The sequence below is a fragment of the Legionella sainthelensi genome (assembly GCF_900637685.1).
Taxonomy (GTDB): domain Bacteria; phylum Pseudomonadota; class Gammaproteobacteria; order Legionellales; family Legionellaceae; genus Legionella; species Legionella sainthelensi.
The window spans coordinates 1,992,571-2,050,241 of record NZ_LR134388.1 but is presented as its reverse complement, the minus strand read 5'-3'; the positions used below and the strand labels follow the sequence as shown (position 1 = coordinate 2,050,241).

The window sequence follows — 57,671 nt, the reverse complement described above, 5'->3', positions numbered from 1 at the left end:
ATAATTCATGCATATTTTAACAACATTGGCTTGAAAAGGTTGGGTACCTACCGGGATGACCTTTATTGAGTATGATGCAAATATGGGCTTACATTGCTCAATTACATCCTCTGGTCCTGCAACAAGTGTAGTGAGTTCACCTCGTGCAGCTGCTTTGGGAACACCCAGAACATTAGCTGCAATATAAGTACTGCCGTTTTTTTGGTGAAAATTAAATAACTGTTTTGAAGTTTCTGGCAATATAGTTGATGTTCCAATATGTATGGTATGGGGCGATTGATAACAAATAAAGCTTCGAGTGGCCTCTAAAACAGCCTGATCATCAAGAAGACATGTGATAATTATTCTAGCTTCTTTAACAGCATCTTCTAAAGTTTCAGCTCCTCTTGCACCAGCTTGAATTAAGGGCCGCATTTTTTCTTTTGTACGATTAAATACAGTTAAATCAAAATTGGCTGCTAATAAACGTTCAGCTAAAACTGAACCCATTTTTCCAAGTCCTATTAAAGTAATTTTCATAAACCGCTCCTTATTGATTCATTTACCAAAAGAAATAATTCCATTGATTTATTCTCTTTTAAGAATACTATAAAGGATAATACTCATTATCAATTGCAAAGGTAAAATTAATGCTGGAATCTTGGAAACGTACAATACATGATATTATCATTCCACCATTTTTATATGGTACTGCCTGGAAAGAGGAGAGGACCCAAGAGCTCACATATCAAGCATTACAAAATGGATTTACCGGAATTGATACTGCAAATCAACGCAAGCATTATTTTGAGGAAGGTGTTGGACTTGGAATCCAACAATTTTTAGAAGTTAGTGAGAAAAAGCGTACGGATCTCTTTTTACAAACAAAATTTACCCCTGCATCCAGTCAAGATCACCGTAAGCCATATGATGAAAAGGACACATATAAAACTCAAGTAAATCAATCGATTACAAGCTCACTAAAACACTTGAAGACTGATTATATTGATTCTTACATTCTCCATGGCCCATCTTATTATTCAGAACTAGTTCAAGATGATCTAGAAATTTGGAGTGCTATGGAAGATGTCTTCTATGAAGGTAAAGTAAGGTTATTGGGTATTTCGAATGTTAATTTGACTCAACTTGAAACTCTTTATGAGTATGCTGCCGTTAAACCATCATTTGTGCAAAACAGGTGCTTTGCCAATACGCAATGGGATTTAGCTATTCGCTTGTTTTGTAAAAAGCATGGGATCATTTATCAGGCATTTTCCTTGCTTACTGCAAATCAATCCTATTTGTCCACTAATAAATTGCAAAAACTTACTCAACAGCACCATAAAAAAATAGCACAAATTATTTTTCGTTTTGCTCTACAGCTAGGAATGTTGCCACTCACTGGTACAAGCTCCCAGTATCACATGCAAGAGGATTTGGATTTAAATTCATTTGAGCTTTCTCCTGATTCGATGCACGTCATCGAAGAAATTAGTAAAGAATAAGTAATGAATTACAGGTTGCTCTCAAAATGAACCAACCTGTATTAAAACATCCCTTGTTGCATATCAATATCTATGGATATATTTATGCAATTGAACGAATAACACCGCCATCAACGCGGACAGAAGCGCCATTAGTTGCAGAAGATAAAGGACTACATAAGAAAGCAACCATATTAGCGATTTCTTCGGGGGCTGTAAATCGCTTGAGTAATGAAGAGGGTCTAACTGTTTTGAAAAACTCGTCCTCAACTTCTTTAGGGGATTTGTTTTGCTCTTTTCCCAAACTAGTTACAAATTGGCTAACACCTTCACTACTCGTCGGACCAGGAAGTACAGAATTTACAGTAACATTGGTGCCTGCTGTTATTTCCGCCATTCCACGTGCAATAGCAATCTGTGCGGTTTTGCTCATGCCATAATGCACCATTTCCGCAGGAATTTGCAGGCCAGATTCACTTGAAATAAAAATAATTCTTCCCCAATTTTGTTGAAGCATGGGGACAAGATAATGGCGGCTTAAACGTACCCCACTCATTACATTAATATCAAATATTTGCAACCATTCTTCATCAGTAATATCAACAAAAGGTTTTGCATTATAAATACCAACGTTATTAATCAGTACATCTACTGTAGGTATTTGCTGAATTAATACCTCCACTTCATTTTTCTGACTCAGATCAGCAGGTGATGCAATTAATTTTGCATCAGGAAAAGTTGTACGAATTTTCTGAATCGCTTGAGTTACCCTCTCTTTTGAACGTCCATTAATAACCACAGTAGCACCTTCATGGGCTAATGTTTGAGCAATAGCCAAACCGATTCCAGCAGTAGATCCAGTTACCAATACAGTTTTATCTTTAAGTTTTAAGTCCATGTTTACCGTCCTTAGAATCGAGTTCGAATTAAGATTTGTCTGTGAAAAGTTACAGTTACAGTTACAGTTACAGTAGATTAGCAAATATCTCATGATTTTTGTAATTACTTCAATTCGGTCATATTTATAGGTTGATATTTCTGCTTAGTATGATGATTATCTTTTAAAAAAGTTATCCAGATGCTTAGATGGTCCTGATAGTCAGAAGCATTAATATTATCCCAGGTTCTAAAAATACACTCAGCCAATCACTCTAAAATTGTTTGCCCAGATATTTGGTAGCAATATAAATCGAATAGCCCAAACATATTTTGCAGGGTCTTATTAACATCCACATAACCGCCATATGGTTAAATTTAATACATGAAGTCTTTTAATTTAGGAGTTTTCATGTATACGAGTGAACAATATATCGATCCTAAAAGCATTATTAGTCAAATTAGACAACAAGTAGAGGAAAAAGGTATTGATTCCTATCTTAAGGATAACCCGATTGAAATCCATGCAAGGCTTATTTTAGGCGTATTACCGACAAGCAATGAAGCCGAAATTGAGGCTCATTTTCATGCCTTGATGAATGATCTTTCCTCTCCAGACTCTGACTTTTTAGTGCTAGATGAGATGATCAAACAAATACTGGAGCAGGCGTACGGTTACCTCTTATCTCATCCCCAGCCGGTTGTTGAAGAGCTTAGTGAAGATAAACCCTCTATGGCTTGGGCGCGATCTGTGTGGAAGCAACTCGATCTAAAATACCAGAACCAACTAAACAGTATAAATCCATCAAAACAGCCTCCATTAGACGCTCCAGCACCCCAGCTTCAACCGAAGCAATACTCTTCGGAGGATGAAAAGCAAGTCAGGCTTATCCAAAAATATTATCGTCAAAAGCAGACTCTATTAATTAACCCAAATGGCAGTCACAATCCTTATGTCAAATACTTTTTGCATGGAGAGCGCAATCTATCTAAATCTTTAGAAAGTCTAAAAATAAAACAATTGGAGCTCGCTCTTACAGATGGGGATTGGTCAAATCCAATTTTCAAATCGAATGAATTAGAGAAGGTCTTATTAGCTTGTATGGTAAAGGGCAGTATCACATTTCAACAATTTACAACTGTACTTGAAAGACAACAATATCAACAGGATTTCGGTGAGTTTGAAACATTTCAATTACTTGATCATAACAACCAGTTTACCGAATATACTCAAAAAGTATTTCTTCCTTCTTTGGAGGCCGCTGAAGGGCGCCCATTAAATGCTGAAGAACTGGAAAAATTTCGATTATTAATCGCCACATTACCAAAATCGGAACAAATTTGTTTTCCAATCCATGTTGCGGATCATCCTGAGACACAGGGAAATAGCTTGTTTTTGCAAATTACTAGTTTGGGAAGTATCTGGGCGAATAAAGCCGAGAGAGGCTCTATTATCGCTACCTCAGTAGGGGTAGAAGAAGCATTGTCCTTGTCAAAATATGGCTTAGACCAATATGTTCGTCCTATCCATCGCTTGAATAGATTAACACCGCGAGAAATAGAAGAAGGAGTAAGACATGACATTCGGCCTACGGCTATTACGTTAAAAGAGCAAGCTCCTTTTAAAAACATTCATGACTTTGAGCTACCATCCCGAGTAGCAACAACACAACATGATAAATATCACAGCACCACCATGTCCAAGTTACCCGTTCAATATAGGAAATCCTTTATATATATGATAGATATTATAAGAGAGCAGCTCAAAGAGATGCACCAGCATGAAAATGCAAGTCGCAAACAGAAACTACCCACCATGATGACTTCAGAAATTTGGCAATTAGTAGATGCAGAAGTCAAATCAAAACCTCAAAGTGTTGAGTGTTTCAATTCAGGAATAAATAGGAGCACCCAAGAGTTTTGTCGTTTAATTACCAAACCGCAGGAAGCGGGATTACTCAATCACGGTTTTATTGACAAGGAAAACAAAGTGACACCGGTTGGTATGATAATCTTTGTTGACATGATACGAAATAGAGAAGTTTGGAATGATTCATTCAATTTCGATATGAGATACTTGAGTGGCTATGATACGTTAAAATCAGGTTTCATGCTGGTTCATAACTTGAGCTTAATTGATAAACGATTCATGTCCTCTTCCTTATTGGAGCAAACTCTGAAAGTACAATTACTCCAACAGTATGATCCTGAGGTTTTGAAACAAAATTATATTTCAATATGTAAAGATATTAACCAATATATTGGCACGAACCATTTGAATGAGATTTGTCACTTTGAACGTGAGAAATCAAATAATCAAGTTGTATTGAAAATTAACCCTGAACATTTGGAGCAAATCAATGAGTTACTCACTAGGTACGATGTGATCAATAAAGAGGAAGAGGACGAGCAGAGAGGTTGTTCAATTATGTAGTAAAGACAAATTCATATACTCCTGTGAGTGAATAAATAAACGTCGATTGGTTACAGGCATATATGGTTAAAATCTTCTGTGATATAAATGGTTTTTGCAATCAAATGCAAAGAAGATTCTCAATCAGGGTAAGAAAATAAGAAAGCATGCAATGGGAATGAGTGAAAGCGATATAATCGCCTGTAAATACTCACTCCCAGTTTGGGTTGGATATGGGGCCAAAATTTAACTTGGCGCTATCAGTAACAATAAGTTTTTTCAACATGTAAGCAGCATCAAATGAAAATTTTAAATCTAAAGATCGTCGAATAGGTACTTTATTTCAATTGAACTGCAAGTAGTTCTTATTATTAGTTAAAAGGATAAAAAAAGTAACTTCATGCTTATTATAAAACATATTAGTAATATAGGAGTTAGGTATCAATTGAAACTGTCGAATGATGGAGAGATTTATTTTTCCTTGTAATTTTATAGTAAAAATCATTTGTTTGGCCTTTTCTGACTCTATCCATTTCATAATGAGTGCATAAGCACGATCAGGATAACAGGCCACGTCTGACAAGACCCAATCATATTTTCGATCTAATTGCATTGGATCTAGGGCAAAAGCACTTTGTTGTAAATAGTTGATATTTGGTAATTGTGCGATCTTAGGATCGAGAGGGGCTTTATCAACAGCAGTCACATGGGTCCCTAATGACTGCATGACATATGTCCATCCCCCTGGTGATGCACCTAAATCTAAAGCTGTATCTCCTGGTCTTGGATATTGTCCCAACAAAGTGAGCGCTTCCCATAATTTTAAGTAAGCACGATTAGGTGGGTTAATTTTATCCTCAATAAAATAGCATTTTCCTTGAGGCCATTTTTTAAATCTTTTTGTAGTGTATATCAATGTATTTTTATCTAATAAGCTAAAAGCGCCTATAGATGGAATTTTTTCTTGAACTGGAAAATGGCGAACAAGAGCGGGGGGTTGACGTAATTGTTCTTCAATTAGTCGTGATCGTCGTACATGAGAAATAGGATGCAAGTACCAAAATTTTCCCTTTTGGCGAAGGATTTTTGCTGCCTCTGAAATAGACTCAAATGTTGCGAGTTCGGGGTCTAACCAAATATCTTGAGCAAAGCAAACATCAGTTTTTTTCTGCGCTGAAAAAACCAAATCGTCACAACGAAATAAAACATTATTTAATTCTTCGCAAAGTAGAGAAAGAAACTCAGGTTTAGTTACATAAACTGCATCAAAATTTTTATCCATGAAAAAACCTAATTGGATTAAAAAATTAAGCTATCATAACATTGTGACATTTTATTAAAAGAAGATATTAATATGTTGTAATGAGCTCATTAAAAATAAATAAGCTTATAGAGTTAGAACGTCACTGATTTCGAACTATTTAGTGATGAAAAAGATGTGAAGTCCTTTTCATCACTATATAAATTACTTAATATAAACGGTGCTTGCAGCAGGACCATCATTGCTTCTTGCTTCAATAAATGATACTCGAAAACCTACTTCTAACTTATCGAAATCATAATCGATTACACTTTTGCTTGTAAAACGAAGTCTTCTGCCATCAACGGTTTCAATAAATCCATAGTCCGCTATAGGAGCAATTTCGCGAATGCGACCTTCGGGTGGTGATTCATGATGTTTTACTTCTCCTCGTTGTTTATGAACATATTTCTTTAGTTGGCGGGTCAGAGCAAGAAATGCATCTCTTACAGCAACATAGACATCTTCATGGGCATGGTTTTCAGGTAGATCGCGGTTGGCTACTAACTCTGCACCTGGCACAATCAGATCGACACGAACATGAAATATTTTTCCTTTGTTATGATGATGATGGGTTTCAATACTTACTTTGCAACTCAAAATACGGTCAAAGTATTTTCCTAATTTTTGGGCATGTTTATACGCACTACTCTCAATAGCCAAGGAGTGCTTCAAATTATTAAATACTATTTGTATAGGAAAATGTACTGAATTATTCATTTATATAACTCCTTATCTCACATACAATTATATTGTATGAAGTTGTTAACACTAGGTTCTTTGTTTGGCTTCCTTTTGTTGTTGAGGTTTAATGACATCAATTACTTTAGCCATGTTTTCTGCCAGAATTTCAATAAAATCATCTAGAGTAATAATTCCAACAAGTGTTTTATCGTTATTAATAACCGGGAGACGACGTATTTTTTTTGAATGCATTAATTCTAAAGCATCCAATAAGTTATCATTTTCAAAGACACTGCTAAAAGGCTCTGTGATAATATCTTTAATAAGTAGAGATTCGGGGGCTATTCCTGCTGCCATGACTTCAATGACTAAATCACAATCAGTGACGATACCTATAGGGGCTTTTTTATTTTTTTGCTCTTCAAGCAAAACTAAATCACCAATGTGATACTGGCGCATGAGTTCTGCAGCATTCTTTACTGATTCATTGCAATTGATGACTACTACATCCCTGTTACAGTATTCTCCAACTATCATAAGATCTCCCCAAAATAATCATTGTTTTAGTTTTGATTAATACACGCATTATTGAGCTGCGAGTGTTTCTAATTTTAAACCGCAATTCATTGCGGGGGATGGTAAAGAAATAGCTTCATTACTGTACTAAGTATAGTATATAAAACCAAGGTGGACAGAATAATCCCCTCAAGTCTCATTGTTTGCATGATTAATTAATAGAAATTTCCTAAAAATCAACTATATTAATAATAAATAATACTTGTTTAAATAAAGTAGAAAACGTTCTTAAACTTTAAATAAAAAGGAATGACAAAAATGTTAACAGGAGTTTTTATATTTTTATTGATTGCTATTGTTTCGGGATATCTAGGATATAAAGGAACTGATCCAACAGTGATACGCAATGCAAAAATGGTTTTTTATATTTCTTCAATTATTTTTTTCATATTACTTATTACCTACTTCTTTTATCCAGCAGCACCACCACCTCCAGCTGTAACTAAAAATCCCCTTGTGTAAACTTGAGACATAGATGATTTAGTTGCACGTCTTAGACAAAGTACTATGTTGTCTATAAAAATCGGAGGGTTGCTTGTCAATATAACCTAAGTAGATATTGAATTAACATTAGGTTCTTTTTTGCAAAATTTAAAATGAATTAATAGTTGATTACTCAAGAAAAATAATGTGCCTAATCCCAATGAAAAAAACAGATTTTTTTTGATTAAATTTAAAATAAAAAAGATGAGTACTGCTCGTGAAAACTCTATAGTAATGATTTTTTTACCATTCGCCACCGCCCCAAGTCCATAAAGGGTAGATAAGATTAGTATCCCCATTAACCATGAGATTATTACATGGGGATTAAAAATGAAAGATAAATATCCATATAAAATAATCGCAAATGAAATATTCATAAGCATGTATAATCGAGGCGATTGATTGCTTTTGTGGCAAGCAATTTGCCTTGCAACGGAGGAATGTTGTTGTTTTAAACGATCAAGAATCCACTCTGGCGGCATAAAAAAGGCGCGAGCAACATCCAGTTTGCTTTGTAAGCCTTTGCCATAATATAAAACATCCTTGATGACTTTGATATTTGCATAAAAAGGATTCCATGAATCTAATGGTTCTGTAACCCCATATTCAGAAGGAATATTTTCTGGTTCGAAGGTTCCAAACAACTTATCCCAGATAATCAAGCTACCAGCATAATTTTTATCTATGTACTGTGGGTTTTTGCCATGGTGTACTCGGTGATGAGAGGGGGTATTAAATATTTTTTCAAACCATCCCATCTTTTTTATAGATTGTGTATGAATCCAAAATTGATAAATTGTATTTAAGGACGACACAGTAACAAACATAAAAGTAGGAAAACCAATTAAGGCCAAAGGGAGATAAAAACCCAAGATGTTAAAGTCTGAAAATAGCCCTGACGTAACGCAACAGTTAAATTGTAATATTCGCTTTGGTGATGGACGGAATGACCTATCCAAAAAAAATTACATCGGTGGCTTGCGCGATGAAACCAGTAATAACAGAAATCAACGCTGAGCCAAAGCATAAACCAGGCGACAAAAGAATGGGGACTAATATGAAAATATGCATGGTGTTCGTATAAATAATAGTAACTGAAAATAATTAATCCTCTAACAGGTAATGATGCAATTTCTTCCAAAATACCGCTGCTTAAATTATTTATAGAATCATTGAATTGAAATGCATTGCTCTTTTTGTAATAAGCGACGAGTATTTCAATGCCTATTAAAATTAAGAAAATAGGTGCAGCAAAAACGGTTAAGTTAATATCCATCTTAATCCTTTAATTGTTTGCTCATTAAGCCTCATGGATTGTCGTCATCGATTTATACGCCTCTAAAAAAGCCTATATTCGGCTTTATAACCCATACAAATGGGTAAATGCGCAACAGAGTTAATATTGTATTTAATAGGGGGTTCCGAAGGTAAAATATCTAATGAATGATTATTGATAAAACAGAAATCAATCCCAAAGTTCTTTGCTCCATGACCATCACTTACTATTGAATCGCCAACCATTAACATGGAGTGTTTTTCAATACAATGTTGTCGTTTGCTAACAATTTCTGCTATGGCAATTTCAAAAATTTTTATATCAGGCTTAGCAACCCCGATCTCGCTAGAAATAATATAACAATCAAACCAATTTGATAACTCAAGTTGTTGGTGCTTTTGCGCTTGTGTTTCCTTAAAACCATTTGTAATAATACCTAAAAAATGACCTTTTTGATGTAAGAACTCAATAGCAGCCTTTACATAAGGCAACCAATATGCATGTGCACAAAGATTTTTTTCATATTCGCTCGCTATTTCCTCGATAGGGGTGGGGCACGAAATCTTTTGATTGAGATGTGCAAAACGTAATAGCCTTACCTCACTAGAGCTAAGCGAGTTGCCAACTTGATGCCATAACTGGGTATTGATTTCTTTATATAACTGTTCAAAAACAGCGTATTCCACTGACGTATAAAATTGATTGTAAATACTGATTAATCCCATTCGCTCAGAATAAGAAAAATCGATTAAAGTATCATCTAAATCAAATAGAATAACTTGATAAGACATTAATGACTCCTCCTAGTCATTTTACATCCAAAAATGTAAGTACCAGCTCACTATATATTTTCCCCAAAACAAACATATTAATCCGCTTATACATAAAAAGGGACCAAAGGGAATGGCTGTCTCTTTTGTTTTACCTTTTGAATACAAATATAATAGGCCAATAATTGTACCACTAATTGAGGAAAGAAGTAGAATTAAAGGTAAGTATATCCAGCCTAACCAAGCGGCAAACGCAGCAAGTAATTTAAAATCACCATTCCCCATACCTATTTTACCAGTAAATAAGTAGAATAATTTTATAAACAACCACATTCCCAGATAGGCGATTGCCGCACTCAGCACTGCTTGAGATATAGGTGTAAATAAGTTGGCAGTATTGGCGATTAACCCCAACCACAATAAGCTTAAGGTAAGGCAATCGGGTAATATTTGATGATCCAAATCAATAAAAATTAAACAAATTAAAATCCATATAGCCATTAATGCAAAAAGCAATTGTATCGTAAATCCAAAATGCCAACTTGCATACAGGGAAAGAAGCATGGTACTTAATTCAATTAAAGGATAACGGATTGGAATAGGGCTTTTGCATTGATAACAACGCCTACGCAAAAAAATGTAGCTTAAAATAGGGATGTTTTGCCATGCTTTTACCATCGCTTTGCATGAAGGACAAAATGATCGGGGGAAAAATAAATTAATTTTAGGTTCTTTATCTTCTTTAATTCCCATTAATTCATTATATTGTTGCCGCCACTCGATTTCGAGCATTATAGGCAAGCGGTATATAATCACGTTAAGTAAGCTTCCTACAGTAAGTGAAAATAGTGCGATAAAAAGATACATCAACCATGTATTATGAGTGATTAAATCATATACCATCAAACAGACCTACCTACAGTTAAGTCTGGGTTTTCAGTGAAAAATCCCCAGAAAGTAATACAAAATCTAGGACTCGCTTCGCGATGCCTAGGCTATTAATAAGAAACTCTTATATTGCCGCTCCTAATTTAAATATTGGCAAGTACATTGAAACCACAAGGCCTCCCACTAGAACTCCTAAAATAGTCATAATTATAGGTTCTAGTAAACTACTGAGCGAGTCTACAGCATTATCAACATCTTCTTCATAAAAATCAGCAACTTTGCTTAACATTCTTTCTAATGCACCTGATTCTTCGCCTATGGCAACCATTTGAATTACCATATTGGGAAATAGGTGAGTATTTTCCATAGCTTTATTCATTTGTTGTCCAGTAGAAACTTCATCTCTGATTTTATTTGTTGCGTTAGAAAAAATAATGTTTCCTGTGGCACCTGCTACTGATTTGAGTGCTTCAACCAAAGGCAGTCCTGCAGCGAAGGTAATTGATAGTGTTCGTGCAAAACGCGCAATCGCAGCTTTCTCAATAATGGGGCCAATTACAGGTATTTTTAAGAGGGTTTTATCGACATTTTGAGCAAACTGCGAAGAGTGCTTTACTGCATAAATAAAAGCGTAAACAGCTCCAATTAATGAGCCAAAAATAAGATACCAATAGGATTGGAAAAAATTAGAAAGGTTTACTACTGCTTTTGTCATCATGGGTAAATCTGCCCCAAAACCTTTAAATAATGCCTCAAACTGAGGCACCACAAAAATCAGTAATCCGGCAGTAACAATAATAGCTACCACGATCACGGCTATAGGGTAGGTTAATGCTTTTTTGATTTTCTTTTTTATGGTTTCTATTTTTTCTTTATAAGTAGCAATTTTATTTAGCATAGTATCGAGAGAACCTGATTTTTCGCCAGCATCGACTAAATTGCAAAATAAATCATTAAAATGAGAGGGATGCTTTTTTAAGGACTCAGAAAGTGTTAAGCCTGTTTCCACATCATGCTTAATCTGCTCAATTAACTCTTTGAGACGTTTGTTCGTTTGTCCTTTTGCTACAATATCAAAAGATTGTACTAAAGGGATACCTGATTCAATCATTGTCGCCAATTGACGGCTAAACACAGTAATATCTGAAGATTTAACTTTTCTGCTTTTTCGTTTTAAAAATGGGGCTCGCTTTTTGACAATCTTACTAATAGTAATCCCTTGTTTACGTAGTTCAACTTTAGCTAAAGCAATGCTTCTCGCTTCTATATCCCCATTGATTTTTTGAGAAGCTTTATTAATTCCTGTGTAATGAAAAGTTAACGTGGTATTTGCATTTTTTTTCATTTTTTTATGTAGTTAATCAACGGTTACCCGATTGACCTCCTCTATAGTTGTAATACCGTGTTTTATCTTTTCAAGCCCAGATTGGTAAATAGTCAGCATGCCTTCGTCTTGAGCCGCTTTTAGAATATCAAGAGCATTACCCCCTGACATGATTAACTGGCCGATGGTTTTAGTCATAGGCAATACTTCAAATAATCCAATTCTTCCTCGGTATCCACCGGAACATTTATTACAACCAACCGCTTTGTATAACTTAATTTCTTGTACGTCTGCTTCTGTAAATCCTAATTCGAGTAATCCAGATTTAGTGAAGTCATCTCTTAAAATTTTACAATGCTCGCATAATTTACGAGCCAGACGCTGCGCAATAATGAGGGTGACGGAGCTGGTAATATTAAAAGTTGGAATTCCCATATTCACCAGACGATTTAACGTTTCAGAAGCACTATTCGTATGTAAGGTCGAAAGTACTAAATGTCCCGTTTGTGATGCTTTAACTGCTATTTCTGCAGTTTCCAAGTCACGTATTTCTCCCACCATAATGATGTCCGGGTCTTGGCGTAAAAAAGATCGTAGGGCATTCGAAAAGGTTAATCCCGCCTTAGGATTAATGTTCACTTGATTAATGCCAGGCATTTTGATTTCTACAGGATCTTCAGCAGTCGAAATATTCACTTCCTTGGTATTAAGTATATTTAATGCCGTATACAACGTAACGGTTTTACCACTTCCTGTAGGACCAGTAACCAAAATCATACCTTGTGGGCATTGAATTGCATGGACAAAATGCTCTCTTTGCAGAGGGCTAAAGCCTAAGGCTTCAATACCTAATTTAACAGAACCTGGGTCAAGAATACGAGTGACCACTTTTTCACCAGCAATAGTAGGGCAGGTGCTAACCCTAAAATCGATAGTTCTTGATTTAGATAATTTCATTTTAAAAGCGCCATCTTGTGGAATACGTCTTTCAGAAATATCCAAACAAGACATAATTTTGATGCGGGCAGTAATTCTGGCTGCTAATCTTGCAGGTGGCGTTGCTATTTCATGTAAAATTCCATCTTGGCGGTATCGTATACGATATTCTTTATCATAAGGCTCAAAATGAATATCAGACGCTCCTTGTTTAATGGCATCAAGAAGAATCTTATTGACAAATTTAACGATTGGAGCGTCCTCTGTTATGGAAATTGGCGCATTGAGCTCATGCTCTTCATCTTCATTAATAATGAGTCCATCCATCTCATTAGTATCACCAACAAACTCGGATAAGCATTGGTTTTCTTTAGTGGTGAGCAACTGATCAATTAGAACATTGAGCTTATCTGCTTCTACGACGATGGCATAAGTATTTAGTCCAGTTTGAAATTGGATTTCTTTCAATGAGGTTTGATTGCTTGGATCTTCAGTGGCTAAATATAAAAGATTTCCTCGACAAAATAACGGAAGCATTGAATGACGACGGATTAAGGTCTCATTTACCAAAGTTGTGGGAAGTGTTTCTATATCAATACAATCGAGATCCAGCATAGGCACGCCAAAATTTTGTGAGGCTGTGCTGGCAATTTGTGTTGCAGATAATATATTGTTTTTAACAAGATATTGGACTAAAGAAATTTTTTCAGCATCGGCAAGCTTATAGAACTCTATCGCCTTAGATTTTTCTAGAAGTTTTTCCAAGACAAAAAGCTGGCCTATACCATATAATTTAAAATCATTGCTTCCTAACATAAATTCCATTTAGCGTTATAATAATATTAACTATAGTTAATGCATTCAACAAAAGCACGGGTTTTAATCAAGACGAGATGATTCATTTTATTTGGCAAGAAAAGAGACATGAAAAAAATTCATTCTAAACTCTATCAAAAAGTGCGGGCAAATGGAGGCATATTGGCAATTCTAACTCCCTATAACTCGCTCTTTATGTACTGAAGCTTTCATAATCACTTACTGAAAAGTCATATTTAACGCAATTATTAATCAGGGATTATGTTTGTTCAAGTATGACTATGGAGCTCGTGATCAAAGGCAGCTTACCAACGAAGTGAATCTATTTGAACCAATAATAGGTTCCTTCAAAGCTGGACGCAAATAAAATTGATTGTCTGTACCTAAAACTCGTTGTATTGTAGTTTAATTCAGGATTAACTATTTTAAAAGGCATTATTTTGTTGATTGAACATCAAATAAAACAATATCGCGCCCTGAATACATGGTTTCATTCGCCTTTGGGGCATTTTGTTGCCCATGAGTTTTTGGTTAATCTCGACTCTACAATGGAATATTCATATGGTGAGATATTATTGCAATTAGGAAATTGCGGCGATAATCCCTGGTTAAAGAAATTTAACTACCTGCATAAATGGATTGCTTCTCCCTTTTATTTGGGCAACAAAAAATCCCAAATAGAATGTGCTTTAAATCAACTTCCTTTAGATCGTAATAGTATAGATTGTATTATTGTCCCACTTACACTAGAGACTTTCGGGAGCAGTCTTAGTCTTATTGATGAAATTGATCGTGTACTTAGTCCTATGGGTTTTGTTATTTTATTAGGTATTAATCCTTGGAGCTTGTGGGGTGGCGCCATGAGGATGGGATTGCTCCATTGTTATAGCGATCTCAAAGTTAAAATGCGTACTCCTTTTAATCTTAATAGGATATTTTTACAAAGAGGTTATCGACAATACTCTCTAAGTAGTTTTTGCTATATTCCTCCAGTGAGTAATCCTACTCTCATTAAAAAATTCACTTTTTTAGATGAAATAGGAAAAATGCTGTGGCCGTTTCCCTCTGGATTTTATTGTTACATTGCACAAAAATATCAACTCATCGAGCCATCACTACAGATAAAATTAATAAATAAACCAATAAAAGATTATGAAGCACCATTACAGCCAATTTAATTGGAAAATTTCATTTGCAATTGATTGAATTGCTTCTGTGTTTTAACTAATCTTTTGGTTTTAGGTTCATATTAAACGGGCTAGGGCTTTTTAATTCGGATAATGTCGGAGCATCTATTTCCACTGATGCATTAGATTGACTTCGTTGCGAAATGGTAACATCAAATGTTTTTAAATCATTCATTAATGCACTTTGTTCCGCGCTACCAAAAGATGCTTGTCTAATATCTAGTTTTAAATTTTCATCAATCGCTTTTTGGCTTCCTGTATAAAATTTACCGTTTCCAGGAGAAAAGACATAATTATCTTTTGGCGAAAAAACAATATCACTCATAAATACAATACTTATTGGCGTTATTCTACCACAACAAAATGGCTGATGCTTTTGAACCTCATGCTCATAAAATCTTTTTTCCTGATGTTCATTCTGAAAAGAGAGGATAGGGGGATGCTGAAGAAGGAGTTGTTCACGTTGTTTTTTTATTCCTTCATTATTTTCAAAAGCAATACATTCTGATTTAAAATGATCGATGAAATCTGATTGTTGTGGACCTAGTGCTAGATTTTGAAAAAAAATCATTTTATTTAAAGGAACTACTTCTGCTTGCAGTTGTGGTGTCATATACATTGCCTCAATGAGTAACATCTTATCTTCATCTAAGAAATTAAAATAATTCTTGATCATTTAAAGATTAGCATGTATGTAATGAAATGCGAGTTACAGACCATGATTACAAAGGATAAGATATTATATATCATATAACTGAGTTAATTTAATTTGAACAGAGTACCTGTGTTTTTGTATACTTCGCATTCTCATAAGATAAGGTTAGTTTTATGAATAAGAAAACAATATTCAAAATCACTTTTGCTAATCAAGAAGCAATTTATGAAATTTATGCTCGCTCGGTAAAGGAAAGTGATCTGTTTGGGTTTCTTGAAGTTGAAGAACTCGTGTTCGGTGAGCAAACCTCATTGGTTGTGGATCCTTCTGAAGAGCGGTTAAAAATTGAATTTAATGGTGTAAAACGAACTTTTATTCCTATGCACTCAATTTATCGCATCGATGAAGTAACCAAACAAGGAACAGCCAAAGTCAAAGATAATCCAGGCTATGGCAGCAAAGTTAGCCCTTTTCCTGGAACAGGGAAAATAAAAGAGTAATAAATATTTAGCGAGAACCAATTTTGCCTAGAGGATTTACAATGACTATTCCAGATAAAATCAAAGATGTTTATGAGAAATCAACTTGCTTGTATACGACAAATGAGGTTGAAGCTGCGCTTGATCGAATGGCGATTAATATTCATAAAGAATTACAAGCTGAAAATCCAGTACTTGTTTGTGTTATGGTAGGTGGTTTGGTTCTTTTAGGTAACTTATTACCACGTTTAGATTTTCCTTTAGAAGTGGATTATGTCCACGCAACTCGTTATCGAGGTGGCTTAGTCGGTAATGAAATAGTTTGGAAAGTAAAGCCCTCAGAGAATTTGAAAGGACGGACAGTTCTTGTTGTTGATGATATTCTTGATGGAGGCGTAACTTTGGCATCAATTATTTCTGAAATAAAAGCTTTAGGTGCTGCAAAAGTATACAGTGCTGTTTTAGTAGACAAATATCGCAAGCGCGTAACCAATGGATTATCAAAGGCTGATTTTGTTGGTTTAGAGGTAGAAGATCATTATATATTCGGTTATGGTATGGATTACAACGAGTACCTTCGCAATGCACCCGGTATTTTTGTAGTGCATCCAGATCACGAATAATCTGTTAATGCGATTAGGCATTAGGTTAAGCAGCAATGTTCAAATTGCTGCTTAGGATGCTTCATCAGAGCGAATGCAATGCATTAATAGTTTTGTTCACTATTCTTTATAAAACAATTTTCTTGAATCCACTCATGCAATTTTCTTACAAGATAATTTGCAACTTCATCTTCAGACATCTCATGACTTAACCTTTCACAAATATCCATAAACGGCGCTTCTTGTATTATTGCATTGAGCATGGTTAGTTCAGTAAAATCCAGCTCACGGTATAGCACTTCAAGTTGACGACGCCATATCAAGATAAATTGAGGATTTTTAAGTTTCTTGGGAATGGGAGTTGACTTATTACTACGTGACGCTTTAATAAAAGAAAGACTATTCCAATGCATGATAAGTACTTTACATGAAGGATGCAGATAAAATTTCATTTCTGGCCATTGATTTAATGGTAAAGATTGCAAATCAGCTACAGATAATAAATGTGCATCACGAGCCACAATAGCTTGATATTCAGCCCATTCAAATTCCGCAATTTCAGCTAAATGCGGTTTTTTCTTATAGGGTAAAGTTTCTCTTAGAAATTGGCTGAGATTTTCCCCAAAATTATTGAGTGAATAGTTGTATGATGGATATGCATGAGTATAATTTCTGCTCATCTGACTGAACGTTCTTTCACTCATTACCAACGCTAATGTACTATAGTCACTCATTAATGCTTCTTCTAATCGCGCATAAAAGCCATCGGTATAGATAGCTACTCTGTCTGAAATAGATCCTTTGGGTGGAGAATCAAGGTAAGGACTAATAAGTGGTTGAGAAGTTAGAATAGAGTCTTGTAATAAGGTATGTAATTCAGTTGGTTTCATAGACTAAATCCGTTTTTTCAATCAATAAATTACTTATTTTAATTGCTTTTGCATGTTCTAATTCTTGCCATAACTCTTCAAATGGTGGAATATGATCATCACGCTCAATCATCGTTGATACGTCGCCAAAACGCTTAATTGCTTGGGCGTATAGCTCCCAGACTTCTGTTATGACTGGATGATCATGTGTATCAATAATGTAATCGCCGCAATTCAAATGTCCCGCTAAATGAAACTGGCGTACGCGATCAATTGGAATATTCTGTAAATAGGTTTCGGGATTAAAGCCATGATTATAGGAGCTTACATAAATATTATTTAAATCTAATAAAATGAAACAATCCGCATGCGTGGCTATTTCAGAGAGAAATTCCCATTCCGTCATTTCAGACTCTTTGTAATTGATATAACTGGATACATTTTCGAGCAATATTGGTTGCTGGTAAAAATCCTGTACGAATTTAACTCGTTCAACAATATGCGTAATGTTTTTTTCTGTATAAGAAAGTGGTAGTAAATCATGCATATTACGTTGATGTACACCAGTCCAGCATAAGTGATCAGAAATCCATATTGGTTGAATTCTATCTGCTAGCTGTTTTACTTTCCTAAGATATTCAAGGTTCAGAGGATCTGTACTACCAATTGATAGTGACACACCATGCATCACAATAGGATAGTTTTCTCGCACTTTATCTAAGTAATAAAGAGGGTTCCCCCCATCAACCAAGTAATTTTCGGTGAGGATTTCAAACCATTCTACTTTCGGGGTGTGCTCTAAAATATAACTATAATGCTCTGCTCTTAAACCTAATCCCATTCCTAAAGATGAATTTTTGTTAAGATGAGCTTGTGTGCTTTTTTCCATCTGTTTTTTCCTGGATGGGAGATTTATTGTTATAGGTGAATTGATGTCTTAAATAAGACATCAATTCACGTGACCTATTATGAGTTAGAGCTATTTTTCGCGTTGCACTTATTAGAACCTTTACAGCTGTTTTTACCGTTGCAATTGTTCTTACTACTACAACTGTTCTTTGCTAAGTTGGTAGGCGAGTTAGTGTTAGTCCCATTATTGTCCAGGGAAGAAGAGGCATAAACGCCTGAGGTAAACAACGCAGCAGCTGTAGCGGCAATAATTAAGCTTCTTTTTTTCATTTCAATCTCCATATAATGAAACAGCCAAGGAAACAGCCAAGGAAACAGCCAAGGAAACAGCCAAGGAAACAGCCTCTTAATAATAGTTGAACGATAAATGAAGTACAAGTATACATGGATTGTGCTCACCTGGAGCATGTTGCTGTGATCCAGTTACGAAAAGAAGTGATAAAAGTCAATAGTGGTATTATTGATAAATAAACTAAAATTTGTCGAATACTTTCATGCGCTTGTTTTGAGCGATAATTCTGCTTGCCATAATTTTTGCCATACATTCATGAAATTGTCCTATTATTTCGGGGGTGATTACTGAATGTTTTTGGATGAGTTCAATGTCAATTTCATAAATGATAGTTACTTGCGATGCGATTAAGGTAGCGCTTTGTTTTTTATTGGTATACATAGCGATTTCACCTAAAATGTTTCCTGAATCAACAGTAAGTATTAGTTTATGTCCAACATAAACTAATACTTGTCCGCGATGAACAAGTAGTACATTTGAAGCTTTTTCCCCTTCCTTACAAATAAGAGCAGCCTCCTCATACTAACTGGGCTGGATATTTTCTTGAATAACTTTTATGAGTTCTGCGGAAAAGCCAATATCTGATAATTGGTTTTAAAGGGTTAGATCTTGCAAATGAAGACGTGGATATTTATCAATCAATTGATTTTCACACCATTGAAAAGCTTGCTCACGATCTTAAAAAACATCAACCAATTTGTATCTTTTTCTAAATTTAATAGATTAGTGATACTTTCATGCATATTGTCATTAATTGAGCAAAATGACAAATTTTATTTCATTTTTTAAGGCCAATTGTTTTAAGTTTTTAAATAAAATAACTATTGAGGAATCGATATTAGTGGTTAATTCAAAATCTAGAATAATGTAATCAATATGAGATAATTTCTCTATTGTTTTAGTAATGTTATATACCGACCCAAAAAATAAAAATCCTTGTAATTTAAAATACTGAATCTTGTCTCTATGCTGTGCTAATATTTTATTTAGAGTGGGTTTTCTTATAAAAGATGAATGAAAGATAGCCCCTGAAAATTGGTGTTTAATAGGGTTCACCATGCGGTAACGAAAGGCAAAAAGTATAGTGGAAATAATAATGCCTAATCCTACTGCAACAATGATGTTAAAAAATATAGATGTAGCAACGATAAGTAAAATAATAGAATATTCAGAGACACTTACTACTTTCCATGTCGCTATAAGCCAATCATATAAAAAGTAAATCCAGAAATAAAAGTAGTCAGACCTATTATGATTAGCGTAGTCGTAAAAATAACCTCTGTGCTCGTTCCTCCTGGTAAGTTTTGATAGATAATAATTGCTAAAGTGGCATATAGAATGGCTGCTTCATCTTGGAACTGGGCGATTGCATAATTAATTTTCGAACGTAATAAACTATTTGCTCCAATGATAATCAATGATAGGATAAATAAATTGATTATCACTGGAACATAATTGTTTAAAATACCTTGATAAATAATTGAGGAAAAAGCAATTATAGAAATAATATTATCAATGCCTATGATCAATCCTGCCATAGCTGCCGTGATAAATTGGCTGCGAGTCATTCATATCATCCTAGTTGCTTCTCCTATTTTGAGAGTAAGATATTTTGTGGGTTTCAGCAAATTTATTATTTAGTATGAGAAAAGGTTCTTTTTCTAGAAAGAGTATTTATGGAACCAAGTTTTATGAATTTTGTTTTCATCTAAAATTCGGTTCCTCTATGCTCAAAATACTCACAGTGCAAGTTAATGATATGAATAAGTTTTTTCTTCTTCATCGTTGTGCAAGTCAACTACAAAAGAGGAGCTAAAAAAAAATTGCTTTAGGGGCGGAGGATCAAGCTTACCTTTCTTGTCTAACCCCTTTTTTGCCATGTTTCTCACATCAGTAGTAACGGCATGAGCACTGAGAAACTCTAATTGGTGGAACATTAATTTTTGTCGCGTCTCATCATATTTATCCCAACTATTAAATTTTTCTGTCAAATTAGCTGCTAATGTGGGATTTATTTTTTCTAACTGCAAAATAACATCAACAATTAATTGATAGCCTTGACCTGAGGTAGCATGAAAACCATAAGGGTTTTTAATAAATGTACCCAATAATGCACTGACTTTATTAGGATTAGATAAATCAAAAGCTGGATGTGACATCAATTGAGTTACATGCTTCCCTACGCTTTTTGTATGCGCTGCTGCTTGAACATTAAACCAATAATTAACCGCACTTACATCATTTTGCCAATAATGATAATAGCTCTCAAGAAGAACGTCTGATTTATTGCTGTTGTGCTGGAGTAATAAATTTAATGCAGACATACAGTCTGTCATATTTTTACCTAGTGAATTATTAAATTGTTCAATTAATTCTTGCTCTGTTTTTTCTGGTTGTACAGAGAACAGATAATCATGATACACATGCTTTAAACGCCGTAGACCTGCAGCAAAAATATCAAATGACTCAAATGGTGAGTTTCCAGGTATAGGTAACTCACCCAGATTTTTTTGCATACGTAAGAAGTCTTCCTTTAATTCTGTTGCAAGTTGACTTTGTATTAATTGACGAGCCTGTAAGATTTTTTCAAAATCCTGATTTTGTAATTCAGCAAATAAAGCCTCTTCTGAAGGTATGGTTAAGAGTTCTGCAAGTAACCAATAATTTAAGGAGTGAGTACTTTCATTCAGCAAGTTACGATACACCTGAAAAAACTGAGACTCAAGTATCATTGATTTACCTAAACAATAATCGTTCACCATGCCTATGATCAATTTTTTTGCCGCTTCACATCGATTATAAGCATTTGTATCATGTTGGATTAATAAAAATAATTGCTCTGTGCTGTAAGTAAAGTCAAGAGAAATAGGTGCTGAAAAACTGCGTAATAAAGATGGGGTAGGGCGAGAATTGATATTATCAAAATGAAACTCCATCTCAGGTTTATCCACCGTGATGAGAGTATCATTTAGAATTTCTACGCCATCATTATTGAGTAATCCTATTACAATAGGTATTGGTCGTTCTTTACTGTCCTTGGTTATAAATTTTAAAGTATATCGTTTTGTTTCCGAATCATATCCGTCAGTAACAGTTACTTGCGGAATGCCTGATTCAGTAAACCACTTTAAAAAAGGATGCATATCTTTTTCGGTGTATGTGCTTAATGAATCCAGTGCATTTTCTAAGGTAACCGCGTCACCGTCATGCGTTTTTAAAAATTGAGTCATGCCAGCATAAAAATCTTTTTCGCCTAAAGAAAGCATTATCATGCGAAAAATATCAGCACTTTTTTCGTAAGCTGCAGGAGTATAGAGGCTTCTCACATTAGTATATGTGTCTTGGCGTGGGGCACGTTCATCGAGATTTTTACCGTCAAGAATACGGATTAAATCGGTACCAAACAAATGTTCCCGAAACATAGCCGCCCGAAATGTCGTTAATCCCTCTTTAAAGGGTAAGTTAAACCAGTCTCGAATAGTAACACGATCTCCTGACCAATAATGAAAATACTCATGGGCCACCACTTCTAATACGCGTAAAATATCATTATCAATTCGCGTTTCGGGAGTTGCAAATAAATTTGCAGTATTAAATAGATTTAATCCAGTTGGCTCAGAAGCTCCGGATGCATATTTATCAACACCAGCAACCATATGTTGAGGTAAATCACATTCTAGATTAAAAATCTTTTCTTCCCAATGCATCGCCTCTTTTAATGTCTCTTTAGCAAAATCACACTTAGTCGTGGCTGTAGGAGGTACATAAAATTCAATAGGTAACATACGATCAGAACGAGTCTTAAAATAAGTTACTGATTTTTGTAGTTTTCCTGCAACTAAAGCAAAAAGATAACTGGGTTTTGGAACTGTATCCAACCAGGTCACTGAATGGAGCTCATCATTTAAGTCTTTTTGCTCTATCAGTGTTCCGTTAGAAAGCAGAACTGGATAATCTTTCTTTTTAGCGATAATAGTTGTTTTGTACGTGGCTAGATTATCTGGACGATCGTGACAATATAAAACACGTCGCAAACCTTCAGTTTCAGCTTTAACAAGAATAGTTCCTTCTGTTTCATACAAACCAAATAAATCAGTGTTTTTACCTAAACGAGCTTTGGTTTCAAGTTTAAATGGTTTTCCTGTAGGAATATTTTTGATTATCAGCGAGTTTTTTGTGATCTCATATTCTTCGAGAGAGAGTATTTTCCCATTAAGTGCAATCGATTCCAAAGTCATATTTTCACCGTCTAATTCCAAATGAACGGAGTGGGATTGTGATTTTTCATTGGGTTCAATAGTCAAACAAGCTGTTGTTTGCACTGGATTTTTAGAAAGATCAATCTCTAAATCAACATGTTTTACTAAATAATCAAGAACCTGATAGTCACTTAATCTAAATACGCCGGAATGGTTTTTCATGAAAACGTCCTAATTCATGTGAGATTCAGAAGCAACAATATAAGATCAAAATAGTTATTTCAATAGTTCTTAGAACTTTCGAGATCTCATTCAGAAGTTGTCCCTGAATAGCAGCATTTCTAGGCTTGTTGCAGATTATGAAACCATTTCGGTATGCATGATTGCTCCTATGTAATGACCGTCTGGATCAATGATAAAAGCGCCATAATAGTTGGGGTAGTAATGAGTTCGATATTTAGGTTCACCATTGCATGTAGCTCCTTGTTGCAATGCTATAGTGTAAAATTGTTCCACGGCTTTTTTATTTTCTGCAACAAAAGTAATATGGCTAAAATAATCGCTTCTTTTCCCTTCGCCAAACCAAAATTCAGGTTTATCTTGTTTACCAAACCCTGCCCACTGATTTTGTTCTTTCACCAAAGTAATGCCTAGCGGCTTTAAAATAGAGCAATAAAAATTTTTGGATCGTTCATAATTAGCAACCGTAATTCCAACATGATCAAGAATCATTCAGTATTCCCCTACGTTTATATTAAGCCCTAATTGCTCATTATCTTGCAAATTCAGGCAAAGCCAATTCAATTTACTTTAAACTCAACCAACCACCTCTTTAATGATCACTGTACTGGAGGCATAAATGGGTAAAAGAGGTGTTATTGATTTATCAAACTTAGATCAAGATTATCAGAATTACATTCAGAATTTTCAAGACAAATTTATCGGTGTTAGCTTCATCTTTGCCAGCTGTTACTTCGATTGTTTCTGGCACAAGTAATGTTGTAAAAATGACCTATGAATCAGTTGTTATAGAAAAAACGCTCCATGGTGTTCCTGATCCAAAAGCTACAAAATGAAATAAAGGCAATTCCACGGAACAAAATCCTACGCATTCAAACAGGCCTAATCTCTAACATAGACTGATAATATAAAAAATGCAGCCTTTATTTATTTAATGAATAAAGGCTAAAAGCAAATTATTGAAATCCGTGAGAAGTATTTTCACCAGGAGGTGAAATATTGGAATTTGTAATAGATTTAAATATACTTAATCGATGAGACTGACTTTTACTATTTAGCAGAGAAAACTGGAGCAAAGAATCAACCGAATTTATATCCTTAATTTCAGCACTAGCTACTATTTTTTTTGCATCTCGCACTAACATTCCAAATCCATGAGAAACATCAAGATGATTTAACTTGTTACATGCATCAATAAATCCTTGAGCAGTTTTTAATGTGCTGTAATTTTTTAGAATTACCCTCAATTGATTAAAGTTAACATTTACTTTGTAATTTAAACTTGCAAAAGTATCCATTTCTAATTGATTAAGAAATTTAATCATTGATTTTTCATTTCGGTCTATAGCTAAAAACTTTACAACTCTATCTGAACTTGGAATAAAATCAGAATTCCAGATGGGCTGATCATTACTTGATTTAAGATACAGTAGGGTGAGTCCGAAAAGATATCGTGAAAACTCGGTTAATGTGACTGAATTAGGCTCCTTATCCCCAAATTTTGAAAATGCTTTGTCAATAAGGCCTAAAAAAAACTCCATTTCCGGGTGTGCTTCTATTTTGCCAATGCACAAAAAAAGTTCTTTTAAAAAATTCTCTCCATCCTCTCTTTTTTCCTGGGGAAGCTTTTCCAATAATTGGTTCATTATCTCTAAATACCACATAAATAATCCCATCTAATTTTTAAGAGAGCATATAATAACAAAAACACATTAAGTGATTATTAATCGAACATTATGTTGGTGTTCCATTCTTCGCCGTAATAGAATGAAAATCGAGCTCTCTAGCTACAAGCCACTGTAACTAGAGAGGTAAATAGGTTAATGTGTTTTACTTTGAACGAGCATTTTATTCGTTAAAGCAATTGCTAGAGCTGAAATAAGTAAGGTCAAATGAATAATGACTTGCCACATTACGGAGTAATTGCTGAGTTTATTGGGATCAATAAAGGTTCTTAATAAATGAATAGATGAAATACCAATTAATGAAAGTGCCAATTTAATTTTCATAGCACCAGCATCGAGGTGATCAAGCCATTCAGGTTGATCGGGATGTGAGTCCAGTGCAAGGTGGGAAACAAAAGTTTCATATCCTCCCATCACAACCATAATCAGGAGGTTCGCGATCATAACGACATCAATAAGATCCAGCACACCGAGCATGATGAGAGTGTCATCAAAACTGTTAAGATGTACTATTAAATGAAATAATTCATACACAAAACGATAAACATATACAGCCAAGATTAATATAAGGCCTAAATATAATGGAAGTTGCAACCATCTTCCCATAAAAATAAACTGACTAATGCCTCTTTTTAAATTACTCATATGGTACACCTTTTATTCATTAAACAATTTTGTTGTCCAACTGCATTTAATATGTTGATACCCTAATTTATCAAGTGGAGAATTAAAAATATTTTTACCTTCGATCGATCAAAAACATTTAAAATTATTATCTAATAAAAAGCAGAATTGTACCCCCGCTACGCGGGGATAGCTATATGCTTCAAAAGAGGTTTTCACAGAACATGATAATTATGTTGCTAATTTTGAAAAGTTATCGTGTATTGTTGCGCGTTTGTTCCTGCTGTATTTCGTTTTGCTGCACTGGTTTTGTTGTTGGTTGTTGAAACAAAGGTAATGAATGCAACGGTTCCTGAGTCTCTACTTCATTGGTACCTTTCTTCGTTGGCTTTTTGTCATTTTCATCGACTAATTTTTCGTACAATATTGCATGAGAAGCGGGAACCTCTTTTTTAACAATATGGGTTTCCTCTTTAGGAGTAATAACCCACCGAAAAAAAGGAAGCTGGCTGAGAAAGTTAGCAAAGGAAAGTTGCCCAGCCCACCAAGCACGAAGATTGGGAAATAAAATTCCCTCGCCTCGCCAGGCAGCACGAATCTCTGCAATAAGTCCGACGAGTAAGCTAGGATTTTTTACAATCTGTACGCTACCAGCTGCAGTAGGATCATAACGTTCTTGCAGTCGCACTTTTTGAACATCTTCAACGATTACCGAATCTTGTTTGATTTGCTTTAATTCGCTTAACCATCGTTTCAAAAGTTTTGGTGTTTTGATGTTTTGTATAGGCGTGTTTTGTTCTATATCTTTCTGTTCTGGGGGTAATTGCTCTGTAAATTCACGCCAAAGTTCTTGCGCTTTTAGATTATGTTGTTTTAGTTGCTCATGAATGACGTCAATATTTGGGTTTTTTTGCTCTAATTGAGCTTCAATCACTTGAAGAGTGAGGTCTTTGCTGTGATTGTATTTTTCTAAAAACTCACTCCAAGCCATTGTTAAATCATTATCTTCAGTTTGAAGTGCTGCATAACGATCTGAAAAATAAGACAAATAATTATCATAAGCTCGATGGAACAGACGGCGAAGCTCTTTCGTATGGGTTGCAAAAATTTGCAATTTTCTTATAAAGTCTTCGGGGTTAAGATAGAAATCAGTATTCACTTGGTTGATACCAAAATCCTTTTTAAGTTCATTGAGATTCAAAACCATTTGTGTCTCACCAATAGCACCATATCGTCCAGATCGACCGATAATTTGGCCATAACTTCTTTCTCCATGAGGAAGATAGGTCAGTAAGACTTTAAGTCCCGCCTTATGAGCTTTATCTTTGAGTTCAATATCAACACCTCTTCCTTCCATCTCAGTGGTAATAGTGACTTGGCCTGGTTTTCCAGCTTCATTTTTAATATAGTTTGCTTCAGAAATAGATTCATCATAATCAATTCCCGCATGGATACGAGTCAGTTTGGGTAAACCATCCTGATTTCGTTTTGATTTTAAACGCTCCTCTAATTTATCATGCAATATTTTAGATTCATTGTCGTTTTTACAAATCAAAAGAATTGGTTGATGTTTCGCTCTCGATTCCAAGATATGATCGACTAGCGCATCTAATTGTTTTGTTTCATTTTGCGTAATGCGGGTAGGGCGATCGAAACGACGTATCCCTTTATGTCTTGGCACATAGATAAATTGAGTTCCAAACTCAGATTGAGCTTCTCTTTGTTCCATTTTTGAACCTATAGTTCCAGTTACAGCATGCAAACTTCCTTGGCTATAAGCTTTAAGTAGAGTATTAGAAGAGCTACTAAATGTAATCTTTCTTATAGGATCAATGTTAAAAACACGCTTCTTGCTTTTACATTGCTCAAGTGCCTCTTTAAGATATGGATTTTCTATATTAGGGTTCTGCGCTTTTATGAGTCGATTAAGTTCGGCATGCAAGCATTGATGAACTCCATCACCAAAATTAGAGTTCTTACTAATACGTGAACCGATGAGGCACATCGCTGCAGCTACTTTTTTATCACCAAGTGGGGTAGGCGTGGTGGCATCGGATACAACAGTATAATCAACATTATATTCTAGGTGACGAGCTGTATAAGCTGCATCTTGCCATTTTTCTAATTGCGAGACAGGTAATGATTTAATAATTTGAAATAATTTGGTGTTTCTTGTTTCAATAAAGGTAAGTAATTGCTCATTGCAACGTTGTTTGTTTTCCAAGTATGTTTTTTCAGTATCACCCTGGGCAAAAAAATCCATCAACAATGGAAAAAGGGCTAGCAATTCAATATTTTGCTTGGGTATTGTCGATGAGTAGTTGTATTTTAAATTTGCAACATCAAAATAAGTTACATCGGCCTCATCCAATAACAAGGCTCGTTTTTCAGGATCTTTATTAAGTACTTGCTCCGATTTATTTTGGCTGAATGCTTTATTGCGAAACAGGCAGAGATTTTCAGGATCCGAAAAATTAATTCCACCCATCTTATAGTCTTCAATTTTAGATGAAGAGGTAATGAAATTAACTTCAGCGCCTAGTGAATTAAAAAAAGGCAGAGATTCAAGGTAATCTCGTTCTGCAAGCGCTAAGTTACTGGTCAAGAAATCAACGGTTTTTCCCTTAAGGAATTGACACGCATTTAGAATCATCATGATTCGTGTTTTTCCTTCACCTGTTCCTATTTCAGCAGTTACTTTATTCCCAGTCTCCAAAAGGGAAAGAATGGCTATAATTTGGGTAGTATTTAGCTCATAAGAACGGCCAGGTACTTGGCTTTTACCCACAAACTCTGGAGGACGGCCTTTACAACGATGTAATAACTCTGCTGCGAGCATAACCATTTTAATATGATTTGCAGGTGGTCTTTCTTTAAATACTTTAAGTTGGTCTAATATTTGTTGGGTAGATAAATTTTTGACTTGTTCTTGTTCATTTTTAATTTCATCCAGATATTTTTGAGTAAAGATTGGTTGTACTTCAGGCATCTGTTTCAGCGTTTTTTTCGCAGCATCGAGCTTGAATCCATTTTCTTTTTCCCGTCCATCATGGCTGGCTGTGGCGCAAGGGTGTTTGTCGAAATATTGATATTTTTCCTCGACTTTTCTTTCGGATAGTTCTGCTCCGGCTCGAACTGCCTTAGTCCAATTAATAAAGGTCGATAAGGGAGGAAATGGTGCGTGTTGATAATAATTGTGAAGGTGTCGAGTGATTGAACTGTTCTCTTTATTCTCATGAATAAATTTAAGAAAAGTGTGGACATCTGCTTTACTACATTTCACTGAATTATTCATCTGCGAGATTACAGCATTTATATAATTTTTTTGCAGATTTTGAGGTAATTCATTGTATTCTTTAGAGTTAAATAACTCGATTAAATCTTTTACGCCACGATCAGGAAGACCTCCTGAGTAATGATACATGAGGCTTAACACAAGATTTTGATGATCAAGAGCAACTAACTTATCGATAAGCTGACATATGTCGTTATGATTTTTACTCACATCATCTGGTGAACTCTTAAGCGCCATGCTAATAAAATTATTCGCACGAGTAGCAATATTGCTATATTTTTGAATTAACTCCCCTTTTTTTGCATGGAGATGAAGGACAACATTTGGGAAATTGTGATTTTCTTTGTTCCGGATTGCCAGAAGATCTTGGTATGTATTTGATCCCTTTTCTACCAATTCTAGAGTAAGGCCAAGTGATTCCAAGCTATCTAATTCTTCTCCAGTTGCATCATCAGAAGAGGTATTCCAGAAATAGCTTAAAACATTTTGGATAAGGTTTTTATTTTGTTGTTGACTGACACGTTCCTCTACTGCCTTAATAATTTCCGTAATGCGAGCACTGATTGCTTGACAGTCTTTAAAATATTCTTTGTTATTTACTGACAGCATCAAAATCGCATCAATATCTTGATGTATTTTCTTTAGTTTATCGATTGATTTAATGCCAGAATCAGTATTGTTTATTAAATCAGAAATAGAATCCCTTAATTCACTTAACTCTTGCGGATAATCTGTTGCTTCAGGAATTTTTGCTTTTTCATGATATTTATAGAGCGAATCAGCCGCGCTCAGGCAAACTACTTCAGCTGAAAAATGAAATGCCTCTTTACGGGGAATTTTTTGTTTTATGAGTTGAGGGTAAAGAGTATCTAATAAATAGCTGCATTTTACGAGGGAGTTATTTATATCACCTTTATTTGAACGATGTTCTTGAATAAGATTCATATACTGTTCAAACTCATCAAAAGAATTATTCTTTGTAATGCTCTCAATAAGAGATTTAAATTGTGTTAGATAACTCGGTGGGCCAGGATGTTGATTGCGTGCCAAGAGTCCATTCGTTTTAAATGCTTCTTGACAGAATTCAAAAAAGCGTATTTGTTGAGTAGGAGTTAAAATTTTTGTTAGATTTACCAGACTTCTTACAAGAGCCTCATGTTGATCTTTTTCTTCCTCATTATCAAAGTTACTGACCATTTGCTCAATCAACGAGCATGTCTCTTGTTGATTGCATTCAAGCTCTCTGAAAAGAGTACTAAAATTGACTGCATCTTTAAGATCAAGCAACATTGTTCCACTAAAGTGCTTACCATAGTGTTCATGCATCCATTCCCGAATCTCTTTTTTAGTTGTTGGTTTGGAACGACAAATCATCCCCATTAAATCATCTTGGATTTTATTGAGAACAGTATAATTGAGCTTATTAGGGTGGTTTCTGTTTTGGATTAATTGTAATAGAGATAAGCCGTAGGGTAACAAGTTTTGAATTTTTTCTTGGTACTGAGCATTGTTTGGATTAGTAAGTCTTCTTTTATAAGGTTCAATGATTTCGTTGACCAATCGTGTTTTGTTTTCATATTCTAAATTAAAGGAAGTCAGTAGGGGCAATAATACTTCTTTAGGATTTAATTCCGCAGGATTTATTGTATTGACGTTAGAATCAGTTAATACCTCACAGGCGCTAATGAATTGTTCTAGGAGAGTGATATCCTGGGGCTCAGGAAAATATTGGCCATCCTGATTTGCTTTGATGGTTTCTGTTTTAATCAGGGAGATTGCATGCATCATGCTTTCAGGATAATCTTTATAGAGTGAAGCCGCCTTGTCCATTTTTTTCATCATGTCTGCCTGGACAGACTGTAGTTCTAACAGACTAAGTTTGGGATCTAGAAATTTATATTCAGAAAGTTTCAATAATTTGTTTAAATAACTCATAGGTGGCGTAACAAGCATATCCATAACAGGTTTTAATGTTTGAATACGTACGGCTGGAGTTCCGCCTTGGGCATCGATACCTTTCGAAAATAATGCTCTTCCCATGGCACTACGATTTGCTTTCAGTCGCTCTAGAGAGTCAAGTTTTATCATTCTTGTTTGAAAGCTTTCCCATTCTTCAAGCACGGCTTTGGAGTCAAAACCTGTTTTCGCACTCGTGCTTGTTGATTTGGCTAAAATATAAAGCATACGTATTTTAGCTTCATTATTGAGTTCTTGATTTGAAAACAATTCATCAATAATTTTTTTGTATTGCTCCAATGGCAAGTGTTGCTCTTGGGTAGCAAGATATCGATAAAAAGCGGGTTTAACCAATTCGGGGTTGCTGTTTTTATCTTGAACTAAAAGTCTTTTTATCCATTCAAGATCTCCTCTTTCTCCCAAATTAGCTTCTACTTGCATTTCTGGAATAATAAAATGATAATTATTTGGATTGGGAATGATTATGTTATTGATACACTGCCATTGTACAGCTTGGTCTTGTGGAGGACATTTATTTAAAAGATCTACCACAGCAGTGAGTGTAGATAAAAGTTCTTTTTCATCTTTAATCGTTTTTATTTCGTGAAAGCTTAACCCCATCTGTTCGATGGTATTCACTGTATCAGTAAATTGTTTAAATAAACCAGGTAAGTCACTATAGCCAATTTTTCGGCCATGATTATGAAGAAGGGCCATCCACCAACTTCGATGTTCCTTACTCAGATTTGCAATTTTAGAAAGTGTCTCTTGAAATTCTTTATTATCAATAAAAGGTAAAAAAGTTGGCATGTATTTAAATAAAGAACCATACGTATCTAAAAATGCAGGTCCTTTATAAGGATCCTGATTGTATTCATCCCATGTTCTAAATAACTGGATTAGTCCAGGTGCGCCATATTGCCCATAAACATCAAGAAGTGCATTATACTGCTCTTTCTCAAATTTAAGTTTTTTACTCCACACTGAAAAATCTTGAACCAACTTTCTATTGCTTTTTATGAGTTCGGGTAATGGATGATTCTCTTTATTAAATTGGAGCCCAAGGTCTTTCTTGAATCTTTCCGCCTCTTTTCTGTTCGTAAACTCGTTCCACTGTGACAGAGATGCTCGTTGATTGGTTAGTGACAAAATGTCAGTGACTATCTGAGTCGCAATTGGTGCCCGATCCAATTTAGGTAAATCATTCGTGAGTACTGTGGTAGATGCATCTTCTATATGGCTTACCGATATAGGTTGAACTTCTGCACTCATCTCTTCATGTAGCGTAATTTCAATTCGAGGTATTATTTTTCCTTTAGGAAGTATCCTTCCTTCTGGTTTTTTTGACGTAGAATTTGCTGATTGTGGGTGATTACTTTCTAACTTTTTTTTGTTCTTCTCTAAACGATAATTGGAAATAAGATTGTCCAATTGAATTTGAATTTTAGTATTTTCTAAATGTTCAGGAAGATTAATATTCAGTGTAACTTGTGGATGTGATTTTAAAAAATCAAGTATCTTTTGTGCCTGTTCAGTGGTCATTTCACTACCCTGAATTATTAAATTTTTTACAGGGCTATCAATAAGATTTGTCAATGCTTGAGTGATTTGAGTATCTATATCAGACGTAGACACTATCTTTAAGTCAAGCAATGCGTCATCGTTTTGAAATTTAAGAATTTCATGATCTTGTCTCTCAAGCATACATACTCCTAGTATCATAGGCAATGGCTAATACATAGACATTATAGTTTTTATTTATTAACATAGTCTTAACATCCTACAATTTAACAAATAAAAAATTCTGCAATAACAGCAAATTTGTAAGTCAATGATAATCGAGAAAAAATCGCTTTATTTGTTTATAGCGTCACTCATCTTGTGACAATCCAGTTGTGGGCATAAAATCTGAATCAACTCACCGATATATTTCATATTTACATCATTTTTTCAATGGAATGATTATATGAAATACATTTAAAATCAGCGTGCTATTGCTTATCTTTGCTTTTTGGTCTAGCTTGTCAGAGATTTTTATTCTATACAAATATTTGGAGGCTCAATTAAAATAATCTCTCGTTTATTTGAAACAAAAAGACTAATTATTTGCAATCAAGTGGCCTGCTTTCGCCCTGGTTAATATTTTTTGAGCCTGTTTCTCATAATTTTGTTTCGCATGGTACAGTAAGATCCAGCATCCAAAGACGAATAATAATTTAATATCGAAACTAAATCCTTCGTTACGTTTTGATAAATTGATTGCTGTTTCGAGTTTGATTTCTTCTAGTAACTGATCAACTATTTTATATTTGTCTTGTATGCCAATCAGTTTTCCTTTAAGTGATGTCCAATCGATTATTTGATTTGAAATACAATTTATTTTTCTGAAAATTAATATCAAAAAAACTAATAACTGAAAAGTAGACGAGTTTCGCGAGCATTAATAGGTGGCACATGTTGCGTCAAAGATAAAATATTTACTCTATAAAAACCTTGAATTTTCTAATATGAAACTCCAGAAGATTAAATTCTGGAGTTTTAATTAAAGACACACCATCTAGAATAAACTAAAGAGAATATTAAGGTGTTGTTTCAATAACGTTGACTACTGAAGAAACGCCTTGTGCTTTCGTATTAGGATTATACATTGCTTCGGCATAAGCTGGTGGAACAATGTATTTTCCAACGTTAATCGCCTTGATTTTATAAACAATTTCTTTAACAGAAGAGTCTATGCCTCCAAAGAAATTTACTCGGTCTTCCCGTATATCTATATAATCCATTGTATTATTTTTTACGGAGTCGTTGACCACTTCAAATCCTCCGGGTAAGAGATCTTCAATTGCAATATTAGATAGATAATCACTTTCTAAAGCACGAATTTTAATATGTACTTCAATTTCACTTCCTAAGGGTATTGAATTAATCACATTCCCTTTAACATCTTTATACTCTCGGAAAATTTCTAAGCCTTGTTTTAAGGGTGCATCCGGTATAACTCGATTAAACCCAGACTGTATCAGCTGATAGAAAAATGTTTTTTTATCAGGATTATTAAATCTTATTTTCTGCACAGCATCATCAATTTCAGTTTTTTGATAATTTGAATTAGTAACAGGAATATTAATTTCCTGATTATTTTTCATAATCTTTGTGATTGACAAAGCAGATACAGTGTCATCAGATAAATTTTGATGATAGGCGCCTAATGCAAGACTTGTATAACCGGACAATACTGTATTGATTTCATTATTATTGATTGCATCAATTAAACGCATTAATAACTGATCCCCTACCTGAGGCAATAAATTAGGGAAATGTTTCGCGACAAGATACAAGTATTGAGCATCAGCTATAGCGCTGTTATAAAAATCAGTCACATATTCTTGGTTGTTTTGCGGCTTATATAGACCAATTAATTGATTTGCTTCCTCTTGGCTTTGTAGCAATTGATAAGAAGCAGCTATATAGGCTGAGGTGGTATCTTTTTGCCATGCTTTTGTTTTGTCCTTTTCCAAATACAATTGCAGATTCGCCAGGTAGTTTGTAGTCACAATTTCATTGCGTGTTAAAATATAAATCGCATATGCTTGAACCCTAGCTGCCTCCATATCGGAAACATTTTGACTTGCTAACGTTTTAAGATAATTAATACCGTTAAAAAATAATTCATTTGGCACATTAAATTCTTGAGATCTGGCCTCCGTTAGGAAGTGCATTGCATAAACACTCGCAAAGTCATTGCTATGATTGTCACCAAGCCCAGGCCAATAACTAAAAGCCCCATTAGACATCTGACGTTGGCTTAGCATTTGTATCGTGGCATTTACTTTTTCATATACTTGTTTTGTTTCTTTCCCAAATCCAGTTTGATTGTTCATCGCTAACAAGGGTAGGGCTTTACTGGTTAATTGTTCTGTGCAGCCATAAGGATAATTATCAAGATAGCGTTGTAAGCCAAACACTAGAATCATTGGACTTGTTGAAACAGTAGCATTCACTTTTCGATACTCAGGATACAGTGTTTGCATGATATCGAGTGTTTTTTGTTTTTCTGCTGATTTACCGCTTGTAATATAGGTACTGATAGGCATTGCTGGTCTCACACTCAGTGTCGCACTCATTGAACTGGATTTATCACCCATACTCGCCTTAAAGTTGAGTTTTGCGGCACCTAATTGAGATGTTGCTTTGAGTTTAAAATGTACTGTTTGCTCATGGCCTTCAGCAATTTCTAAAGTTTGTGTCGATGAGCCAATAACTTTGAGTTCAGGTGAGGCACTTAGATCGATACGAATTGATGCATGTCCTCCCGAGTCTTTGACATTATTAGCAATCGAAGAAGATACTTCAAATTCATCTCCTGGAGCAACAAACGTGGGGACATTGGGATTGATAATAAAATCCCCTCGGACTTCGGCAGAAGTTTCTTGTGAACCAACAGAGTCAGAAGATACAGCAACAGCCATTACTCGCAATGTACCATTAAAATAATCTGGAATTTGATAGACTAACTGATGATTACTGGAGTCTGTATCTACGATGCCTGACCAATAGGCGACAGGTAATTCCGTCTTTCTCTTAAAAGGATTAAGGCGACTTGCCATGCCTTCTTCACCATTATCACCACCAACAGCAGAAAGCTCTCGATCTTGAATGAATTTGGGCATTATTTGATCTACTGTTTGTTGCGTCAAAACTTCAAGTGCATGTTTTTGAAAAAAGAAAGCCAATGGATCTGGTGTTTCATATCGTGCAACCTGCAGAATACCTTCATCCACTGCAAAAACAATAATTTTTCCTGGTTTATCGGTACGATAATTGATGGTAAATGGTTCACCGGGACGGGCAACCTTCTCAGTGAGTAAATCGATTTTTATATCATGGTTATCATGATTAACGGTAAACGGAACAACACTATAACTAAGAGGGCTGATAAAAATTTCAGGTGACTCCCAATCGCGGATGAAGGCGACATTGATGTAACCATCTCCTTGGAAGTCAGCAGGAATATGAATGGTCTGTATTGAGTTGGTTGTATCTGTTTTAAACCATTGTGCTGCATAAACCTTATCACGTTCAATTGTAATCAAACCTGATCCTGTGTATGGCGATGTGATTTGGATTTCGATGTCCTCATTGACTTGGTATTCAGGTTTATTTAATTTAATCGATAATTCTGCATTCTTAGCCAAGGGTTGTTGACTTGCACCCACAACACTAAATTTTAATTGATTAAGAACAGTATCATCTTTACTTAAAACATTTAAAGAGAAATTGCCAATTTGTTGTGTGGGTAAAGTATAGTCCGTACCTTGTTCTGCAATGTTAAACGGAGTGGTACTCAGCACTTTAGATTGAATAATAGATTGATATTGATAAGTTCCATCTGGTTTCTTAACCAAAGTGGTTATAGGCTGCAACGAAATAAGCTGGATTTTTAAATCCTTTACCTCTTCTTTATTTAATTGAGGATTTACAGCAATATAATGAATACCACGTGCACTATTTTGTTTGATAAATGATAAATCACCATCAGGCTTGTAGCCAACAAAATAAGGCAATGGACTGATTAATGCCTTCGATTGGTTTGTTACACTTCGACCACCTTCTGATTCAAAACCTTCGGCGAAAAAGGTAAGTTGATAAGTTGCCTTTTCATAACGTTCAAGGTTTAAATCAAACTCTGCTTCACCTTTATCATTTGTTGTCATGTCAGATAATGTTTCTGTAAATACTTTAGGCGGTTTTTTCGGATCCAATAACGGATCAACGAATACGTACTCAGGATATTGTTCAAATTCAACTTTTTGTGGTACGAGTAAAATTTTAGCGCTTATTCTGCGATGGGCAGCAGGCGCGCCATATAAATTCCAAAGATTGACTTCACCTTTTAATCCTGTTGGTGAACTCCAACCCGAAGACGGTTTTGGAGACAATTGTGTAGTAATTTTCATTCTATCAGGCAGGAACTCAGAAACACGTATGGTTGTCGAACCAAGTAGATTTTGTGGATATCCATCTTTGACTAAATATAAATTAACCATGTACTGACCCGTTGGAGAATTAGCATTGGTTGTAAAATCAAGATCCATATAACCTAAATCATTGAGGGTAATTTTTTCATCCTTTATTGTGGTTCCTCTAGAATCAACTACAGTAACTTGCAAAGGCAAGCCTGCAGGTTGAGGTTGTGCATACGCTTGCTTTACTATCATACCAATGTGGACAGAGTCACCAGGTCTATAAATGCCTCGGTCAGAAAACAGATAAGCACTTAAGCTATGCAGCTCTTGGTTGTATGTATAAAGCCCTCCAATATCAAATTTAGAGAAATTTAATTGTCGATTTGCATTATTATAGGGAATGAATGAGACATCATTATCCAGTTGTGCTAAATAGACTGTTGGCTCTCTATCATCCACAAAATCTTTTAACGATGGAAAGGTAGCCCGGCCCTGGGCATCCGTAATTCGAGATAAAATAGGTAAACCATTTTTACCTAAAACAGTGAGAGTTGCATTAGCAACGGGTGTTCCTTGAGTAATAGAGTCAACAAAAACATCATGGCTTCCATCATTATTATCTTTTACCAATAAAGCCAGATCTGTAATCAGTATCATACGGCTTGCTTTTACATCTAATGCCGTCTTATTAGCAACATCCCATCCTGTAGCTTGTAATAAAAAGAGCCCTTGTGGACCCATGGTATTTGTGCTCATTGTAAGATACTTATTAAAATCAAGAGCAGTATACTGTTGCTTTGCCAAATCAGAGGCATCAAACTCTTGAATTTCTGAAGAGATTTGGCTGATATTTTGTTGATTAAAGGTAGGATTAATGAAGTAGGGATTATTAAAGTCACCTTGAGTTTGAGTAATTAATTGATTCACATTTTCAGGTAAAACGCGAGCAAAATCAAATTTTACAGCGGGTACGCCGCGAACAAGTACGGAAAGTTTTTTCTCGCTACTCAACGCTAATAATGAACCTTTGTGTAAGAAACTAATTTCTTTCGGAATCGTTGGAACAGGTATGATTGCTGCATATTCATTTCCTAAGGTAAAGTTTCCAAATCCCTGCATTCCCCTATCAATTTTTATATAAATGTAGCGCGGTGTTTCGGCTTTAAATTTAAAACTATGCAGGGTTGAATAATTCTGTTCTGTGGGTAGAGCTTCTCTATTTAAAGGAGTTGCTAGAGAAAGTACGGTTTGAGTCACTTCACCTGGATTTTGCCATTCATAATTTTCTTTAGCTTCTTCTGCAACAGTTGCTGGTTTATCTTTAGGGAGTAAAAAAATGTGTACCGACTTGTTAAACTCACTTTCATTGATACCTAAAGATGTTTCAACTGTAAGAACTTGCTCAGGCCTGTCTTTATCATTGCGAACAATTGAAGCCGAAGCGGAGATAATTTTTAAGAAATCTTGGGCACTGGGTATCAAAAGATTCTGAGTGAGCTCATGTTGTAAATGGGCAGAATCAGTTGAAGAAGTTATTTCTTTATTTAAGGTTAAACGTAAATAGCGAGCCATGTTATCTATTTTTATTGTTTCGGAGTGTAGATAAGCAACACGTTTATTTTTATCATAAGTTAATGTAAAAGACTGTTTTGCAGCCGTTGATCCTGGTTGTGCTTGATACATTAATGAAGTATTTTTTTCTAAAGCTTTGGGATTTACGGGATAATTGAACTCTATTGTGGCTACCGCGTTTCTAATTTCGGCATGTACTGGATCTTGATAAAGTTTAAACTCCGTAATTGTTCCTTGGAATGGATTGGTGCGAAAAGAATAATCATAGCGCTCCATATTTGCATTTGTTGTGAAAAAATCTGATGAAAAATGAATCGTAAATTTCTGTCCCGCAGGCCAATCTTCAGACGGAGTAAAGACTAATTGGCTGTCTGTATTCCAAGTCCATGTTCCAGGCATGTTGGGGGTCATTTCGATACCATGAGTGACTGTTTTACCTATTTCACTCAGTGGTGCCACGGATTGATTAATAAACCCATTATTTTTTATTCCAAAATCAATAATTAAATTATTCGGTACTAATTGTTCTTCAGTATTTGGTGTAATATCAGGTACTGTAATTTGCGCAGTTGTGTAAATGGGCTTGGGTAAGTTTTTATACCAATGCACCGTATAGCCTGCTGCAATTAAAATAAGAATGAGTACAAAACTACTTCCCCAAAACATTTTAGGAGATGATTTTGATTTAGTGCAAAGATAATTCATCCATGGAGGGCTTCGCCAATTTAATTTGCCAAATACAGACGAGAATGCATTTAGAATTAAAGAGAGTGGACTTTTAGTCATAGTTTATCCCATGTGGTGAAAACTGATTGAAAATTTTTGCACCTATTTTATACTTTTTAGTGCATAATAGCGACTATGAACAAAACATTTAAATACTTAAGCATAATCTTTGTTGGGCTATTTGTCAGTGCATATTTGATAATATTTTTTTTACCAAAACCAATGCTATTGGAAGGTACTAGTTTTTCGCGAGCAGTTTATGATGATCATCATCAGTTATTAAGATTAACTTTAAGTCAAGATGAGAAATATCGACTTTTTACACCATTATCACAAATCTCAAAACAACTCATTGATGCCACTTTGTTACAAGAGGATCAATATTTTTATTGGCATTATGGGGTCAATCCTTGGGCTACAATAAAAGCAATTTGGCAAACTTATGGTGTACAATCGCGCAGAGTCGGCGCTTCAACGATCACGATGCAAGTTGCACGCATGCATTATGGTTTAAATTCAAAACAAATAACAGGTAAATTCATCCAAATTATTCGTGCGATACAAATCGAAATGCATTACAGCAAAGAGCAAATATTAGAAGCATATTTAAATTTGGCTCCTTATGGCGGAAATATTGAAGGGGTAGGTGCCGCAAGCTTGGTTTATTTTGGAACTTCGGTAAATAAAATTACATTACCACAAGCTTTAACCTTGAGCATCATTCCTCAAAACCCAGGAAAAAGAACACCTAACAATAAAGAGTTGCGCAAAATAAGGGCTCATCTGTTAGAGCGTTGGTTCTATAAACATCCAGAGGATATTAATAAAAAGGGAATGTTTGATTTGCCTTTAGTCATGCAAAATATTCATTCGCTTCCGTTTAACGCGCCTCATTTTACGAACACACTATTACATGATGTATCACTCACAAAACAAGATATTGATACAACTTTAGATTACCGCACGCAAATGATTATAGGACGGATTACACGCCATTACCTTGCCAGAAAAAAAGGGATGGGCGTAAATAATGCGGCAATTTTACTTTTAGACACTCGCGATATGGGAGTCAAAGGAATGTTGGGCTCTGCTGATTTTTTTAACCAAAACATTAGCGGCCAAATTAATGGTACAGAAACCAAACGATCACCTGGGTCAACGCTTAAGCCTTTTATTTATGGTTTGGCTTTAGATCAAGGTTTAATTCATCCAAATACTGTTTTAAAAGATGTACCTCATAGCTTTAATGGTTATAATCCAGAAAATTTTGATTATGATTTTATGGGGCCAATAAAAGCCAAAGATGCATTGGTTCTCAGTCGCAATATTCCTGCAATTTATCTCTCAAGTCAATTGACAAATCTAACGCTGCATCAATTATTAGAGAAAGCACAAATAAGCCAACTCCGCTCGGAATCTTTTTACGGCCTTTCTTTAAGCCTAGGTGGTGTGGAATTAACCATGAAGGAGTTGGTTGGATTATATGCCATGTTAGTTAATGATGGTCTTTGGTATCCCATTCGTAGTATCAAAGATGAAACAAAACCAAAAGGTATTCGCTTATTAAGTCCTGAGGCAAGTTACCTTGTGTTAGATATGTTACAAAACACACCACAATTGGATTATCTCCCTCAAGGAAGAATACAGCTACCCGTTGCTTGGAAGACGGGAACATCGTCAGGTTATCGTGATGCGTGGACAATAGGTGTATTTGGTCCTTATGTTTTAGCAGTATGGATAGGGAACTTTGATAATAAAGCCAATCCTGCGTTTATTGGGAAGGATATTGCAGCTCCATTGTTCTTTGAACTTGTTGATGCATTAAAGCAAGAGCGAGGGCCGATCCGAGCATTAGACAAACATCCAGAGCAAATGAATCTGAAAAAAATTGAAGTCTGTAAAGCTTCCGGAATGTTGCCAACACGCTATTGCCAAGATACTGAATGGGGCTGGTTTATTCCAGGGAAATCCCCAATAAAAACCGATACGATTTATCGAGAAGTTGCCATTAATAGCAAAACGGGTTTGCGAACGTGTCATATTGATGAAAATACACGTTTCGAAATTTTCGAATTTTGGCCTTCTGATTTGCTCAATATTTTTAAGAAAGCTGGAATACAAAGACATTCTCCTCCATTTTTTGAATCTGATTGTACATTATCTGGAAATACGAGTATTAACCCGCATATTACTTCTCCTCAAAATGGAATTACTTATGTGATTCGCGCTAACTCTCAACAAAATAATACTATTCCACTTACTGCTGTGACGGATGCTGGCGTTGCTTATGTATATTGGTTTATCAATGAAACATTCATTACAAAAACTAAAGCAGGGGAATCTTATTTATGGAAAGCGAAGCCGGGTAAATTTGTTGTTAGAGCAGTTGATAATCATGGACAATCTGCAGCTCGCGATATTAGTGTCCAATTAGACAGCTAAAAATTTTCTATTTTTTATTACAGTATATTTTTAATATCATGGCTTCCAGGGTTAAACCAGGCCCAAAAGCACAACTAAAAATATTTTGATTACTGTCTTTAATACCTAAATTATCCCAAATTTTTTTCAAAACAAATAGTACGGTTGCAGAAGACATATTTCCATAATTTCTTAATACCTCGTAAGCATGTTCATTCTTTTGAGCAGGAATATTTAATGCTGCTTCACACGCGTGCAAAATTTTAATTCCACCAGGATGAATTGCATAGTGATGAATATCATCAATCGAATAATGTGATTGCTTCAGTAATGTTTCAGTAAACATAAAAATCCCTGATTTAATCGCTTCAGGTACATAGGAGCTCAAGACAATATCAAAACCATAATCAGCAATACTCCACGCCATATCCTGATGAGTTTGTGGTACCAGATCACAAAAAAATGACTGGATACAGAAATACTTATCCATGCTAGAATTATTTTGAACCAAAACAGATGCAGCTCCATCAGCGAAAAGTGCATTTGAAACCATATTTTCTAGATTAAAATTATTTTGAAAGTGAATGCTACATAGCTCAACACAAACTAACAATACATTGGCGTTTTGTTCTGCTTGGCAAAATGCGTTTGCTACTTTTAATCCATTAAACGCTCCATAACACCCCATAAAATTAATTGCTGTACGTTTTACAGAGGGATTTAAATTGAGTTTATGGACAATTTCAATATCAATTCCAGGAGCATACATGCCAGTACAACTTACTGTGATTAAATGGGTGATATTTTTTTTGTCAAATTTAATCGAATTAAGACAATTTTCAACAGAAGTGATTGCTAAATGTAGTGCGTGCTGTTTATATAAATGCATTCGTTTCGCAGTTGAAGGAAAACTATCCTCAGGATCATTGGGGAAAAACTCGAATTCTCCAGGCAACTTGCAATAATCGCTTAAGATGCTATATCGAGTATTAATTCCTGATGATTTATAAATTTTTTTCAATATTTTTTCTTGGCTTTCATCAAGATGAAATGCATTGACAATCAGTTCAGCAACTTCCACTTGCGTGCGTTTAAAAGGTGGATTTGCTATGCCAAAGGCGGTAATTTTTGATTGCATTTTTTCCTTTTTAAAATAGTTCCCTTCAGAGAATCAAATTTATACCATAAATTATAGAGAAGAAGAGTAATTGCAGTATTTATTTATTTATTGCAAAATAAAAATTTGCCTATCGTTAAAATGATATGACTCAACTTACAAAACGATCAAAGGAAAAGGAACTCATTGATCTTGGGCAAGACTTTTATACTCATCATGAATACACTCAGTCATTAAAAAAGCTTTTTAGAATTAATCAGCTAATGGGAATTTTTAAACATACGGTCCATCTGTTAAAAAAATTTTCTCCTAATGCTGTATTAGTCGATGTTGGTTGTGGTGGCGGGTTATTTTTATTAAATCTAGGCAAATATTATCCGAATATGCGTTTATTAGGTTTAGATGTTTCTAAAGAAGCGATTCAACTGGCTCAAGACGAACTAAAAAATTGGCAACAATCTGATCGAACTCATTTTATTGAGTTTCAATTCCAGCAACAACCAGAATTAGAATTGAGTTCCAATAGCGTGGATATCATATTACTCAATTTAGTGTGCCACCATCTGGATGATGAAGCGTTAGCTCCATTTTTGTTCAAAGCCAATAGTACGGTTCGTCGTGCGGTAATCATTAATGATCTGCAACGAAGTTTTTTCGCTTATTGGTTTTATAAAATCATCAGTCCCATATTTTTTAATAATCGCTTGATTACTCATGATGGACTTATTTCAATTCAGAAAGGATTTACTCGAAAAGAGTTAAAAATTTTATTGAAACAAGCAGAGATTAAGAATTACCGTATAAAATGGCACTTTCCATTTTGGTGGAGTATTCTTATTTTAAAGGAATAAGGATTAAAATCGATGACATTCGATGTGCTGATTATTGGAGGAGGGCCTGCTGGTGCTACAACCGCTATTTTGCTAGCCGAAGCAGGCTGGTCAGTAGGTTTAATTGAGAAGAAAGAATTTCCACGTAAAAAAGTTTGTGGCGAATTTATTTCTGCCACAAGTTTGCCCCTTTTACAAATCTTGGGATTGGAAAAATTTTACTTTGAAAATGGTGGACCTGAGGTAACTAAGATAGGTTTGTACGCGGGCGATGTAATTTTGACAGCTAATATGCCGTACATGAACTCTACAACAACCCCATATGGAAGGGCACTAGGACGTGAATATTTAGACACGGCTTTAGTGAGTAAGGCTAGATTAAATGGCGTCACTATTTGGCAACCTTGTGAAGCGATGCAGCTACAGCATAAGAATGGCCTATTTTTTTGTACTATTAAAAAGGAAGGGAGAACCTCTGAAATTATTCGCTCTCTTCGCGTTATTATTGCTAATGGTTCTTGGGGCAAAAAAATCGATCCTTCAAATGCGAAAATACATAAGGCTCACGATCTCTTAGCATTTAAAGCACATTTCAATAACTGCAGTTTACCAAAAAATCTAATGCCCTTATTGGCTTTCCCAGGTGGATATGGTGGACTTGTGCATACTACCCCACAACTAGTCGCGCTTTCGTGTTGTATTCGGCGCGACACGTTAAAAAATTTGCGGTTGAAATCTCCTGATTTACCGGCAGGTGAAGCAGTGTTTCAGTACATTCAAGCTCATTGCCGTGGCGTTCGTGATGTATTTGACCACGCGCAAAATGAAGATAAATGGCTAGCGGCAGGTCCAATCCAACCTGGTATTCGAAGCTGTTATAAAAATGGTGTTTTTTTTGTGGGTAACATTGCTGGAGAGGCTCATCCCGTAGTAGCCGAGGGAATTAGTATGGCTATGCAATCAGCATGGCTACTTTCACAAAGCTTGATTCAATTCAATATAAAACAGAATAAAAATCCAAACGATGCTGGCAAATATTATACACAACAATGGCGCAAATATTTTTCTCATCGAATTCACGCCTCTATTTTTTTTGCACATTTGGCCATGTTAAAACCTTGGGGTAGGGCATTGTTACTGCCCATCATTCAACAGTTCCCTGTGCTGTTATCTTTAGGTGCAAAACTCAGCGGTAAAATTCAACACGTCGTACCAATTGATAATCGTAATATTTAAATCATACTTCTATTTTAGAAAATAGCTGAATCTTAAAAAAATATACTGGTCTTTATTGCACCAGAAACGCAATGAAATACTCGTTTTACCTCTCTTTATCGGCTATTTATTGAGCTTAATGATCACATAAACTACAATTATCTATTATAAATATTGTGGAATAATACTCCTTAGAAGGCGAATATGTTTGAGCATTTTTTTAGTTTTTTCAAAAATAATGAGAGTAAAAATGATGATTTATCAAAATACCTAAAGGCAAAATATTTTGAAGAATTATGTAAAGATAATATTTGGACCTCTGGGGCTCCGAAAATTGGACAAATTGGCCCATACACTTTAATAAATAATGGTGGTGAAATTTTCTTTGAACATGATGATGTACATAATTTAGAAAAAAAAGAATATATTAAAAAAAGTGATGCGTTGGATCGTAATTGGAAAGCAAGAATCACTATATCCAAGGAGGAATTATTTAAAGCCTATGAGATAATAATTCCTATCATTTTAAAATACTCGAAAGAATTCCCCTCTTTTAAGATACAAAATATTTTTCGCCACACTAGAAAAATAGAAGAACTTAACAAAGAAATAGAGCATGCAAAAAAAAATCCACTTAAAGAAGTGAAAGTTAAGGATGAGGGTAAAATTGTTACTTTAAGTGGGCATAATTTAGAACTTTATTATCAAAAATGCATTGAATCCATTAAACGTTTAAATGAAGGAATGCAATTCACCATTTACATAGCTCCTGGGAACGAAAAAAAAGTAAATTCTCTTCTTGCGAAGATAGAAAATGCGATTAAGCAAAATAAAATTAGCCCAGGGGTTATTCATAAAAGTGATTTACAATTAGGAGAATATACTTCCGTTCGCCATCCTGGAAAAAATATACTTACGGTATTTCCGCTGAGTCTTTTAACCCTGATGGTGTACCTAATCCCTTTTTAAGCATCAAACGGATAAAATATAGACTTAATAAAAAACAAAATAAAATTAAGACAGAAAACGCCAAGGATACTTCTAATTCATTTGGTGATGAGCTATTCAGCGATAAGCAGACATTCACCGAAACCTTTTTTCAGCATAACAACCAAAAGACCCAAGAAGACTCTGAAAAAGACAATCCACCTAATGATATTAAACAAATAAAATAGAGGTTCTAGATGATAACCTCAGAAAATTACAGAATAATTCGTGTTACTTTGTTAATGATAATAGGTATTAAATTTTTCTTTGTAGACATAACAGCCAACTGTTCTTTTTTTCAAAAGGCACAGATGATTGACACATCTCTATAAGTTAATATACTTCCTTTTATACTGATTTATCCCATGAATGTAATGAACAAATGTCGTTGTTGTGGTGCATAACGATGCTCATACAAATATATCCCTTGCCACCTTCCTAATGCGAGTTTCTTATTTTGTACAGGGATGCTCAGACTTGTTTGAGTTAATATGGTGCGGATATGTGCTGGCATATCATCCTTACCCTCTAAAGTATGCTTGAATAATGGGTCACCATCTGGAATAAGTCTTTTCAGAAAATTTTCTAAATCTTCGCGTACTTGTGCATCATAGTTTTCGCATATCATTAATGAGGCACTTGTATGCTGTAAAAATAAGTGGCACAGTCCGTTTTGGGAGGAAAAATGTGCGCTCAATAGATTGATTTGTTCCGTGATATCAAAAGTACCTCGACCTGTTGTATTCAGTTTGAGTGTATGTTGTTCTAAGCACATTTCCTTTTACTCTTTAGAAAATTTTTTCCATGAAGGATTGTACACTTTCATTTCATAATTGTGTATTTTTTTCCTTCAATTAATTCATCATGAAACAACAGAATAGAAAAATAAAATTTGGTGCAATAAAATATACTGTCTTAAGTGTATTATGGGGAATCATGATGTCAAGCAATGCAGATCAAAATAAATTTTTATTAATTGCCGATCCCCAAATACTCGCTATCCCCATCATAGATAATCATGAAAGGATGATTGATTTAAAAAATCAACATGAAATTGCTTACGGTCCTTCGCCTGAAATTCCGAATAACACCGATTATACAAAACTGAGAAAAATTGTTTATGAGAAATTAGCGCAAGCACAAGCATTATTGCCGCAAGGATTACATTTTCGTTTGTATGAGGGCTATCGAAGCTTACAGCTGCAAGAAATGCTATTCGATACCCGATATGCAAAAATTAAAACCCAACATCCTTCGTGGTCCCATCAACAGTTGTTTCATGAAACTACAAAGTTGGTTTCGCCGGTAGTTAATTTGGATTCTTCAAAAAATATTCCCCCTCATTCAACAGGTGGTGCGATCGATGTCTATTTAATTAATAAAAAAGGGGAAGCAGTGGATATGGGCATTCATCCTAAAGATTGGATGAACGATTTACACGGTACATTATCATTAACTAATTCCAATGTTATTTCAAAAGAAGCAAAACGCTACCGACATATTATGAGTAACATTTTACGTCAGGTTGGTTTTGTCAATTACCCTACAGAATATTGGCATTGGTCTTATGGTGATCGTTATTGGGCTTACTACCACCATAAACCTCATGCAATCTACAGTAGTTATACTGCAACGGAAAACAAATAGCTTCGGAGTTTGATCCTAAGATGAGCGGCTGACTATACAGAAAAAGCATTTTCATAGGATGAGAAGAGTTTTTGCTTATATTTTTGCTTCATCAAAGTTCATAATCAAAAACAATAGGGGAATTGATACCATTAACTAAATTAGGCAATATTTTATTGGTTGCGTAATTAATATGAGCAGGATGATTTAAATATACTTCTCTATCTTCCACAGTAAGAAACTCCATAACAAATCCAAATAAATATCCTCTGTCTAAATTCTCTGGGCTATTATTTTTTCCACAACTAAAAGACTTTATTTCTGGAATTATTTCTATTAGTGCTCCTAGCCCTTTTAATAACTCCAAGCATTCATTATCATTAAGTTCCTCTTTAAAAGGTAAAAGGACGATATGCCTTATCATTTAAGTGTTCCTTTAGACTATTACATTGAATAAATTTTAAATTAATTCCTGAGAAAAGGGTAGTGTTCCTGAGTTTGATTAATTTAAATGTATTGCTAAAGTTATAACAATAAACCTTAATTATTAAGGATTAAGATGAGCATTATTGCAAAGCGTTTCTTGAATCATGGTTTTATGATGTGTGGGTTTTATCCTCAGTTGAAAAATGAAACGTTATTATGCAAACTCGGTGACAGGTGAGTTTAATGGTGAGATTCTTTCTCGAGAAGAGTTAGAAAAACACTGCTCTTGGGGCAAAGATAATGAAAAAATTACTCAATTTGAATTTATTGATGTTGTTTCGGATGACAATAAGATCGCGTTTCGCATCCAATTTAAATTTACTGACAGAGAAAGTAATATTAAAAAAGCTGAAAATATAGGAATCATGCATCTTGATCAGGAAGGAAAAATTCGTTCAATTACCGTAAAATCGAGCGAGCAGTTTTCACGTTAATGTATGAAATAAAGGGATATATGATTATAATTTCAACTCATCAGCAAATTGAAGACTTCACGCGTGGGTGTTGTTTTTTTGCAACAGGAGGCGGAGCGGAGGAGATCCTCTTTTTGGCCAAAAAATGTTACGTGAAGTTATGAGTGCGGGAAAAGAAATTCGCATTATTGATGTGAAAGAATTGACTAATGATGCCTGGCCTATATGTCCCTATCTAATGGGGCCAGCTCCAGGACCTGAATCAAAAGAGGTGATACAAGAAAGAAAAAACTATGGTCTCCTGCACGAGTTTGTATCAAATATGCCTGCTGCTGCCACACAACTTCTGCTTGAACACGAAAAAATTAAACTCAATGCAGTTATTCCTCTTGAATTAGGTGCAGCAGCTACTTCCAGTGCGGTTGCTACCGCAGCTTGGCTTGGTGTACCGACAATTGAGGGAGATTATGCGGGTAGGGCGTTACCTGAAGTGGTACAAATATTACCCGCTGTTAACAACGTTAATTTATTGCCTATTGCAAGTTGCGACGCATATGGCAATCAAGTGATTATCAAAAAAACGACGGGCCTCCATATGACCGAAAGGTTAGGTAAAATTATGGCCACCGCATCCTTAAGCTTAGTAGGACAGGCAGCATTATTGAAACAACTGAAGCAAATAAAATCGTTCATGTTACTTAATACGTTGTCAAAGGCGTTATCCGTTGGCTCAGCTTTGCGGGAAGCGAGGGAGGGAAAGAACCACTCCCTGCAATCGATCATTGAATTAACCCAAGCTAAAATTTTATTCATTGGCAAGGTAATAGAACGTAAAGCAGCAGTCCAAGATGGATATTATATAGGCTATGTTCATCTCGTTGGTATTGATAATTTTAAAGGTGATCAATTCAAAATATGGGTTAAAAATGAGAATATTTTATCTTGGCTAAATGATGAGCCTTATATTGCATGCCCTGATTTAATCACAATAATTGATCGGTCAACATTTGAACCAGTTATTATCGGCAAGCTTAATGAGGCTACTGACGTTATAGTCCTGGGTATACCGGCCCCAGAGAGCTTTCGTAGTCCAGCTGCAATAAAATTACTTGAGCCGAAACATTTTGGTTTCGATTTTAAAGCCAAAACACTATCTGAAATATAATAACCGCACGTTATGGGAATTAAGGGATGAGCGATGATGTTACCAGAATATTTAGTATACAAAATGAATCAGCCTCGTTAACTTTTTCAGCTGATTTTAAAGGGAAGTGAATAGATATATATCTTAACTTGAACTTAGGGTTCTCTATAATTAAGTCTGATTATTTCGATAATCAGACTTAAAGAGATCTAAGATTCAATGATAGAGATTATTTGTTCGCTATCTAAATAATGTAGATAAGTCTCCGTGTACTGTGAAAAGCTACGCGTATTGCTTGAAATTATTTTGGGATTACTTAATCGATATAAAGCTCTTTTGCATCATGTTTATAAAAATAAACCCTCACAAAGACGTATAGTAAGCTTAAAATAAGTAAAGCAACCACCTAATGATCAAAATAAACTCACTAAATATGTGTTTATAAACCTTACATCATACGAAGACCTTAACTATTCTGTAGCTAAAAAGTTCTTCGTTACTTTAAGCCGAAAATGCAATTTTTACGTTCGTCCTCATATGTTACGCCATTCCCATGCCTCTAATTTACTTAAGTCAGGCTGGGAAATGTCACTTATTCAAAAACGCCTAGGTCATGCAAGTATTCAAACTACTAATGTGTTGTGGACGTACTCCAATGCAACCTTTGATAGAGAGTAAACAATTCTGGATGGAAATTTGACCTGACAGACACTTCTTAAAAACCGGTAACTGTCAGATAAAGTTGGAACTACTGCACATTAGTTTAACTCCATTCCAACCCTAACCGGATTCATTATTTGGTCCATTGCAGGGTTTGTCGATAAAGCAGCGCGAATTTTTTGAAAATCACAACAACTTGGTTTGGCAAATGCTTCGATGAGGCTCTGAGCATTTTCACTATACTGACTCTCCCTGCTTTCACCTATTTTTCTTTTGATTTCAATGATGGCGTTTGCTATATCTCCTTCTTTTGAAGGATTAAGTTTCCCTACAATTTCTCGTATTTCTTTGACGAGTTCTGGAACCGAACCTTCTTGATTTTTCAGCAATTCATCATTTTTTAATACTATGTAGACAGCTAAAATATTCTCCTCTCTTTCATTAGCAGGTATTCTCATAATATTGATCTGAGCTTTTGTTTTATTGGGTAGAGTTGATCTGCCTTGTTGCTCAACTTGAGGTCTTTCTAATCTCACATTCAAATCTTTTTTTGTTTCTTTTTTTAACACATCACGCAACAACTCATCTCTTATCCACTCACGGTTGGCTTGAGTATCTCCCCTTATTAAGAGGTGCTCAAAATTAACGATAGACTTAAATTGATTAAAGTCTTTGTACAAAGCTCTTACTAAATAGCTGTCAAGAGAATGATTATTTAATCGGGAATTATTGGAGAAGTGTTTTTGTAAAACATCGATCATGGTATTTAAATCTTGAGCTTTATTTAGCTCGTTTTTTAAATCATCAGCTCGATTTTTGCCAAAGTCTGTATAATGACGGAGCCAAGTAAAATATCCCGAAGACTGTTTATAATCCTTTTCTGTACTTTTATTATCACGCCATCTAAGGTATTCATCAATGGCGCCCACTAGAGTTTTTCTAAGTTGCTCTGCGTCTGAGTGTTTATTACGTTGTTCTTCTAATGATTCACGTGCTTTCATTTCATTTATTACTACGCTCGTTTTTTCACTTGGAAGTCCCAAAATAGATCCTTGTTTGCTTATATCGCTTTTTTTGTTATTTTTATGAAGGAAATCCATCACCTTATTTTCATATCCAGGAATAATATCTTTAAGTAGACTAACTATTGTTGAAGTAAATGTATAATTGAATTCATCACTCGTTAATTTTACTAACTCCGAGCAAATATCATTAAAAAAATCATCTCTGCGTTCTGGGATGATGCTTGCATATAAAATTAACCCCAATATTTTACCATGCTGATTCCCTTCTGTTATTTGATTTTTTATAAGAAGTATTAATCTACTCCATGCATCTGATTCTACTTCTATGTTTTCTGCTAGTTTTATAAATAATTTAGATCTAATTGGTTCTATTTTATCTTCAAAAGAAAAAACCATAAGACCATCATTAGTTATTGTGGGGAATAACGTATCTGTGCATTGGCCTTGTTGGCATTTAGTTGTTCTTTCGCTGACTCTCTCTGTTCATTATTAAATGAACTCGATCCTGGTATCTCGAAGTAAATTTTGTATCTATCCTGGATTATGCCAGTGGTTCGGTCAATAAACTTATATTCAGGTGCTTCCCAAGGGTCTAAAGCGAAAGATTTGAAGTCAGAAGGAGATATTTCTGCTCTTTTTAAGCCTTGAAGTAAAAGGTATCCTAATATTTTTCCAAATTGAAATTGGGAAATATCATTTGAATTGCGTTTAGCTTCATCTTGGAGATGATCAATCCATTTTTGAATAATATTTTGATGTTATCCTAACTCATCAATAAAGAGGTCTTTTCGGCCACTATCAGGGGACGGAGTACGATGCGGTTTGATAAATCCTACCATTGTATCCTCCTAAAGCACTTACATTACTATTATTATAGACTAATGGTTTTAATCTAATCTAACTGATTCTTTTGCTTAAGATCCCTTAGATTAAAATGTATTTCTTTCCTTGACAGGTGATTATCATTTTGCCTATTGTTGTTAACATGTTACCTTCCTCAAATGATTTATATTACTTTATTGAAGTGTGCCAAACTCTGAATCTTTGTTGTGCGTCAGAACGGTTGGGCACCAGCTTATTTATTCGGATAAAAAATGGATTGAAACTAACTAGGCGCGAAATTTTACACGCATATCAGGCAATTAATTCATTTATGGGAAACAGCTAAAGCTGAAAGCTTAACAAGCACCCAAATACAGCGGTAGTTTTGCTTTGAGGCGCCATTCTTCAGTCGCTCAATAGAGCTTGTCTTTATTCATGGGAAAAGTGCTCAGTAAAAATCCTCGAATCAGAATTACTTTAACTTTTCCCAAGTAGTGCTTTTAGGTATTAGTTTTTATCCTTGCATTTAACTTATTGTTATTCAATAAAAATCAAAAATGAGCGACAATAGAATATATTATGCAATATATTCCACCAGTTTAAAGCCCCTTGAAACATTATGATCAACATTTGTTTTGATCTTGACCTATCCCCTAAATTAGTACCACTTCTTTGATGAGATTCATTATCCTATGCCACCTTTCTTGCGTATTCAACAGGAGGCATATAATTTAGAGAGCTATGAGGTCGAACATTATTGTAGTGTTTACGCCATTGTTCAATCTCAAATCGTGCTTCCTCCATTGTTCGAAACCAGTGCTGATTAAGGCATTCATTTCTGAATTTCCCGTTTAAGCTCTCAACAAACGCATTTTGAGTTGGTTTTCCTGGTTGAATAAACCCTAAAGTGACATTCGTTTCTTTGCTCCAGAAAAACATCGCTTTACTAGTAAATTCTGTACCATTATCACAAATCACTTTAATAGGCTTATTTCTTTGCTCAATAAGTTGGTCTAAAAAGCGAGCCACTTGTTTGCCACTGATTGAGGTAGATATTAGCTGGCCAACCATTTCACGAGAATAATCATCCACTACATTCAATATTCGAAATCGTCTCCCATTGCTAAGTTGATCCGATACAAAATCCATCGACCAACGCTGGTTTGGTGCAGAAGGAACTTCCATTGGTTGGCGAGGACGAGTCAGTTTTTTCCTTTTCTTTGTTCGAACTTGAAGTCCCTCCTCAGTGTATAATCGATAAGTATGCTTCTTATTCTGAACCAAGCCTTCAGCTTTAAGTAGTCCATGAAGAATTAAATAACCATAGGCCGGATATTGTGCGGCTAAAACCTTGAGTCGTGTTCTGGCCTTCTCATCCGTACGTGGTTTACATTGATAACGAAATGCTGTGCGGCTTAATCCTGCCAGCTTGCAAGCTACTCGCTCACTCAACTTAAAGAAACATATTAGGTGCTCGATGATCGACTTTCTTGCTGCTGGCTTCACCACTTTTTTGATAATACATCCTTCATTGCCTCTAGCTCCAGGAGCTTATCTGCCAACAGTTTTTTAAGATTAACATTCTCTGATTCAAGCTCACGAAGACGCTTGGCCTCATTCACTTCAAGGCCAGCATACTTACTTCGCCAATTGTAAAATGTGCCTGACGAAATTCCATAGTCTCGACATATCTCTTCGACCTTTATACCTGCTTCATGCGATTTGATTGCTTTTATAATTTGTTCTTCTGTGTAACGCTTTTTCACTTTGAGATCTCCTTTTGGTTTAGTTTATCGGAAATCTCATCTATGTCATGGCATTATTTTTTGGGGATAGGTCAATTTTTAGATCGAGTGAGATCAAACTACGAGGATGAAAACAATCAAACTAATCACCCAAGTCGTTCGGATTGAGATTTCTTATTTTTATAAATCGCAAGAATTCATCATCGCTCTAATTTAAAAAGTCTAAGGTGTTAATTTGAGAATCATTTATGAAAAATATACCCTCTTTTACTTTTTTTAACTGAAGGTATTTTATTTCAATTAATTATTTTATAATTGAATAAATTAACACTCCAATGTACAATATTGGATCAATTTATACTAATTGAAAACCAATATAATTTATAAAGTAGCGTGATTTGTATGTCACATAAATACAGTAAGGTATTTCAAAGAGCACTAAGTCCTAGCGAAAAACTCTACATCAGTGCTGACAGGAGTAATTATTTATTTTACTTGCAGTTAGTCCTTGAAATGGATTCTGAGGTGGATGTATCCTCACTAAATCAAGCAATTATTCAGGTAAACTCAGCTAATCCATTTATTAATCTGCATGCAAATTTAAAAGTATCTAATTCATTTTGGTATAAAGATCCAGAAAATCGAAACGATTCCAAGCTGATACATATTGAGGAGACTGAATGGGATGGAGATGATATTCAATTGCCATCTTTTTTTCATTGTCATCAATTTTATTCTAGTAATTTAGCAACACAAATCACTTATATCAAAGGATCGCGCCATTTTTTAGTATTTCGAGCATTCCACGGCATAATGGATGGGATGGGATTATATTTATGGGTGAAAGATATTTTTCGTGCTTGGCACAAACAAAATTTACTTGGTTCCTATGAATCTCTAACTGATTATGAATTTCTTAAGCAACTAAAAAATAATAGATATCGTCCAAACTTTTCATTTGATTGTGTTTCACCAACTGGTCATACAGGGACAGAACATACTAATCAATTATGGCATAAGGTAATTATTCCAGGAAAAATTCACGCAATAACTGCAAAACTATGTGAAATATTATTAGATTACAGTGTTCAGAGGGGCGGAACCAAAGGACGATTTATGATTCCTGTGGATTTAAGAACGCACTCTCCAGGAAAAAATATTACCGCTAATTTTTCAAATCCAATCTTTGTTGAAGTACAAGAAGGCGCAAGCTGGCAGTTAATCTATTCTGATATGATTAAACAATTGAGCAATCAAAATGAACTTATGATAGGTAAATATGATTCTTATTTGCTTTATACCCCTTTACCATTGTTAAAATTTATTATCCATATGTTGGTTGCATACCAAAACAAAAAAAAGCAGTTCATGATAACAGGGCTAATCTCTAAGCTGACTATAGACCTAGAAGAATTAAACTTGAATCACCATGATAATAAGGTTCTAAACGGTTATTATTTACCAATTGATGTTCCACTTGCGCCGATAGTTCTCGTTATTACAGAGCACCAAAACGAAACAACGATATGCTTTTCAATTTCTAATGCACATGCAACTGAGACGGATTGTATGAATTTAGCAAATCAATTTAAAAAACTGGTTGAAGATCACCATTATTTAGATAAAAACCAATTATATTGTGATTCGCTATGGCCTATTTATAATAATTCTTCTGTCCAGTATTCAAAGAGTCAAACAATTTTTTCTATGATTTGGGAATGTACTCAATTATATAAACAAGAAAAGGCTCTAATTCTAGACAATTTAGTTGCCATGACTTACGAGGAATTACGAAATCGTGTTGTAGAAATAGCGAGTTTATTTTTTTACTTGGGTGTTAAAAAGGGAGATAAAGTTGCTATTTTCCTACCAAGAAACCAGGACATGATTTGCTCTATATTGGCTTGTTGGTATTTAGGAGCAGCATATATACCAATTGATATCAAATCACCATTTAACTGGGTTTTGAGTCTATTGCAGGATGCAAACCCTGAGTTGTTGATTCATGATCACGCCTCTGAATTTAAGCGAAGCTGGCCTGGATTAAGTATTCAAATACCCAAAAATATCGATATTAAAACAACACCAAAAATACAAGCAAACTCCCTAAATGAATTGGCCTATATTATTTATACATCGGGTTCCACAGGCACACCTAAAGGAGTAATGATCAATCAGGGTCAATTGTTAAATTATTTATCTTGGGCCGTAACTGCCTATAGAAATAATGATCAACCTTATCATACCGCATTATTTACGAGTATTGCTTTTGATCTGACTGTAACAGCGCTTTATTTACCTCTTTTGACAGGCGGTAGTATTAAATTGACTCTTGATCCGACTAGCTCTTTGGGTTTAAAAAAGATGATGATTGATGAGTCGCTGAATTTTTTAAAGTTGACTCCATCCCATTTGAGAATGGTACATCATTTACCCATGCATCGAGAAAAGCAAATCACATTAGTGGTAGGTGGTGAGTCATTTCCTTGTCAGCTTGCCAAAACCCTCATTCAAAAACTACCAGGCGCACGAATTTTAATGAATATGGTCCCACAGAAACAACTGTCGGATGTATGATTCATCAATTTGATAGGCATCAAGATATTCATGGCAGTGTACCAATTGGTATTCCTGCTGCAAATACTAAAATCTATTGCCTTGATGAGTATCGTAGACCAGTGAAAATTGGTCAAGAGGGTGAAATTTATATTGGTGGCAGTAATGTTGGATTGGGATATATAAATAGGCCGGAAGAAACTGCTCTCTGTTTTATTGATGATCCTTTTGTTCCTGGGCAGCGAATGTATCAAAGTGGTGATTTAGCAAAACATCGAGAGGATGGCCTGCTTGTATATCTTGGCAGAAAAGATCAGCAAACTAAAGTTCGTGGGCATCGTATCGAACTAGCGACAATAGAAAATAAATTATCAGAGATTGATGGAGTTTTGCAAGTTATAGTACTTAATACCAAGATAGATAATGCTCTAGGTGAAGCTCATGATGTTTTAGTTGCTTATATTGTTTCTAATAAACAATATGAAAGTAAAGAGTTACGTAGTCTTTTATCCAAGGTCCTTCCCTATTATATGATGCCCAATCACTTTATATTTCTAGATGAGCTTCCTATGACCATTAATGGCAAAGTTGATCAGAAACGGTTAACGAAACCTGAAACGATTACTCATAGTGTACTAAGTGATACTGATGATTTGTTAATTCGTATTCGTCAATTATTTGCACGTGCATTGTCATTACCACTTGAAGATATTGACATACATGCTACTTTTGACGAAATGGGAGGAGACTCCCTACAAATAGCCTATGTTCTCAATGAAATAATGACAAAAATGATTGCACCAAAGCATCTTGCTGCATTTAGTAATAGTTTCGAACCTCTCTTAGCCTATGCAACACCACAACATTTTTATGAACAATTAGTTAATTTTCAAGATTAGTTTAATGATTTTTGGGGAAAAAAATTCATGAGGATTTTAGTTACTGGTGGAAGAGCCCCTGCAACAATGGATATCATGCGCAGCCTCATTAGTCAGGGATATGAAGTTTATGGTGCGGAAAGTATGTTCTATCCACTTTCACGCGTTGTAAAGGGGGTAAAAAAGCACTTTGTTATTCCAAAACCCAACGATGATCTGGATTCTTTCCTAAAAGCGCTTAAAGAAATAGTGATCAACTATAAAATTCAGATGCTTATCCCTACATGCGAAGAGATTTTTCATATCAGCCAAGGTCATAAGGAATTATCTAAGTACACTCGTGTTTTTTGTGAGCCTTTTGAGCGATTAAATCAATTACATGATAAGTATGTTTTTAATGAGATGGCAAGAAAGTTTCATTTGAATGCTCCTGAAAGTTGGTTAATCAATGAAGATAAGGATAAAGGGAGTCTTCCTAAGGGTGAAAATCTGGTTTTAAAACCTATCTTTTCTCGATTTGGCTCACGAACTATTATTAATCCAACCCAGAAAGCCATTGCTGATTTACCAATCAAGGATCCGTACGTTGCACAACGATTTATAAAGGGAAAGGAATACAGTACGTATGCAATTACACATAAAGGTGATGTATTAATTCAATCGTGCTATTTCTCTAAATATGTTG

Annotated in this window: 44 protein-coding genes and 2 pseudogenes (2 of these 46 only partly in view); 17 read left to right on the top strand and 29 right to left on the bottom strand. The window is 35.0% G+C overall.

Annotation, left to right across the window (positions count from 1 at the left end; translation table 11 throughout):
• Window positions 1–519: the 5' portion of an NAD(P)-dependent oxidoreductase gene (locus tag EL220_RS09020; RefSeq protein WP_027269840.1), read on the bottom strand. The gene continues 348 nt to the left of window position 1, outside the view; only the first 519 of its 867 coding nucleotides appear in the window; the start codon lies at window positions 517–519; its stop codon lies beyond the left edge, outside the window.
• Window positions 520–629: 110 nt separating this feature from the next.
• On the opposite strand from EL220_RS09020, the gene EL220_RS09015 reads away from it, so the two are divergent.
• Entirely contained in the window at window positions 630–1,484 is an 855-nt protein-coding gene (locus tag EL220_RS09015; protein ID WP_035905627.1) for an aldo/keto reductase family protein, read from the top strand.
• An 82-nt stretch (window positions 1,485–1,566) separates the two neighbouring features.
• Here the strand turns inward: EL220_RS09015 and EL220_RS09010 are convergent, their stop codons facing one another.
• Entirely contained in the window at window positions 1,567–2,361 is a 795-nt protein-coding gene (locus EL220_RS09010) for an SDR family NAD(P)-dependent oxidoreductase (RefSeq protein ID WP_027269842.1), read from the bottom strand.
• Between the two features lie 390 nt (window positions 2,362–2,751).
• Here EL220_RS09010 and EL220_RS09005 point away from each other — a divergent pair, with 390 nt between their 5' ends.
• Window positions 2,752–4,773 carry a hypothetical protein gene (locus EL220_RS09005; RefSeq protein ID WP_027269843.1) on the top strand — a complete coding sequence of 674 codons (2,022 nt, stop codon included), beginning with the start codon at window positions 2,752–2,754 and terminating at the stop codon, window positions 4,771–4,773.
• Window positions 4,774–5,095: 322 nt separating this feature from the next.
• On the opposite strand, the gene EL220_RS09000 is transcribed toward EL220_RS09005, so the two are convergent.
• The 3 genes from EL220_RS09000 to EL220_RS08990 form a co-directional block, all read right to left on the bottom strand.
• Window positions 5,096–6,034: an SAM-dependent methyltransferase gene (locus tag EL220_RS09000; RefSeq protein ID WP_128130868.1), complete on the bottom strand. Its 939-nt coding sequence runs from the start codon at window positions 6,032–6,034 to the stop codon at window positions 5,096–5,098.
• Window positions 6,035–6,217: 183 nt separating this feature from the next.
• The gene (locus tag EL220_RS08995; RefSeq protein WP_027269845.1) at window positions 6,218–6,772 is read right to left on the bottom strand and encodes an HPF/RaiA family ribosome-associated protein; all 555 of its coding nucleotides are present in this window, start codon (window positions 6,770–6,772) and stop codon (window positions 6,218–6,220) included.
• A 51-nt stretch (window positions 6,773–6,823) separates the two neighbouring features.
• Complete coding sequence (locus EL220_RS08990) at window positions 6,824–7,273, bottom strand: CBS domain-containing protein (RefSeq protein WP_027269846.1); 450 nt, start codon at window positions 7,271–7,273, stop codon at window positions 6,824–6,826.
• Between the two features lie 297 nt (window positions 7,274–7,570).
• Between EL220_RS08990 and EL220_RS08985 the strand changes: the two genes are divergently transcribed.
• Window positions 7,571–7,774, top strand: a complete 204-nt coding sequence (locus tag EL220_RS08985) for a DUF1328 family protein (protein WP_027269847.1) — start codon at window positions 7,571–7,573, stop codon at window positions 7,772–7,774.
• Window positions 7,775–7,860: 86 nt separating this feature from the next.
• On the opposite strand, the pseudogene EL220_RS08980 reads toward EL220_RS08985, so the two are convergent.
• The 5 genes and pseudogenes from EL220_RS08980 to pilB form a co-directional block, all read right to left on the bottom strand.
• Window positions 7,861–9,071 (bottom strand): annotated as a pseudogene (locus EL220_RS08980) (sterol desaturase family protein).
• A 62-nt stretch (window positions 9,072–9,133) separates the two neighbouring features.
• Window positions 9,134–9,862, bottom strand: a complete 729-nt coding sequence (locus EL220_RS08975) for an HAD family hydrolase (protein ID WP_128130867.1) — start codon at window positions 9,860–9,862, stop codon at window positions 9,134–9,136.
• 21 nt (window positions 9,863–9,883) lie between these two features.
• A complete protein-coding gene (locus EL220_RS08970; RefSeq protein WP_027269850.1) occupies window positions 9,884–10,744 on the bottom strand; it encodes a prepilin peptidase in 861 nt (286 codons plus the stop codon).
• A 109-nt stretch (window positions 10,745–10,853) separates the two neighbouring features.
• The gene (locus tag EL220_RS08965; RefSeq protein WP_027269851.1) at window positions 10,854–12,074 is read right to left on the bottom strand and encodes a type II secretion system F family protein; all 1,221 of its coding nucleotides are present in this window, start codon (window positions 12,072–12,074) and stop codon (window positions 10,854–10,856) included.
• A gap of 12 nt (window positions 12,075–12,086) precedes the next feature.
• A complete protein-coding gene (pilB, locus tag EL220_RS08960) occupies window positions 12,087–13,805 on the bottom strand; it encodes a type IV-A pilus assembly ATPase PilB (RefSeq protein ID WP_027269852.1) in 1,719 nt (572 codons plus the stop codon).
• A 440-nt stretch (window positions 13,806–14,245) separates the two neighbouring features.
• On the opposite strand from pilB, the gene EL220_RS08955 reads away from it, so the two are divergent.
• Window positions 14,246–14,983: a methyltransferase domain-containing protein gene (locus EL220_RS08955; protein WP_027269853.1), complete on the top strand. Its 738-nt coding sequence runs from the start codon at window positions 14,246–14,248 to the stop codon at window positions 14,981–14,983.
• A 46-nt stretch (window positions 14,984–15,029) separates the two neighbouring features.
• Here the strand turns inward: EL220_RS08955 and EL220_RS08950 are convergent, their stop codons facing one another.
• Complete coding sequence (locus EL220_RS08950) at window positions 15,030–15,629, bottom strand: hypothetical protein (protein WP_232002721.1); 600 nt, start codon at window positions 15,627–15,629, stop codon at window positions 15,030–15,032.
• Window positions 15,630–15,820: 191 nt separating this feature from the next.
• Between EL220_RS08950 and EL220_RS08945 the strand changes: the two genes are divergently transcribed.
• Both EL220_RS08945 and EL220_RS08940 read left to right on the top strand, forming a co-directional pair.
• On the top strand, window positions 15,821–16,147 hold the full coding sequence (locus EL220_RS08945) for a DUF1820 family protein (protein ID WP_027269855.1): 327 nt from the start codon (window positions 15,821–15,823) through the stop codon (window positions 16,145–16,147).
• 41 nt (window positions 16,148–16,188) lie between these two features.
• On the top strand, window positions 16,189–16,749 hold the full coding sequence (locus EL220_RS08940; protein ID WP_027269856.1) for a hypoxanthine-guanine phosphoribosyltransferase: 561 nt from the start codon (window positions 16,189–16,191) through the stop codon (window positions 16,747–16,749).
• 83 nt (window positions 16,750–16,832) lie between these two features.
• Here EL220_RS08940 and EL220_RS08935 read toward each other — a convergent pair whose 3' ends face one another.
• The 13 genes from EL220_RS08935 to EL220_RS08885 form a co-directional block, all read right to left on the bottom strand.
• Entirely contained in the window at window positions 16,833–17,618 is a 786-nt protein-coding gene (locus EL220_RS08935; RefSeq protein ID WP_027269857.1) for an HvfC/BufC family peptide modification chaperone, read from the bottom strand.
• Window positions 17,605–18,486: an MNIO family bufferin maturase gene (gene bufB / locus EL220_RS08930; protein ID WP_027269858.1), complete on the bottom strand. Its 882-nt coding sequence runs from the start codon at window positions 18,484–18,486 to the stop codon at window positions 17,605–17,607. Before bufB ends, EL220_RS08935 begins: the two co-directional genes overlap by 14 nt.
• Window positions 18,487–18,563: 77 nt before the next feature.
• The gene (locus EL220_RS08925; protein WP_081779034.1) at window positions 18,564–18,776 is read right to left on the bottom strand and encodes a hypothetical protein; all 213 of its coding nucleotides are present in this window, start codon (window positions 18,774–18,776) and stop codon (window positions 18,564–18,566) included.
• A gap of 202 nt (window positions 18,777–18,978) precedes the next feature.
• Window positions 18,979–19,302, bottom strand: coding sequence for a cyclic nucleotide-binding domain-containing protein (locus EL220_RS18895; RefSeq protein ID WP_232002744.1), 324 nt, complete (start codon window positions 19,300–19,302; stop codon window positions 18,979–18,981).
• A gap of 246 nt (window positions 19,303–19,548) precedes the next feature.
• Window positions 19,549–19,857: an STAS domain-containing protein gene (locus EL220_RS18890; RefSeq protein WP_027269860.1), complete on the bottom strand. Its 309-nt coding sequence runs from the start codon at window positions 19,855–19,857 to the stop codon at window positions 19,549–19,551.
• Window positions 19,858–19,994: 137 nt separating this feature from the next.
• Complete coding sequence (locus EL220_RS18885) at window positions 19,995–20,366, bottom strand: hypothetical protein (protein WP_027269861.1); 372 nt, start codon at window positions 20,364–20,366, stop codon at window positions 19,995–19,997.
• Window positions 20,367–20,549: 183 nt separating this feature from the next.
• Complete coding sequence (gene pepN / locus EL220_RS08915; RefSeq protein ID WP_027269862.1) at window positions 20,550–23,219, bottom strand: aminopeptidase N; 2,670 nt, start codon at window positions 23,217–23,219, stop codon at window positions 20,550–20,552.
• Window positions 23,220–23,354: 135 nt separating this feature from the next.
• Window positions 23,355–23,729, bottom strand: a complete 375-nt coding sequence (locus EL220_RS08910; RefSeq protein ID WP_027269863.1) for a VOC family protein — start codon at window positions 23,727–23,729, stop codon at window positions 23,355–23,357.
• A 464-nt stretch (window positions 23,730–24,193) separates the two neighbouring features.
• Complete coding sequence (locus EL220_RS08905) at window positions 24,194–24,901, bottom strand: hypothetical protein (RefSeq protein WP_027269864.1); 708 nt, start codon at window positions 24,899–24,901, stop codon at window positions 24,194–24,196.
• A gap of 156 nt (window positions 24,902–25,057) precedes the next feature.
• On the bottom strand, window positions 25,058–25,567 hold the full coding sequence (locus EL220_RS08900) for a TIGR00645 family protein (protein WP_027269865.1): 510 nt from the start codon (window positions 25,565–25,567) through the stop codon (window positions 25,058–25,060).
• Window positions 25,568–25,799: 232 nt separating this feature from the next.
• Window positions 25,800–32,501 (bottom strand): preprotein translocase subunit SecA, encoded by a 6,702-nt coding sequence (locus EL220_RS08895; protein WP_027269866.1) that lies wholly within the window; start codon window positions 32,499–32,501, stop codon window positions 25,800–25,802.
• 394 nt (window positions 32,502–32,895) lie between these two features.
• On the bottom strand, window positions 32,896–33,198 hold the full coding sequence (locus EL220_RS08890; RefSeq protein WP_027269867.1) for a hypothetical protein: 303 nt from the start codon (window positions 33,196–33,198) through the stop codon (window positions 32,896–32,898).
• 178 nt (window positions 33,199–33,376) lie between these two features.
• A complete protein-coding gene (locus tag EL220_RS08885) occupies window positions 33,377–39,121 on the bottom strand; it encodes an alpha-2-macroglobulin (RefSeq protein WP_027269868.1) in 5,745 nt (1,914 codons plus the stop codon).
• 75 nt (window positions 39,122–39,196) lie between these two features.
• Here EL220_RS08885 and pbpC point away from each other — a divergent pair, with 75 nt between their 5' ends.
• On the top strand, window positions 39,197–41,503 hold the full coding sequence (gene pbpC / locus EL220_RS08880) for a penicillin-binding protein 1C (protein WP_027269869.1): 2,307 nt from the start codon (window positions 39,197–39,199) through the stop codon (window positions 41,501–41,503).
• Between the two features lie 7 nt (window positions 41,504–41,510).
• Here pbpC and EL220_RS08875 read toward each other — a convergent pair whose 3' ends face one another.
• On the bottom strand, window positions 41,511–42,620 hold the full coding sequence (locus EL220_RS08875; protein WP_027269870.1) for a type III polyketide synthase: 1,110 nt from the start codon (window positions 42,618–42,620) through the stop codon (window positions 41,511–41,513).
• A 125-nt stretch (window positions 42,621–42,745) separates the two neighbouring features.
• On the opposite strand from EL220_RS08875, the gene EL220_RS08870 reads away from it, so the two are divergent.
• The 3 genes from EL220_RS08870 to EL220_RS08860 all read left to right on the top strand — a co-directional run bounded on the left by EL220_RS08870 (window position 42,746) and on the right by EL220_RS08860 (window position 45,613).
• The gene (locus EL220_RS08870) at window positions 42,746–43,450 is read left to right on the top strand and encodes a methyltransferase (protein ID WP_027269871.1); all 705 of its coding nucleotides are present in this window, start codon (window positions 42,746–42,748) and stop codon (window positions 43,448–43,450) included.
• Window positions 43,451–43,462: 12 nt separating this feature from the next.
• Window positions 43,463–44,665 carry an NAD(P)/FAD-dependent oxidoreductase gene (locus tag EL220_RS08865; RefSeq protein ID WP_027269872.1) on the top strand — a complete coding sequence of 401 codons (1,203 nt, stop codon included), beginning with the start codon at window positions 43,463–43,465 and terminating at the stop codon, window positions 44,663–44,665.
• 183 nt (window positions 44,666–44,848) lie between these two features.
• Window positions 44,849–45,613: a hypothetical protein gene (locus EL220_RS08860; protein WP_128130866.1), complete on the top strand. Its 765-nt coding sequence runs from the start codon at window positions 44,849–44,851 to the stop codon at window positions 45,611–45,613.
• Between the two features lie 376 nt (window positions 45,614–45,989).
• Here EL220_RS08860 and EL220_RS08855 read toward each other — a convergent pair whose 3' ends face one another.
• Window positions 45,990–46,406: a secondary thiamine-phosphate synthase enzyme YjbQ gene (locus tag EL220_RS08855; RefSeq protein ID WP_027269874.1), complete on the bottom strand. Its 417-nt coding sequence runs from the start codon at window positions 46,404–46,406 to the stop codon at window positions 45,990–45,992.
• 164 nt (window positions 46,407–46,570) lie between these two features.
• Between EL220_RS08855 and EL220_RS08850 the strand changes: the two genes are divergently transcribed.
• Window positions 46,571–47,278, top strand: a complete 708-nt coding sequence (locus tag EL220_RS08850; RefSeq protein WP_027269875.1) for a M15 family metallopeptidase — start codon at window positions 46,571–46,573, stop codon at window positions 47,276–47,278.
• A gap of 91 nt (window positions 47,279–47,369) precedes the next feature.
• Here the strand turns inward: EL220_RS08850 and EL220_RS08845 are convergent, their stop codons facing one another.
• Complete coding sequence (locus tag EL220_RS08845) at window positions 47,370–47,681, bottom strand: Dabb family protein (protein ID WP_027269876.1); 312 nt, start codon at window positions 47,679–47,681, stop codon at window positions 47,370–47,372.
• Between the two features lie 205 nt (window positions 47,682–47,886).
• Between EL220_RS08845 and EL220_RS08840 the strand changes: the two genes are divergently transcribed.
• From EL220_RS08840 to EL220_RS19655, 3 genes are all read left to right on the top strand, one after another.
• Window positions 47,887–48,177, top strand: a complete 291-nt coding sequence (locus EL220_RS08840; protein WP_027269877.1) for a hypothetical protein — start codon at window positions 47,887–47,889, stop codon at window positions 48,175–48,177.
• A 124-nt stretch (window positions 48,178–48,301) separates the two neighbouring features.
• Window positions 48,302–49,321, top strand: coding sequence for a DUF917 domain-containing protein (locus EL220_RS08835; protein ID WP_027269878.1), 1,020 nt, complete (start codon window positions 48,302–48,304; stop codon window positions 49,319–49,321).
• A 414-nt stretch (window positions 49,322–49,735) separates the two neighbouring features.
• The gene (locus EL220_RS19655; RefSeq protein WP_081779035.1) at window positions 49,736–49,978 is read left to right on the top strand and encodes a tyrosine-type recombinase/integrase; all 243 of its coding nucleotides are present in this window, start codon (window positions 49,736–49,738) and stop codon (window positions 49,976–49,978) included.
• An 80-nt stretch (window positions 49,979–50,058) separates the two neighbouring features.
• Here the strand turns inward: EL220_RS19655 and EL220_RS08825 are convergent, their stop codons facing one another.
• Both EL220_RS08825 and EL220_RS08820 read right to left on the bottom strand, forming a co-directional pair.
• Window positions 50,059–51,381: a hypothetical protein gene (locus tag EL220_RS08825; protein WP_232002719.1), complete on the bottom strand. Its 1,323-nt coding sequence runs from the start codon at window positions 51,379–51,381 to the stop codon at window positions 50,059–50,061.
• A gap of 1,116 nt (window positions 51,382–52,497) precedes the next feature.
• A protein-coding gene (locus EL220_RS08820) for an IS3 family transposase (RefSeq protein WP_128130830.1) occupies window positions 52,498–53,573 on the bottom strand; the annotation gives its coding sequence in 2 pieces (ribosomal slippage) (window positions 52,498–53,324 and window positions 53,324–53,573; 1,077 coding nt in all).
• Between the two features lie 381 nt (window positions 53,574–53,954).
• Between EL220_RS08820 and EL220_RS19560 the strand changes: the two are divergent.
• The 3 genes and pseudogenes from EL220_RS19560 to EL220_RS08805 form a co-directional block, all read left to right on the top strand.
• Window positions 53,955–56,230, top strand: a pseudogene (locus EL220_RS19560) (AMP-binding protein); the annotation flags it as partial.
• 123 nt (window positions 56,231–56,353) lie between these two features.
• Window positions 56,354–57,007, top strand: coding sequence for a non-ribosomal peptide synthetase (locus EL220_RS08810; protein ID WP_232002743.1), 654 nt, complete (start codon window positions 56,354–56,356; stop codon window positions 57,005–57,007).
• 27 nt (window positions 57,008–57,034) lie between these two features.
• Window positions 57,035–57,671 carry the 5' portion of an ATP-grasp domain-containing protein gene (locus EL220_RS08805; RefSeq protein WP_027270058.1) on the top strand. 506 nt of this gene lie beyond the right edge of the window, so the window shows 637 of its 1,143 coding nt (coding positions 1–637); the start codon lies at window positions 57,035–57,037; its stop codon lies off the right edge, out of view.

Excerpts from the sequence above, each read along its gene's own strand:
- EL220_RS09015 (WP_035905627.1), top strand. The coding sequence starts at position 630 with ATGCTGGAATCTTGGAAACGTACAATACATGATATTATCATTCCACCA.
- EL220_RS09010 (WP_027269842.1), bottom strand. The coding sequence starts at position 2,361 with ATGGACTTAAAACTTAAAGATAAAACTGTATTGGTAACTGGATCTACT.
- EL220_RS09005 (WP_027269843.1), top strand. The coding sequence starts at position 2,752 with ATGTATACGAGTGAACAATATATCGATCCTAAAAGCATTATTAGTCAA.
- EL220_RS09000 (WP_128130868.1), bottom strand. The coding sequence starts at position 6,034 with ATGGATAAAAATTTTGATGCAGTTTATGTAACTAAACCTGAGTTTCTT.
- EL220_RS08995 (WP_027269845.1), bottom strand. The coding sequence starts at position 6,772 with ATGAATAATTCAGTACATTTTCCTATACAAATAGTATTTAATAATTTG.
- EL220_RS08990 (WP_027269846.1), bottom strand. The coding sequence starts at position 7,273 with ATGATAGTTGGAGAATACTGTAACAGGGATGTAGTAGTCATCAATTGC.
- EL220_RS08985 (WP_027269847.1), top strand. The coding sequence starts at position 7,571 with ATGTTAACAGGAGTTTTTATATTTTTATTGATTGCTATTGTTTCGGGA.
- EL220_RS08975 (WP_128130867.1), bottom strand. The coding sequence starts at position 9,862 with ATGTCTTATCAAGTTATTCTATTTGATTTAGATGATACTTTAATCGAT.
- EL220_RS08970 (WP_027269850.1), bottom strand. The coding sequence starts at position 10,744 with ATGGTATATGATTTAATCACTCATAATACATGGTTGATGTATCTTTTT.
- EL220_RS08965 (WP_027269851.1), bottom strand. The coding sequence starts at position 12,074 with ATGAAAAAAAATGCAAATACCACGTTAACTTTTCATTACACAGGAATT.
- pilB (WP_027269852.1), bottom strand. The coding sequence starts at position 13,805 with ATGTTAGGAAGCAATGATTTTAAATTATATGGTATAGGCCAGCTTTTT.
- EL220_RS08950 (WP_232002721.1), bottom strand. The coding sequence starts at position 15,629 with ATGTTACTCATTGAGGCAATGTATATGACACCACAACTGCAAGCAGAA.
- EL220_RS08945 (WP_027269855.1), top strand. The coding sequence starts at position 15,821 with ATGAATAAGAAAACAATATTCAAAATCACTTTTGCTAATCAAGAAGCA.
- EL220_RS08940 (WP_027269856.1), top strand. The coding sequence starts at position 16,189 with ATGACTATTCCAGATAAAATCAAAGATGTTTATGAGAAATCAACTTGC.
- EL220_RS08935 (WP_027269857.1), bottom strand. The coding sequence starts at position 17,618 with ATGAAACCAACTGAATTACATACCTTATTACAAGACTCTATTCTAACT.
- bufB (WP_027269858.1), bottom strand. The coding sequence starts at position 18,486 with ATGGAAAAAAGCACACAAGCTCATCTTAACAAAAATTCATCTTTAGGA.
- EL220_RS08925 (WP_081779034.1), bottom strand. The coding sequence starts at position 18,776 with ATGAAAAAAAGAAGCTTAATTATTGCCGCTACAGCTGCTGCGTTGTTT.
- EL220_RS18890 (WP_027269860.1), bottom strand. The coding sequence starts at position 19,857 with ATGGTGAACCCTATTAAACACCAATTTTCAGGGGCTATCTTTCATTCA.
- EL220_RS18885 (WP_027269861.1), bottom strand. The coding sequence starts at position 20,366 with ATGACTCGCAGCCAATTTATCACGGCAGCTATGGCAGGATTGATCATA.
- pepN (WP_027269862.1), bottom strand. The coding sequence starts at position 23,219 with ATGAAAAACCATTCCGGCGTATTTAGATTAAGTGACTATCAGGTTCTT.
- EL220_RS08910 (WP_027269863.1), bottom strand. The coding sequence starts at position 23,729 with ATGATTCTTGATCATGTTGGAATTACGGTTGCTAATTATGAACGATCC.
- EL220_RS08905 (WP_027269864.1), bottom strand. The coding sequence starts at position 24,901 with ATGTGGTATTTAGAGATAATGAACCAATTATTGGAAAAGCTTCCCCAG.
- EL220_RS08900 (WP_027269865.1), bottom strand. The coding sequence starts at position 25,567 with ATGAGTAATTTAAAAAGAGGCATTAGTCAGTTTATTTTTATGGGAAGA.
- EL220_RS08895 (WP_027269866.1), bottom strand. The coding sequence starts at position 32,501 with ATGCTTGAGAGACAAGATCATGAAATTCTTAAATTTCAAAACGATGAC.
- EL220_RS08885 (WP_027269868.1), bottom strand. The coding sequence starts at position 39,121 with ATGACTAAAAGTCCACTCTCTTTAATTCTAAATGCATTCTCGTCTGTA.
- pbpC (WP_027269869.1), top strand. The coding sequence starts at position 39,197 with ATGAACAAAACATTTAAATACTTAAGCATAATCTTTGTTGGGCTATTT.
- EL220_RS08875 (WP_027269870.1), bottom strand. The coding sequence starts at position 42,620 with ATGCAATCAAAAATTACCGCCTTTGGCATAGCAAATCCACCTTTTAAA.
- EL220_RS08870 (WP_027269871.1), top strand. The coding sequence starts at position 42,746 with ATGACTCAACTTACAAAACGATCAAAGGAAAAGGAACTCATTGATCTT.
- EL220_RS08865 (WP_027269872.1), top strand. The coding sequence starts at position 43,463 with ATGACATTCGATGTGCTGATTATTGGAGGAGGGCCTGCTGGTGCTACA.
- EL220_RS08860 (WP_128130866.1), top strand. The coding sequence starts at position 44,849 with ATGTTTGAGCATTTTTTTAGTTTTTTCAAAAATAATGAGAGTAAAAAT.
- EL220_RS08855 (WP_027269874.1), bottom strand. The coding sequence starts at position 46,406 with ATGTGCTTAGAACAACATACACTCAAACTGAATACAACAGGTCGAGGT.
- EL220_RS08850 (WP_027269875.1), top strand. The coding sequence starts at position 46,571 with ATGTCAAGCAATGCAGATCAAAATAAATTTTTATTAATTGCCGATCCC.
- EL220_RS08845 (WP_027269876.1), bottom strand. The coding sequence starts at position 47,681 with ATGATAAGGCATATCGTCCTTTTACCTTTTAAAGAGGAACTTAATGAT.
- EL220_RS08840 (WP_027269877.1), top strand. The coding sequence starts at position 47,887 with ATGAAACGTTATTATGCAAACTCGGTGACAGGTGAGTTTAATGGTGAG.
- EL220_RS08835 (WP_027269878.1), top strand. The coding sequence starts at position 48,302 with ATGTTACGTGAAGTTATGAGTGCGGGAAAAGAAATTCGCATTATTGAT.
- EL220_RS08825 (WP_232002719.1), bottom strand. The coding sequence starts at position 51,381 with ATGGTTTTTTCTTTTGAAGATAAAATAGAACCAATTAGATCTAAATTA.
- EL220_RS08810 (WP_232002743.1), top strand. The coding sequence starts at position 56,354 with ATGTATCAAAGTGGTGATTTAGCAAAACATCGAGAGGATGGCCTGCTT.